This is a genomic window from Rothia sp. HMSC08A08 (assembly GCF_001808385.1).
Taxonomy (GTDB): Bacteria; Actinomycetota; Actinomycetes; order Actinomycetales; family Micrococcaceae; genus Rothia; species Rothia dentocariosa.
The window spans coordinates 1-57,671 of sequence record NZ_KV793063.1 but is presented as its reverse complement, the minus strand read 5'-3'; the positions used below and the strand labels follow the sequence as shown (position 1 = coordinate 57,671).

The following is a 57,671-nucleotide window of genomic DNA, read 5'->3' as shown; positions in this document are numbered from 1 at the left end:
GCAAAGCGTGGTGAATATGCGGTTCGAGGCGGTATTATCGACGTCTTTGCACCTACCGCACAGCATCCGGTTCGCTTGGAATTCTTCGGCGACGAACTTGACGAAATACGTTACTTCTCAACGGCAGACCAGCGCACTCTAGGGCAAGAAGCAGACCACCCAACGCACGTTACTTTACTCCCATGCCGTGAGCTTCTTATTACCCCGGAAGTTATGGGACGTGCTGCCCGACTCAAAACGGACTATCCGGCGGCATCAAGCATGCTTGAGAAGATTGCGGGAGGTATCTATGTCGAAGGCATGGAATCTCTAACCCCGCTTCTTGTCGATAAAATGCAGACTCTCGTGTCTCTGCTCCCCGAAGAATCACTCATTATTTCTCTGGAACCTGAGCGGGTGCGTGCCCGTGCCGAAGACCTTGTGGCAACCAATGAGGAGTTTTTAGCGGCCGCTTGGGATGCTTCCGCTGATGCGGGCTCGCGTGCGCCTATAGACTTGGGACAGCTTCGGGTCAGCGACAGCGGGTTCCACACGATTGCCGCGACCCAGCAGGAATCTTTGGACCGTAACCTATCCTGGTGGGAAATCACCGAGCTTGTCGATAGTGTAGATCTTCTCAACAATGCTCCCGACGACGACATCCCAACTATGACGGTCGCGGCACAGGCTCCAGCATCCTTCACCGGCTCGGTAGAACAAATGCTTCACGAGGTTGGTTCGCTGGTTCGTGACGGCTGGACGGTACTGGCGCTTACCAATGGGCGAGGATCCACCGACCGCCTCATCGAACTTTTCCGCGAGAGTATCTCAGGAGAAGACCCAATTCCGGCCATACGTCGGGAAACCCTCGACGGGGGAACGGAAGGCGCTCTACAGCCCGGAGTCGTCGAAGTTTGTGAGACCCCAGCCTCTGCCGGATTTTTAATTCCTGAGGCACGCTTTGCTGTTTTGACTGAAGGTGAAATTTTGGGCAGGCGCGGCACCTACGCGCCACGTGGCGCGAGCGGCAAAAAACTCAAACCCCGTAAACGACGTAACGCCGTCGATCCCCTGGCGTTAACCCCTGGCGATTATGTGGTGCACGAACGCCACGGTATCGGTAAATTCATTGAAATGGCTTCGCGCCCAGTCGCTGGAGTGTCTTCAAAACATGGGGAAACCCCTTTGAAAGAATACCTGGTGATCGAGTATGCGCCTTCAAAACGCGGGGGAGCCCCTGATCGCCTCTTTGTACCCTCCGACCAGCTGGATCTCATTTCGCACTATGTGGGAAGCGAAACCCCGACCCTCTCTAAAATGGGCGGGAGCGACTGGGCTAAGACAAAGAGCCGCGCACGTAAAGCAGTCAAAGAGATAGCTGCTGACTTGGTTAAACTCTACTCGGCGCGGCAAGCTTCGCGCGGTCATGCATTCTCAGAAGATACTCCCTGGCAACGGGAACTTGAGGAATCTTTTCCTTATAATGAGACTCCCGACCAGCTCACCGCTATTCACGAGGTTAAGGCGGATATGGAGAAGGAAATCCCCATGGATCGCCTGATCTCCGGGGATGTTGGCTTCGGTAAAACGGAGGTCGCTATTCGGGCTGCCTTCAAAGCCGTGCAGGATGGTAAACAGGTTGCCATACTTGTACCCACAACCCTGCTGGCGCAGCAGCATTTTGAGACTTTTACCGAGCGTTTCTCGGGGTTCCCCATCAAAATTAAGGTGCTATCGCGCTTCCAAAAAGCTAAAGAAACCCGCGCTATCGTGGAGGATATTGCCTCCGGGAGTATAGATGTGGTGATTGGTACCCACCGCATCCTCTCGGAAAACGTGAAGTTCAAGGATCTTGGACTCGTCGTTATTGATGAGGAACAGCGCTTTGGTGTGGAGCATAAGGAAAAGCTCAAGCAGATGCGCACTAATGTGGATGTGCTTGCCATGAGCGCCACCCCGATTCCGCGCACGCTCGAAATGTCGCTCACCGGTATTCGGGAAACCTCAACGTTGGCGACCGCACCGGAAGAGCGGCATCCCGTGCTCACTTTTGTGGGGCCGCGTACTGATGCCCAGATTACTGCCGCTATTCGACGCGAACTTATGCGGGAAGGGCAGGTATTCTTCGTCCATAACAGGGTGGCGAATATTGATACTGTTGCCGCCGAAATCGGTAAGCTCGTGCCGGAGGCACGCATCGCCACGGCACACGGGCGCATGAGTGAATCTCGGCTTGAGCAGATTATCGTGGACTTCTGGGAGCGACGCTTCGATGTTCTGGTGTGTACAACCATCGTGGAAACTGGATTGGATATTTCAAATGCCAATACCCTGATTGTTGATAACGCCCAGAATTATGGACTGAGTCAGCTGCACCAGCTGCGCGGGCGTGTGGGTCGCGGGCGTGAACGGGCTTATGCCTACTTCCTGTACCCGACGGATAAGAGCCTGGGTGAAGTTGCGCATGAACGCCTCAAAGCAGTAGCAACCCATAACGAGCTGGGTGCCGGACTGCAGCTGGCGATGAAAGACCTTGAAATTCGCGGCGCCGGTAACCTGCTCGGCGGCGAACAGTCCGGGCATATCGCAGGTGTCGGCTTTGATCTGTATCTGCGTCTCGTGGGAGAAGCCGTGGCAAATTTCCGCGGCGAACAGGAGAATACCGAAGTCGAGGTTAAGGTTGATCTTCCCGTTAATGCCCATATTCCGCATGATTATATTGATGCGGAACGTCTACGCCTGCAGGCATACCGCCAGATAGCCTCCGCAGACACCGATCAGAAGATCGCGGAGGCACGCGAAGAGCTTCATGACCGTTACGGTGCCTTGCCCGAACCCGTAGAGAATCTGCTTCAGGTGGCGGTGCTGCGCCGCGAAGCACGGGAAGCAGGCATCCATGAGATTACTGCGCTGGGGCCGAAACTGCGCGTGGTCAGCGGTGAGCCGCTGCCGGAATCACGGCAGATGCGCCTCAAACGTGTGTATCCTGGCTCAACCCACACCCAGCCGAAGGGTCTGAGCACGTGGCTGACGCTGGTTCCGCGTCCTAAGACTCTGCCGGTCGGTGGCGTGGACCTTATTGACGGTCCTATGTTGGAATGGTGCTCGAAGTTCATTAACTCTATCTACTCGGCAGACCCGAAAGCATTGGAGGAGTCATGATGCCATCGGCACCTACCCCGCGCACCCCGAAAGGCTGGGTGCGACTTCTGCTGAGTATCGTGGGATGGGCGGCGCTAGGCATTGTCACCTTAGGCACGATTGCTTGGGTCTTTTTCGGCACATACGGGTTAACGGTGTACTTCGTTGTAGTGGCGTACCTGCTGATCGCGGTTGCTTGCGGTACACCTGCCCTCTTGTTTTATACAGCCCATCGAGCTAAGGTTCGCAGCGGAGAATTTGGCACGAGCGGACCGGTAAGGTTTGGCAGCAAGGAATAGCGTGGGAGCAACAGATTGCCGGACGGTGTCACATTTCTTATAGACTGTGATACCGTCCGGCAGATAAGAAAAACTATAAAATGGGGTACTTCAGTTACTTTTGTACCTTATTCTGATCCGTAATCTTACGGGTTGTCTTCGAGGGCAGCAGATGGAACACAACACCAAAGAAAATTCCAAACGCAACGAGGGAACCGGCATACAGAACCGGACCGCCTTCGGGGTAGGTGCCCAGCAAGTAGAGGGATAGAAGCAAAAATACGAAGCAGCCGATGAACAACACTGCGTTCTCAAGATGCCTGCCCTGCCCGGAGTAGGCGGGAGGTTTCGTCGTTTTAGCCATAATTTTCCTTCATCTGTAGCGACCTGCATTGGGTCGATGATGTGTGTGCTTCACCCCGGTTTCAGTGCCCTATAAACATTTGTAAACCGAGAAATCCTTTCTCAAGTATAGTGTTTTTACCCGCACGAATGCACACTTATGACGCAGCGCAACTTCAAAATATGGTTCATGACGTTACCCGGCAAATATAAGACTCTCGTAGGCATCAAGATGTATCCGTAGCGTTCTCGACGACTCTGTCGCTCCTGCAGGCATCACGGTACCTACTCGGCACCAAAAATCGGCATTTAATATCCTAGAGACGACGGCGGTTTCGGTTGAGTATTTCAGTGTGATAGCACACAATGAAAGTGTGACTTCAACAGTGAACTATGCATCCCAACGAATCGTGATACTAGGCGCTGGGCCCGGCGGCTATGAGGCCGCGCTTGTGGCAGCATCATCGAATGCTGATGTAACAATCATCGAACGTAATGCTCTAGGCGGCTCCGCAGTCCTAACCGATGTGGTACCTTCGAAAACGCTTATCGCTACCGCAGATATGATGACTCGTTTCTCTGACGCCGGGCGATTGGGGATCGAAAATACCAAGGGCGACGCGCCGCAGTTGCAAGTAGATATGAACCGGGTGAATAGCCGTGTTTTGGATCTAGCGCATCAACAATCTGCCGATATCAAACGGGCCCTTGCCTCTGCCGGGGTCAAAATTATCAGCGGCACCGGTAAGCTTACCGGTCCACACACCGTCGCGGTTACCGATAATACCGGGCTGGAATATGACCTGCATGCAGACTTTATTCTGCTGTCGGTCGGGACGCACCCACGTGAGATGGCGACCGGGCAGCCTGATGGGGAACGGATTCTCACCTGGACGCAGCTCTATAATCTGCGTGAGGTACCTCGCGAACTCATCGTAATCGGTTCGGGTGTTACCGGTGCCGAATTCGCCTCTGCCTATAACGGGCTTGGCTCCCAGGTGACCCTAATTTCTTCGCGAGATCGTGTGCTTCCGGGCGAAGATGAAGACGCCGCGCGTGTGCTGGAAGACGTCTTTGAGCGCCGTGGTGTTCGGGTAATGCCGCGGTCGCGTGCGAGCGCCGTGGAACGCACCGACGACGGTGTGGTGGTGACTCTCTCCGATGGACGCAAGGTTTCCGGCACGCATTGCTTGGTCGCAATTGGTTCTATTCCCAACACTGAAGGACTGGGTCTTGAGGTCGCTGGTGTAGAGACCAACGAGTCGGGATATGTGGTTGTTGATGCTGTTTCACGTACGTCAGTACCGCATATTTACGCTGCTGGAGACTGCACGGGTGTGTACCCGTTGGCTTCCGTAGCCGCTATGCAGGGGCGCATAGCGATGGCGCATCTTTTGGGTGATACGGTGCATCCGCTTCGCACCGATCGAGTGGCAGCGAATATTTTCACCACCCCGGAGATTGCGACCGTGGGTATTAGTGAGAAAGACCTTGCCGCCGGGGTTTACCGAGGCGAGGCTGTCATGCTTCCGTTGACTACGAATCCGCGCGCCAAAATGATGGCGTTCCAAGACGGCTTTGTGAAGATTTTTGCCCGTAAGCACTCCGGTACTGTGATTGGCGGGGTTGTGGTCGGTCCGCGTGCATCCGAACTTATCTATCCTATTGCGCTGGCTATCGAGAAGAAGCTGACGGTGGATGATTTGGCCGCTACCTTTGCTGTATACCCGTCTCTGTCCGAGGCGATTTCTACGGCATCGCGGCAGCTTCACACCCGTGTTTAGATTTTTGCATAGCTCTTGATATAGGTTTGAGGGGCGTGACTCTATATGAGTCACGCCCCTCAAATGCATACAGGATTCAGGTTATTTAGTGCTGACCGCGTTCATATCGACGTCGCGGGTTTCATGCGTGAGCAAGATGAAGAGAACACTCAGCAAGGATGCACCTGCTAGGTAGTATCCGACGGCCCCAACACCAAACTTCGTATTCAGCCATACCGCCACGAACGGGGTCAAAGCGGCCCCCAAAATAGATGCCATATTGTAGGCGATACCGCTGGCGGTGTACCGCACATTGGTGGGGTACAGCTCGGGCAGGTAGGCGCTCATGGAGCCGAAAGAAAGCCCCATCAGGCACATTCCGATGAACATGAAGATGGTAACTGCGGTGGTATTGGCCTGTGCTCCGGTACCCACGACGGAGGGTGCAATAAATAGGGTGAAACTACCGCCGAAGACAGCCATAGCGATAGTGGTCCACAGCTGTTGTTTGCGGCGACCGTATTTGTCGGCTAACCATCCCGAGACGGGAATAAAGAGCGCAAAACCAATGATAGAGATGAGCTGAATCTCCAAGAACTTGTGGTAGGGGATGCCCAAACCACCCGCATTAACCTTTCCAATACCGTAGGAAAGAATCCATGCAGTCATCAGGTAGAACAGCACGTAGCATGCCACCATGATAAAGGTACCCTGAATCATGGGCCACCAGGCAACTTTGAACGCCTCAACCAACGGGGTCTTGACCTTCTCATCGTTCTTGACAGCTTTGGCAAAGACAGGGGTTTCTTCGAGCTTGAAACGCACATACAGACCCACGGCAACCATGAGGATGGAGAGCAAGAACGGAACACGCCAGCCCCAAATCAGGAAGGGGTGATCGAGGTTCTTACCGTCTGTGGCGGAGTTGAAGGTAATCCAGCTGGTTAGGAGCAGCATGAATCCGTTAGCAAAAACGAAGCCAATGGGCGCGCCCAGCTGGGGCCACATAGCGGAACGTGCGCGCTTGCCTTCTTCGGCATATTCGCTGGCGAGCAGAGCCGCACCCGACCATTCGCCACCCAGGCCTAGACCCTGGCAGAAACGCATAATGGTTAGCATTGCCGGTGCCCACAGACCAATCTGATGGTAGGTGGGCAATAAACCGATGAGGAAGGTTGCTAACCCCATAGTGAGCAGAGCGCCTACGAGTGTAGCCTTACGACCGATCTTATCGCCGAAGTGACCGAAAACGATAGAACCCAGCGGGCGGGCGATAAAAGCAACGCCGAAGGATGCGAAGGAAGCTAACAGCTCAGTGGTAGGGTCTTTGGACGCGAAGAACAGAACCGGGAAAACCGCCACAGCTGCGGTGGCGTAAATATAGAAATCGTAGAATTCGATGGTGGTGCCCACCAGAGAGGCGATAATAACTCTGCTCTTGGGGGTTGTATTCTTAACCTGCGTGCTGTGCCCGGCGGAAACGTCGGGCGCGTGTGTGCTCATCGTGAACAGCTCCTGAAAAGGGATAGTAGCGACTACGCTCGATGCGGTGAGTGTAGATTCTCAACTTTTATATTCTACGCCTCGCGATGCGGTGCCAACATCCTGTATTCATCATCTGGACCATTCAGCTGTATTTCAGTGTTCGAGGATGAAAAATCAGGAACACACGAAACAAACCGCCGGATGCGTATGAGAGAACGCATCCGGCGGTTATAGGGTATAGAGTCCCGTCAGAAGGCTATTTGATGGTGGCTAGAACGGCACCTGCGGTGACAGTATCGCCCGCCTTCAAGGACAGCCCGGAAATCTTACCGGCCTTATGCGCGTTGATAGGCTGTTCCATCTTCATAGCCTCTAACACCAGGATCAGATCGCCTTCGGCGACTGTGTCTCCATCGGCAACGGAGACCTTCACGATCGTACCCTGCATGGGGCTTGTCAGATCGTCGCCGCTGACCGCATTTGAACCACCGCGAGCACGGGACTTACGGGTTTTCGATGCGGGCTTTGAACTGCTCTTGGCAGGAGTACCGCCCAGTTCAGGCAGAACAACCTCAAGACGCTTACCATTAACCTCAACGACCACGGTTTGACGTTCGGCATCGTCATCATCCACGCTGCCAGGAGCGCCGGAGTAGGGCGAAATGGTGTTCTTGTAATCGGTTTCGATCCACCGGGTGTGAACCTTGAAGTCTGATCCTGTTGCAGGGGCGAAATCGGGTTCGTCCAGAACTGCGCGATGGAAGGGAACCACCGTCGGAAGGCCGTCGAGTGTGAGCTCGTCTAGGGCTCGGCGAGCGCGTTCGATCGCCTGCTCGCGGGTAGCACCAGTCACGATGAGCTTGGCCAGCATTGAGTCGAAGTTGCCGCTGATAGTATCGCCTTCTACGAAGCCGGAATCCCAGCGCACACCGGGGCCGGAAGGAACACGAAGTTTTTCGATGGTACCCGGTGCTGGCATGAAGGAACGCCCTGCATCTTCGCCGTTGATGCGGAACTCGAAGGAATGACCCCGCAGCTGGGGACTCTGCGGATCGATTTTCTCGCCGCGGGCAATGCGGAATTGTTCACGCACCAGGTCAATACCCGATACTTCCTCAGAAACCGGGTGCTCAACCTGTAAGCGGGTGTTCACCTCTAGGAAGGAAATCGCTCCGTCCGGGGCAAGCAGGAACTCGCAGGTACCCGCACCCTGGTATCCGGCTTCCTGCAGAATCTTACGGGATGCTTCATAGAGCCGGTCGCTTTGTTCTTCCGTAAGGTATGGGGCGGGGGCTTCCTCTACGAGCTTTTGGTTACGGCGTTGAAGAGAACAATCACGGGTCGAAACGACTTGCACATTGCCGTGAGCATCGGCCAGGCACTGGGTTTCGATATGGCGCGGGGAATCTAGGAAGCGCTCAATAAAACATTCTCCGCGGCCGTAGGCTGCGACCGCTTCCCGTACGGCGGATTCGTAGAGCTCGATAATATCGCTGCGGTTGCGCACAACCTTGATGCCGCGACCGCCGCCACCGAACGCTGCCTTGATCGCGATGGGCAAACCATGCTCGTCGGCAAAGGCGAGCACTTCATCGGCAGACTCTACGGGGTCCTTGGTCCCAGGTACCAAGGGGGCACCCACTTTCTGGGCGATATGGCGCGCGGCAACTTTATCGCCCAACTGGGTAATAGATTCGGGGGAGGGACCAATCCAGGTTAACCCGGCATCAATGACTTTTTGGGCGAATTCGGCGTTTTCTGAAAGGAAACCGTAGCCGGGATGCACCGCATCCGCGCCGGAACGAATAGCTACCTCAATGAGCTTGTCCATCACCAGATATGACTGGGGCGCGGTCGCCCCTCCTAGAGCGTAAGCCTCGTCTGCGAGTTTAACGTGCTGGGCATCGCGATCCGGTTCTGCATAAACGGCGACGGTCTCTAAACCTTCGTCACGGGCCGCGCGAATAATACGTACCGCGATCTCGCCGCGGTTAGCAATAAGAATTTTACTGACCGGACCGGTATGGTGTCCGGGAACAGCTGTAAAGTTTTTGATGGCTTTTGCCGGGTTGTGAGTCACTGAGGCTCTCCTTTTTATCCTGCCGAAAGCATAGCGAGAAAAGCTGAGAATGGCGAATATATAGCGCCGAATGACGCGAAAAATATAAGAAAAGTGAGGAGGCTTATACCGGGTTTGGCTTAGCGCTCGTTAGTCTGATGAGGACTTCCAGAAAAAGCTTATCGATATCCCATATCGTGAGAGCATTTCCTTGAGTGCATTCACCGACAGCCCAATCACCGTATGTGATTCCCCGCAGATGCCCTGAATAAAGGCAGCACCATATCCGTCGAGGGTAAAGGAACCCGCTACATGAAGTGGCTCACCCGTGGCAACATAAGCATCAACCTCTGCGGCGCTCATCGGCGCAAAGTTTACGGTAGCGCTGCGTACCTGCTGAACGGCGGGAAGCTGTTTATCTTTGGTCTCACCGATCCCATCCCGTAAATCTATGAGGCAATGTCCGGTGTGGAGCACCCCGCTTCGACCACTCATCGCAGTGATGCGCTCGCGTGCTTTCTCAGGGGTATGCGGTTTGCCGTAGGCGACCGATTCAAACTCAAAGACCGAATCGCATCCGAGTACAAAGGCGTTTACTATACCCTGGGCGGCGAGAGAATCAGCAACCGCGCGTGCCTTTGCCTCCGCAAGAATACCGGAGACCTCCGCCGGGGTTAGGTCAGTGCGGCCTTCTTCGCGGGCGCGCTGGGCAGCACTGGCTAGTGCCGCATCCTCATCGACATCAGAGACATGAATATCAAACATAATGCCGGAGTCTTCAAGGAGCTTTTTACGCGCGGGTGATGCGGAAGCCAGAATCAGGCGCGGTGCGGGGCCTGATGCCGAATGCGACGCACCGGATGGAACAGAAGATTGGGAAGTCATATCTTTATTTTAGAACGAGTATCAAGATTGGTCTTCATACGAGAGAATAGTCTCCGTACCATACCGATGCGCTGCATACCCTATGCCGTAGCCAAGAACCGCCTAGGACGCAGCGGTAACCTTGGCAGAACTAGGCGAGGTATCCTCGCCACGAATCAGCTCGGACTGGGCGGCTTCCACAAGATCCTGCGGCACAAACCCGTTAGCGCTGCGCGGTGCATTGTAGATCTCGGCGCTGAGGATACCCTCGCGCTTAGAGACAATCGTGGGAACCAAAGCTTGCCCGGCAACGTTCAAAGCGGTACGTCCCATATCAATAATCGGGTCAATCGCCAATAGAAGACCCACTCCATCAAGAGGAAGGCCCACAGTCGAAAGGGTCAGAGTGAGCATCACGATAGCGCCCGTTGTACCTGCCGTAGCGGCAGAACCCAACACCGACACCAGAATAATCAGCAGATACTGCGAAATATCCAGGTGCACTCCGTAGAATTGCGCCACAAAAATAGCTGCCAGCGCGGGGTAGACGGAGGCGCATCCATCCATTTTGGTCGTAGAACCCAGCGGCACTGCAAAGGATGCGTATGCACGCGGCACGCCGAGATTACGTTCGGTAACGGCCTCAGTCATGGGCATAGTGCCCATCGAAGACCGCGATACGAAACCAAGCTGCACTGCGGGCCATACGCCCGAGAAGTACTGTTTCACAGAGAGCCCGTTGAGCTTCACGATCAGGGGATACACCACCAGGAACACGAGGAGCAGACCCGCATACAGTGCCGCAATGAACTTCACCAGCGAGCCCATGGATGTCCAGCCGTAGGCATAGACGGCATGCCCGATCAGCCCGATCGTGCCCAGCGGAGCGAGGCGAATAATCCACCACAGCACCTTCTGAATAATGGCGAGCGCGCTCTTGACGATATCGATAAAGGGCTTAGCCGCATCGCCCACCTTCAGAGCCGCAATACCGATAGCCCCCGAAATCACGAGCATTTGGAGCACGTTAAAGGAAACCGAAGAAGTTATACCGGAGTCGGTGGTTTTCGTGATGACCTCAAGCCCTAAGAAATTGGAGGGGATAATCCCGGTCAGAAATGCTGTCCATGATCCCCGGGTGCTGGTGCTGCCCGAGGCGCTTACCTCGGCACCCACACCAGGCTGAACGAGCAGCCCCAGTACGATACCGATGGAGACCGCAAAAAATGCTGTAATAGCAAACCAGATAAGAGTCTTAACCGCTAAACGCGCCGCATTCGTCACCTGCGAGAGATTCGAGATTGAGGCAACGACGGCGGTAAACACCAGCGGGATTACCGCGGCCTTAAGGAGAGTCACATAGGACGTGCCGACAGCGTCTAGCGTGGCCATGAGCCAGTTGGGGTTATTTTTTGCATCGCCGCCGAGGGCGAGTGCAACGTACCCGAGCGCGATGCCCAGAATAAGGGAAGCTATAATTTGATGTCCGAAAGAAGTAGCCCAGCTGGGAAATCTAGATTTTTGCGGTGTTTCATGTGTAGTAGGCATGGCGTTACTGTAGACCCGTAAGAGAGAACAGCGGTAATTAGTGTGACGAACTATGACTGTATGACATAGCGTGACCGTGCAAGCGCCACCGAAAAAGACCCGAGGCACGTATTATTGCTAATTTTTATCGGCTCAGAAAAGCCTTTGTGCGAGGCGTGCTTGGTATCCTGAAAAGAGCCTGTTATCACCGAGACAGGATAGTGTGAAGGAGAAATGACCCGTGAGCGGGGCCGAACATCAAACCGCAGATGCCGCAGACGTAGAGCATCCGGAGAACGTACAGGACAGTCAAGACCTCAAGTCTCCTCCTGCACGCGGTACCGGTAAGAAAGCGCTCGCAGTGTTCGGCGCCGGTGCCCTTTTGGCAGGCGGCGGCATATTCGCCTATAACTCTTTGCACCAGAGCGAGGAAGCCTTTAGCGCGGACGGTGAAGAATACGCTCAGGTTTGTCAAGACTCCAACACCGGGCTGCGCGTTGAGGATGAGCAATGTGAGAGGGCAGAGAAAGAGGCCGGGAATACTTCTTCGGATTCCAGCTCTGGCTCTTCGGGCGATTCTCATTCCGGAACTCAGAATTCCGGTAATTCGGGCACGACACACCATTCCGGTACAACCAATGCGTTCCTGTGGTACTACCTAGGGCGCCGCAGCGCCGGTACTACCTCCATTCCCGCCGTAGGTTCATCCCTGAGCGGCGGCAGCACCACACGCCCCAATTCGGGAACGGTATACAGCGGTCTTTCCCGCAGCGGCGGCGGATTTGAATCCTCCTATAAGAGTGCTAAAAAGACTTCCACCTATTCCTCGGGCAAGGTGACGGAATCGCGCAGCGGCGGCAAGACCACGACCTCTAAGGGAACGGGACTGACGGGGAATAACTCGGGCGGTAAGGGTGGAAGCAGCTCGAATAATAAAGGTGGCGGCTCCGGGAGTAAAGGCGGCTTCGGTGGAGGCTCGAAGTCCGGAGGCGGTACCTCCGGCGGATAGCCCGCTCCGCGTATTTTCTCAAGGGATACAAACACCCGGCTGACGTACCTATATCTGCGCCGGTTGCTCTATACGCCTCGCAGATGAGAATTCTCTACAAGTTCCTATACTGCACATCGTACTCAGCGGCGGTGTCTTATCACGAAAGATAATATGAAACGCGAAGAATTTCCGGTGGGACGCCCCGGCTGGGAACAAACCATTATTGATGAAGGCCTGACCTATAGCGTTGATGGTCCACACGATCTGCAGCATTACTGGAATGAGTATGCGGCCTATGTTTTTACACCCGTAGAAATGACTAATCTGCGGGATCAGGCGCGTGAGGTTCATCAAATGTGCCTGCACGCCATTGAGCGTATGGCATCTGGTGCCTACGGAACGCTCGGTCTTCCCGAAGCCGCCTTTAACATGGCTAAAGAATCGTGGAACCGCCACGAACCGGATTTCTACGGTCGCTTCGATTTCATCTACTCCGGGGTGCCCGGCGATCGTCTCAAACTCCTGGAATACAACGCCGATACCCCAACCGGCATCGTTGAGGCCACTATCAGCCAAAAGACATGGGCGAGCGATCAACGCCTCGACACCCGCGGTTACGTACACTGGGGTGAAATTGGTGAGGCTTTTACCGAACGCTGGCGGCAAATGTTTGCGCATGATCTCTCTCACGGCCGTTCACCACGACTGCACTTAGCGAGTGTAACCGAAGAAATCGATGTTAACGATGAAGACTATAACAACCTCTGGCTTATAGCCCATGCCGCCAATCGTGCGGGACTGACCACGAAGCTTATCCGTATCGACGAGGTTATTTTCGATGAGACCCTAAAAATCTGGAAAGACCCTGAGGGAGAACGCATCGAGAACCTTTTCAAGCTTTATCCCTGGGAAGATATGGTGACCGATAGCGAAAGCGGTTACGATAAGCTGCTCTTCGCCTACCACGATATGATGAACCGTTGGATTGAACCCGCATGGAAGATGTTCCTGTCGAATAAGATTTTGCTCGCCGCTCTATGGGATTTATACCCCAACCATCCCAACCTCTTAGAAACACATGTAGGAATGCGAGGCGGTCTGAAGAACTGGGTACGTAAACCGATATTTGGTCGCGAAGGCGATGGCATTGAGATCAATGCTCCCGATTACGATGTCTTTGTGCGTGATGAGGACGATGACCACTTTATCAACGTACCTGAAAGCGAATTTGTGTATCAGGATTTTGTTGCCCCGCCGGTGTACTCGGGGATTATTAACCGCACTAACCTGCCGATGCTGGGCATCTGGATGGTCAATGGCGAGGCGGTCGGTATGGGCATTCGCGAATCGGACAGGCCTATCACCGACTACGAATGTCGTTTCGCCCCGCATCTCGTACAGGTCAAACCGAACCTTATTCCGTAGCCGGTGTACCGCGTTTAACCACACTAAAACCCGTACACTTTGCTGTATATTCATAGGTTTATGTACGATACGCAGCAAAATATACGGGTTTTAGCGCCAGCTCTCTAGGGTTTAGCCTTATTCCCCAGTAAAGCGCAGGGGTTTAATCATCGTCGTCGTCATCCTCATCATCGCTATGGGGCATGACCTCATCGGTGAGGGCGCGGCGTAACGTATCGAGCCCTACCGAACCGAGCATAAGAGCCTTCGTGTGGAACTCACGTAAAGACAACCCATCACGAAGCGCATCGTCTCGAAGTTGAAGCCACAAACGTTCACCCACCTTATAGCTGGGCGCCTGCCCGGGCCACCCTAGATACCGCAAGAACTCAAAACGGATAACGCTCTCGGTACCCTCTAGATTGAGTTTCAAGAACTCGTACCCCAGCTCAGGAGTCCACAAGGTACCTGGTTCAACCCCCAGCGGTTCAGCCCAAGCATCGGGGATCGGAAGCTCACAGTGCACGCCAATGTCGAAAACCACGCGGGCGGCGCGCATCCGCTGACCATCCAACATGCCCATACGGTCTCCAGGATCGGTCAAGAACCCGAATTCTTCCATCAGACGCTCAGCGTAGAGCGCCCAGCCTTCACCATGCCCGGAAACCCAGATCAGCTGCGAACGCCATTTATTCATGCTCTCACTCATGACCAGCGCAATAGCCGTTTGCAGATGATGCCCCGGAACGCCTTCGTGGTACACCGTCGAAGTCTCGCGCCATGTGCCAAATGTATCGTCGCCCTTTGGAACAGACCACCACATGCGCCCGGGGCGCGAAAAATCGGGGGAGGGGCCGGTGTAATAAATGCCGCCCTCATGGGTAGGGGCGATGCGGCATTCCAGACGCAGCATTGGGCCGTCAAGATCAAACTGGGTACCTGCGAGCTCGTGCACCGCGCGGTCCGAGAGCGACTGCATCCACTCGCGGAGCGCATCGGTTCCGTGCAGAGTGCGTGACGGGTCGGCATCCAGGATCTCTTTTGCGCGTTCAATCGATGCTCCGGGCTCGATCTCCTCTGCAACCTGCCGCTGCTGAGCGATAATACGGTCAAGCTCCTGCACACCCCAGGCATAGGTTTCATCAAGATCGACAGAAGCCCCCAAGGATGCCCGAGAGTGCAGGGCATAGAGTTTGCGGCCGACCGCATCCTGCTGGGGAGCTGCCGGGAGCAGCACCTCGTGCAAGTACGTCTTGAGCGTGGCGTACCCATCTTTTGCCGCTTTAGCACCCCGCCGCGCCTGCTCGGCAAGATCCGGTACCGCCTGAGTAATCTCGGCGGCAAGCTCATCGAAGAAACCGCCCTCGGCGATATACGCGGCGATCTGCTCGATAACAATCTCTATCTGTCGACGCGGCGAGACATAGCCTGCAACCCGGGCCGTATGCAGAGTCTGAACAAACCCGGTGATCGCCTGCGGAACGTTGAACAGACGCCCGGCAATATTAGCCCAATCCTGCTCGGTATTTCGCGCCATCAGATCGAACCCGCCGCGAATCTCTTGAGGAACCGAAACAATGTTGTTTAACTGCCAGCCGCCTAGCCCGGCACGGTGGCTCTCAAGACTAAGCCCCAGACGCTCCTGCATGGCATCAAGAGTCACAAGATCAACATCGTCTATGGGAATGACCTGATCAAGTTTCTTGAGGGTCGCGCGCACTAACTGGATATAGGCTTCCTCCCCGGCGGGGGAATAGTCGCGAAACTGAGTCGCGACACCCGTGCGCCCCTGCTCCGTTGCAATGACGGGATCTAAATCTAGAACCGCTTCGTAGAATTCGTTGGCGATGTGATCGACGTCGGTCAGCGCTCGCTTTACGCGGTAAATCTCCGGAATTTCGTGGTGAATGCTCATACTTTTCATACTAACGTAGCGTGGCATACAGCACGGCATTATTGCTCTGTATGTCCAGTACGTGAAGCGCCGAAACTTGCGTGCGCCGCATACGCCGCGACGGCGGCTGAGTAATCCTGAGATTATCAGCCACCGTCGCGTGAGGGGTACTTAAGATAATTACGATGCAGCGGAGTCAGAACCGCTGAAATACGCGTCATCGAGCTCTATCGTCCCGGGCACCCGACCGTCACGAATACCCAAACGATGGGCAATTAGACGGTTCATGAGCTCGTCGCCCGCGATAAGATCCACCAGAATATGCGGGTACTTGGTGGAGCATCGAATGTACTCATCGTATGCATCATCACCGAAAGTTCCATCCGTGATAAACGCACCCAGTTGACCACCCAATTGCTCTAGAGAGAGGTACAGGTTGGTAATATCCTGTACGCTGACCGCACCGTCGGCTGAACGCTGAGCCCGCACATAGAATGCGCGGTCGCGTTGCCCACCAGAGGGGTAAGCAATAACCTGAACACCCTGTGAAGCATCCGCACGTTCAGCCGTATATCCGCGTACTGAGAACAAGTCTGCCGCAATATCGGTGAAACGGTCCTTCGTCACAGCCTGCAGCTGGGGCTGAAGAAGAGCACGTTTGAAGATATCGCGGTAGCGCCTCTGCGCATCCTGCACGGCATTCCTTGCGGCTTCGACGGCGCTGAGAGCGTCCGAAGGTGCATCCGACGATTGCTCTACACCGGGTGTCTGAGACGGTACCGGCGCAGGTGCCTGGTAGGCGGGGGCAGGCTGGGTGAAAGACTGTGCAGAAGCGTAAGCTGCCGAAGAAATACCCGAACCACCCTGCGCCTGGGCAATGTTCTGCGGGGTCGCCTGAACGGGGGCACCATAGCCCGAGCGAGGACCCGACCCGTAATGCCCGCGCGAATTCTGGTAGGAATAGGAATCCTGAGAATGCTCTCGCTTCTCATACGGTTTACGGCCAGTATTGAGCGCAGCCGCAATATCCTCGGGAAGTTTGTGCCGAAGTGCCTGCTTCTGAAGCGGTACGATACGCGCGGCAACAGTCTCCGGAATACCGTTGGGGAAGCGATCCAAAAGCTCTATGGCGCTCTGCGTGAGTGTGTACCGTTCGGGATCCTTGCGAGAAAGCCTACCGCTCTGTCCACCGTGAACCTGCAGATAGCCTTCCTGCTTCAAAACCTGAACCGCAACCGCGTACCGGTTGCGCACGCGAGGAGTCGTATTGGAGCGATGCGGCGCTAAACGAGCCTGCAGATACGGCAAATCCAGCGTGTCCTCAACCTTCGCGAACAGGTCGTAGAAATTGATATCCGGGTTGTCACGCACCAAGGTCAGAATGTCGAAAAGCATATGATGCGGATGCGGAATCTGCTCCGCCGCCGCGGGATCGAGGAACGCGCGGCGCATCAACTCGTCAATCGAGCCGTCCTCTATGCTACTAAGAGCATCGACGTAGGCAGATCCCACCATGAAGACCTCTTGCTCGTCTTCATCTCCCTCTTCGAGGTAACGGTGCGCCAACAGTACATCATAAACATGTTCGCGTCCTTGAAAATACTCAGGAGAGTCTTCGTCTGCAAGCTGCTGAATCTCAGCATCCTGGGCAATAGCACGATCCACATCGGCCAGGGGCAGCTTCGCGTTCTCGCCTTTGGCGAGTACCGCATCCATGATGACGTGCCCCATACGAATGAGAAGTTTCTCATGGTGTTTAAGCTGATCCACCGTGAGCAAGGATACGGGAGCATCATCGAAAATATCGCTGAGTGCCTGGGCGGGCACCCCGTGCGGGAAACTGTACCGCAGATTCTTACCCTCGGTCGTGAGCGCATATGCGATCTTATCGTGGTGTTCCTTGGGGCGCAGGTAGCCTGCATCAAGAAGTCCACGCACAGATTCGGCGCATGATGTCTCAAAAAGCTGCTGTTCCAGTTGGGTGAGACCGTACCATCCCTGCACAAAGCCACATTCGCGCATCACAAGCTCACGAAGTTTACTCTCTGTAACGCTCAGATGCAGCGGAATAACCGATAGGGCAATAGGAGCAATATTGCGCACATTAATTTGAGCCAGCAGTCGCGGATAGTAATCCTGCATATAGAACAAATGCGTGCCAATAATGGGATAGAAAAGATCCTCTAGAATTTCACGCTGTTCGTCCTCAGAGCGCTGAAGAAAATCAAGCCCACGTTCGCTCAAAGAATAGAGCAAATTTCCCGGATGCAGATTACTGAGCGATACATCAAGATAATCATGATTTACGAATGCGACAATAATTTTGTCAATCGCATCACGAAATAACACGGATTTACCCACCGCAATATAGCGCTGGGTCATGGTGAAACCTATTTCAACCCCAACTGGAGTGTAAAGTTCGGGAAAAAGCAGTTTCTGTCCGTGCTCATGTGCTCGTTCAAATTGGCGTAAAAGCGCTAATGCCGCTCGAACCGCAATATCACGGCAATCATCGCGGTACTCCTCTGGAATATCATCCCAGGAAAGCGCTTTAAGAATGTTATCTACCGGTGTTTTCTCATGCCGAAGCATGTTCGTATTTACGATGGTCACAAGTACCCCTGTTGATATCTATATTTACTGTTCTACTAGTATAAACGGGAAAAAGGAATAAGTGTATTCATCCAAAAGGATGAATTATGGCAGGAAGGCGCGCAGAACTGCTGATCCAGCTTTGCGGTCTATTTATACAGGATTCTGCTGTCCTTCGAAGGTATCACCCATGAGAATCCTGCGGAATCCCGCGGGAGAAGTACTCTTCATCAATTCTGTAGGTGCATTCTCCCGGAGCATGAATAACCCCCACACGGTGCCGAATCATCAGTGAAACTAAACGGTCACGGTCAACCAGAGCAATGCGGTTGCCTCCGGGAAGGGCTTCCATTTGTTGCGGAACCTGCGCAGCAAATTCTCCACAGGTAACAAAAACGCCCTGTAACCCATTGTGTAAAAGAACTGCTCCAGCAAATTTTTGAATATCGCTGAGGGTTACTTTTGATGATCCACAATAATGTTTTGCTTGAACATAGATAGGCGGAAAACAAAGTTCTTTAGGATAATGTACAAGAACATCAATCCCGTGATCGTTAGGACCGCCTATAACTGCTGCATGAAAAGTCCCTAAAGAATTAAAGACATCTGCCACAATATATTCAAAATATGTTGGTGAAACAGCATAAATACGTTCGATAAGATCACCGGCAAAATCTGCCGCATATGCCGCCTGAGCCAAAATAAGATCGGGATGCGCATCCCGCAAAGACGCGCCGGAGCTCAACGGCGTGGTCATCGGGGTATATGAACTATGCTCGTGTTTATCTTCTGAAGCTGGGGTATCGGGAAAATCCGACGTGTCAGAACCCTTAGGAGCGCTTGCATAAAGCGGAGTAAAAAGTTTTTGGAGCTCATATCGAGCGCTTTGGGGAATGACGCTGCCGCGGCGCCGAATCTGCGCCGTTAGAATGTCGGCACCGGAATCGCTGAGCAGATAGCGAGTTTTTGAGGTTGTGGTTTTGGGAACGACCAGCACATAGCCCAAGCGAGCCATCGCCTGGAGCGTAGCCTTGACCTGGTGCATAAAAGCATCGGATTTGAGATCCTGAAGTTCTTCTTTGGTGCCTAAAGCGTGTGTTTGTTCAGAGAGGGACTGCGATATATCCGCCACGGTGCGGGGGACTGCACGGCTAAGCCGCCGCAGAGCCGGCAGAAAAAGAATCTCAACGGCCTCAAGCGGCACAGCATAATTTTTGTATTCTTTAGACATACCTGAACCACCTTTCGGGCATTTTAGTGTGGTTCGCTATATATACCTAGTATATAGGGCATCTAAATATCTTCCAGAGAAGCCATACGTATTTCTCTTCATATACGTCGAGCCTCGTACGTTATAGCGCACGAGACTCGATATTTTGCCGCAGCGAAGGCAAGGTTACATCGGGCGAGCCCTACGCCACGATCCCGGACCGGGACGCAGCGAAGCCCCCAGCCGCTGACGCCGGTTAAGCAAACGAGAAGCCGCCGTCAGAATCGAATTGTGCTCCTGCTGAGCCTGCGAACTCTGATATGAAGCTACCAATACGGTGAGTGCGGCAATCTCCTCAACCGTCGGATTACCCTTGATAACACGCAGCAGAGGCTGCTTGGAAGATTGTGAATCATCCTGAATATCCGCAGGATCCACGGTATCAGCATGCGGGGCAGCCTCCGAAGCGCCGTCCTGCGGTAAAACCTGATCAGCGGACTCTTTGGGAGTCGTAGGAGCATCCTTCTTCTTCCCGAAGGAGAAATAATTCAGCGGATTGTAGCCTGCCACAGGCGCCTCCTGACAATAAATAACCGATAATGCAGTATCTTGGTTCGAACTCCGGTCAGTACTGCATCACAACGTGAACTAAGGGCGGTCAAGAACTACAGTGGAATATTCCCATGCTTCTTCGCAGGCATAGCGGCACGTTTATCATGCAGCGCGCGAAGAGAAGAGATAATACGCACACGGGTCTCATGCGGGGCGATAACCTCATCCACATACCCCAACTCGGCGGCCTGGTACGGGTTCAGAATCTCTTCCTCATACTGCTCAATCAGCTCAGAACGGCGTTCCTCAATATCTTCGCCAGCCTCCGCAGCTGCGGCAAGATCACGACGATAAAGAATATTGACCGCACCCTGACCATTAAGCACACCCACCTGGGCGGTAGGCCACGCCATATTAATATCGGCTCCCAGGGTTTTTGACCCCATCGCAATATATGCGCCACCAAAAGCCTTGCGGGTAATGATCGTAATGAGCGGTACAGTCGCCTCCGCATAGGCGTAGAGCAGTTTAGCACCGCGGCGAATAATACCGTTGAACTCCTGATCCGTACCCGGCAAGAATCCGGGAACGTCCACAAACGTCAAAATCGGAATATTGAAAGCATCGCAATTACGCACAAAACGCGCAGCCTTCTCAGCGGCGGCAATATCGAGACATCCCGCAAACTGTGTAGGTTGATTTGCCACAATACCCACTGTGCGACCCTCCACACGGGCATAACCAATCATGACATTCGGGGCGAATAACGCCTGAAGCTCGAAGAAATGCCCATCATCAACCACGGACTCGATCACATCGCGCATATCATAAGGCTGATTCGCAGAATCGGGGATGAGAGTATCAAGATCCAGATCATCCACCACGACCTCAAACTCCTGATCATGATCCAACGGCAGCGACTCTGACAGGTTATTGGAGGGCAAGAATTCCAAAAGCTCCCGCACGAAATCGAAAGCGTCTTCTTCATCTTCGGCAAGGTAGGCACTCGTGCCGGTCATTGCATTATGCTGACGGGCGCCGCCCAAGGTTTCCATGTCAACCTGCTCACCGGTGACCGCCTTAATAACGTCCGGACCCGTGATAAACATATGTGAGGTTTTATCGACCATCACAATAAAATCAGTGAGCGCGGGGGAGTATGCAGCACCACCTGCGCAGGGACCCATAATAATTGAAATCTGTGGAATAACGCCCGAAGAACGCACATTCATCCGGAAAATATCGGCAAACAGCGCCAGAGAGGCCACCCCCTCCTGGATGCGAGCCCCGCCGCCATCGTTAATGCCGATCACTGGGCAGCCATTCTTGAGGGCAAACTTCTGCACCTTCACGATCTTCTCGCCGTTCACCTGCGAGAGCGAACCCCCGTACACCGTAAAATCTTGAGAATAGATAGCGACAAGACGCCCATCAATGGTGCCGTAGCCTGAGACTAAGCCGTCACCGAGTGGTTTTTTCTTATCCATACCGAAAGCCGTGGTACGGTGGCGAGCTAAGGCATCAAACTCTACAAAAGAACCCTCATCGAGAATCATATCGATGCGCTCGCGTGCCGTATTCTTACCGCGTGCATGCTGTTTATCTACAGCGGCCTGCCCGCCGGGGGCAAGGGTCTGCTCGCGACGAGCATAAAAATCGGCGAGTTTACCGGCGGTTGTACTCAAGTCGTATTCCTGAGTGTTCTCAGACATGTATTCCTCGATTCGTGCGGCACGCATCATGGGTAGAGGGTGTTTATGACGTGCGGTGTCGATACGGATAGTAGGTTTTCTCAGGCTAGAAAAGCTACCCTATCAACTATAGTGTGCGGGGCGGTCATGGTGCCAGGTACCCGCGTATTTTCGTCATATGTGTTGCCTCAGATTCCTATGCTCCATCGGGATAAACCCGCCGGTTCGTTGCCTGGTGAGGGCACAAAGCGGCGGGTCGAAAACGGTGCTGAGGGGTAAAACTAGCGGATGCTGCCCAGAGCCGGGTTCCATTCGCCGATAGTGTAGGACTCGACGGCACCGCCAATTTTCATGGGGTCGTTCTTGACGATGGTCTCGGCGGCATCAAAAGAGTCAACTTGAGCGATCAGGAGAGCACCTACGGACACCGAGTCTTTCAGAAGCGGACCGGAAACTACGATCGTACCTTCCTGAACGCGTGTAGAGAGGTATTCACGGTGCGCCGGACGATGTGCATCCTGAAGGGCTGGGTCTCCATAGACGTAAGAAATGACATAGTATGCCATGGCTGGTTCCTTTCCTGTGGTATTTACCGGTGGTTATCTGTCTCCGAGGGTACGCGCAGGGCGTAGACCCCAGTTACTCTACTATCTCACACCCGTACGAGAGCTCAGCATCACGAAGCACAGACTGTACAAGGCTCCGAGCCACTATGATGGTACATATGTTGCTACCAGACCAGAGGCCTGCAATCCTTGATCCGTCCCGTATTCTCCCCGAAGCACGTGAGGCGGGGTACAGCTTCGTGCGGGTCTACGATGTTGTCGATACGACGAACACCGAAATTGTTCAGCGCCTTACACGCGGGAAACCGTGCGATCGTACCGAATTGGGGGAATTATCGGTTTTTACCACCCTTTATATGACCGCCGGAAAAGGACGTATGGACCGCTCGTGGACAGCTCCTGCAGGTACTTGCTTAGCCACCAGCATTGTGGTGCGCCCTCATGCCGGTATTGGGCAACAACTGCCACCCACAAGCTACCATTGGCTGACTATGCTTGCCGGGCTGAGCGTGCTTGATGTCTGGCGTGAGCTGGGGCTTGATGCCGCCTTGAAATGGCCCAATGATCTGGTCATTCAAGGTCGTAAGGCATGCGGTATTCTCGCCCTGCTTCTGAGCGAACCGGCTCAAGCGCCGGGGAGGAAAGAGCGCCTGAGCATTGTCGTGGGGATTGGGCAGAACCTGAATATGCGTGAAGACCAGGTGCCTGTACCGACCGCCACGAGCGCTCTTATCCAACGCGGTGAACCCGTTGATAACCATGTGGTTTTGAACCGTATGCTGACCATTTTTGCCCGTCGCTATCGTGAGTTTGTAAGTGTTGGGGGAGACCCCCAAAAAACTTTGTTGTGCGGACAGTCTCTGCTTGATCAGGCACGTGCCGCCACGGTGACACTGGGAGCCGAGGTATCGGTGCACCTTCCTGATGGACGCATCGTCACCGGGGCCGCAACCGATCTTGATGCTCAAGGGCGCATCCTAATCCGTGATACAACCGGTGCCGTGCAGGCCTATTCCGTAGGAGACATTGAACATTTGCGTCCGGCGGATGGAAGCTACGGTAATTTTTACCCTGCCCTCAGACAGGAAGATTCTCCAACGCCAACACCGTCTGAGATAACCCCTAATACTTCTGCAAAGGCATAAGCATGAAACTGCGTGGCAAACTCTACCCCGGCGAACAGACCATTGTCCTAACGAGGGCTCATCCCGGCGCTCTTGTGGGAGCCTTTGTCTACCTGCTGGTGGCCTTTACCTCAGCAAGTTTTGCCTCGACCGCACGATCATCGGGGCTGCTCTTCTGGGCGGGCAGTGTGGTAGCTGTGGTTACCGCTCTGGTGGCTCTTCGTAAGATATGGCGCTGGTCTGTCACACGGTACGCTATCACCACGCATCGCATCATGATTATTAAGGGCCTGATGCGCCGTAAGGCTGACATATCCTTGCTGCTTGACGGCATGGGAAATCGTTGGGTTTCGCAGAGTAGCCTGGGCGCTTGGATGGGGTACGGATCTTTCCATGTTGATTATGCAGGAGGATTTCGGCACCAGCTTATGCACCTTCCAAACCCCGAACGGTTCCGGAATATTGTCGAGCATGCCTGGCAGGACTACTATCCGTTACGTGTTAGTTATGTTTAGGGTCTAGCGGGCGAGATTTTTGCCTGGTAAGGGTAGAATAATGTGGGCAAGCATACTTTTTATGTCTGCCCGGAAGAGCACACAGGTATTCTTAATGTGAAATACTGCACCCGAATACAGTGTGCTGCATATATCCAGGGGACAAGGAAGGAGAACTCAACGCCTATGACTCATGAGAGCCTATCTGGCGATAGCGTTGAGGCTACCCCGTATAAGAATCCCCGAACGTTGGGCCCCGAAACCCAGATGTTGAATCTGCGTATTCTGCAGAACCTAGCGCAAAACAATATTTACCGTGACGAAACCTCAAAAGAAGGCGTGCGCGTGCTTGAACGCGCCCTGCTGGGAGAGGGTCGCCGGTATAAACCTCGAGAAGCCGCTGCTGCCGCGCAGATGAGCCTTGAAGATGCTCGTCGGATCTGGCGCAATATGGGTTTTCCTGATATTCACGCTGCCGATCCCCATTTCACGGAACTCGACGTCAATATGCTCGAAGACCTGGAGAATCTCAACCGAACGAATCTTGTTGCGGAAGAGAGCATTGTCTCTTTGACACGGTCCGTAGGGCAGCTGACCGATCGCATTGTGGCGTGGCAGATTGAAACGCTGGTGCACGACATTATGGATCGTGATGGTGTAGACGATGCGCAGGCACGCCGTCAGCTTCTTTTCCGTCTTGCAGATCTCATGCCGGTTCTCGAAGAACTCGCGCTCTACGCTTATCGTCGTCAAATGTATACGGGTGTTCTTCGTCTCGCTCTGCGCGAGAATAAAAAGCTGGGGTCGGAGCCAGCTCAGCTTCCCCTCGTGCGGGGTGTAGGTTTCGTTGATTTGGTGTCGTATACCTCCCTGGTTCGTAACCTGAGTGCCCCCGAATTAGCGCGTCTTATCAACCGTTTTGAGCAAAGCTGTCTCGATATTATTGCTCCGAGTGGCGGGCGCATCATTAAGACTCTAGGCGATGAAGTTTTCTTCCTCACGGAGGCTCCCGAGGCTATCGCCGAGATCAGTCTGAAACTGGCGGAGCAAATCGGAAAAGACCCTGAACTGCCAGAAGTGCGTGTAGCATTTATTTGGGGCGAGGTCCTGGCGAATCGTGGAGATGTTTATGGTTCGAGCGTAAACCTTGCTTCACGGCTGGTATCTCTCGCGGAACCCGGTTCTGTGCTGACCGACAGCGAGACCGCCGAAACGCTCAAAGAGTATGGCGACCGCTTTACTCTGACGTACCAAGGCACACGCAACGTGCGTAGCTTTGGTAATGTAGACCCTGTGGCGGTTACGCCCGGCGCTAGTTACATAACGGAGAACGATACATCATGGCAACTCCCTTGAACCTGACCCTGCGCACCGGTGGTGCGACTCATCGTGGGGCTCATCGTGACAACAACGAGGACTCGATGGCTGTAGCGGGGTCTCTATGCGTGGTGGCCGACGGTATGGGTGGTCACGAAGCGGGAGAGGTCGCATCGCGGTTGTGTGTACGTCAGCTGGCGTATTCGCATTTTTTTACTCGACCCGGCGGTATGAGCGAAGAAGAACAAGAAAACTACCGTCAGCGTGTCGAAAAGATTAAACAGGACTACCAAGATAAAAATTCAAAGCAGCGCCATCGTCGTTTAACAAATGAACTGAACCATGAAATTGTGTGTGCCCTTGATCGCACACGTGAGATTTTGGGTGAAACGAACGACAGTATTAAAGATGCGCTTTCGCGTTCAGGCGGTACCACCGTAACCGGCGCGTGGCTTACCAATATAGGTCAGCAGTACCTGTGGGTTGTCTTTAATATTGGCGATTCTCGTACATACCGGTTGATGCGTGAAGACGATGGTATTCACCACGCTGAAATGGAACGCCTGCCGGGCAACGAGGGCAATGTATCTCTTGAGCAGGTCACTACTGATCACTCTGAGGTTCAATATCTGGTGGATGAAGGGCAGATTACTCAGCTTGAAGCCCTAACGCACCCGCGCAGAAATGTGATTACCCGTGCACTAGGTACAGGTAATTTTTGGGAACCCGATTTTTGGGTGCTTCCCGCACGAGCGGGTGACCGTCTGATGCTCTGCTCGGACGGTCTTTCTGGCGAGCTTTCCCATGAATATATGGCGCGTGTTCTTACTTCTATACGTCACCCGCAAGATGCCGCCGATGTGCTACAGCATGAGGCGCTGCGCTCGGGCGGTCGCGATAATATTACCGTGATTGTTGCTGACGCCATAGAAGCGCAAGACTAGTCTTTCCCTGTGACATTAACCGGCGCATCGGGGAAAGTGAACGGTTAGACTAGTGGGGTGACTGAAAATCTTGCTGAAACTCCCGCATCCCTTGACCGTGCCCTCAAGGCGCTAGATTCGAGCGCTGAGCTGACCGATACTATTCGCGCCGAATATGCTGAGCTGACCGATACTATTCGCGCCGCCCGGCATGACTACTATCAGGAAGATGCCCCGACTCTCTCGGATGCCGAATACGATAGGCTCTACCGCAGGCTTGAGCAGATTGAGGCACAATATCCCGCGTTGATTGCTAACGATTCGCCTACCCAAGAGGTAGGTGGAGAAGTCAGCGAGGCTTTTTCGCCGGTAACCCATCTGGTACGCATGTACTCCCTTGAGGATGTTTTTTCTCTTGAGGAGCTTCGGACATGGCTAACAAAGGCCGAGGAAAATACCCGTCTTCTCACCGGCACCGCACCGCAGTGGCTTACGGAGCTGAAGATTGATGGTCTTGCGGTCAATCTGCTGTATCGTAACGGTGTGTTGGTGCGTGCGGCTACTCGTGGTGATGGCACTACGGGTGAGGATGTAACCCATAATGTGCGCACTATAGCCTCGATCCCGCAGAAATTAGCGGGGGAGAACCATCCGGCGGAGCTTGAAGTACGCGGCGAGGTTTTCATTTCATCGGCAGATTTCAAGAAACTTAACGAAAAAATGGTGTCTGAGGGGAAGAACCCGTTTGCTAACCCCCGAAACGCTGCGGCTGGATCCCTGCGTCAGAAAGACCCTGCCGTGACCGCTGAACGCCCTCTGAGCATGTATGTTCACGGCGTGGGCTCGCGGACCGGGCTAGACGTAAACTCCCAGTACCAAACCTACGAGCAATTGGCCGCTTGGGGGCTTCCCACCAGTCCATACAGCAAACTTTTTACTTCAGTCGATGATATTCTTCGGTATATTGCCGAGTACGGTGAAAAGCGCCATTCTTTGGTGCACGAGATCGACGGCATTGTCATCAAGGTCAATGACTTTGTAGCGCAGACTCAACTGGGGTATACATCGCGAGTGCCGCGCTGGGCTGTAGCGTATAAATACCCGCCCGAAGAGGTTAATACCAAGCTTCTTGATATTCGCGTGGATGTTGGGCGTACCGGCCGCGTGACTCCCTATGGTGTGATGGAACCCGTGCTTGTCTCGGGCTCTACCGTTGAACGCGCAACCTTACATAATCAGGATGTGGTGAAGGCTAAGGGTGTGCTTATCGGAGACACAGTGGTTCTTCGTAAGGCTGGCGACGTGATTCCCGAGATCGTGGGGCCTGTGGTTGCTCTTCGTAACGGTCATGAACGCGAGTTCGTTATGCCCACCGAGTGCCCTTCCTGCGGTACGACGTTGGCTCCCGGTAAAGAGGGCGACGTCGATATGCGCTGCCCCAATTACCGTTCCTGCCCGGCGCAGCTGACCGAGCGCATCTACTACGCCGCGTCGCGGGGTGCTTTCGATATTGAAGCACTCGGCTTTGAGGCGGCTAAGGCGTTGACAGCTCCCGCCGAGCCTGAGCAGCCTCCGCTCACGAGTGAGGCGTTCCTCTTCGATCTCACCGCCGAAGATCTACGCGATGTGAAAATTCGCCGCGAGAAGAAGGTCAAGGGGGTGGGTACCGGCAAGTTTGAGCTTGTTCCGTACTTCTATACGAAGCCCACGAAAGCAAAGCCAGACCCTGTTCCTACGAAGAACACACAAAATCTCTTCGTAGAGCTTGAGAAAGCAAAATCGCAGCCTCTCTGGCGCGTGCTTGTGGCCTTATCGATTCGCCATGTGGGGCCAACTGCGGCGCGAGCCCTTGCCACCGAATTTGGTTCTATGGATGCGATCGCCCAGGCTGACCGGGATAGGTTAGCGGCTGTTGATGGTGTGGGCGGCGTTATCGCCGATTCGATTATCGAATGGTTTGCAACGGATTGGCATCGCGAAGTTCTTGCCCGTTGGGCGGCCGCCGGTGTGCGTATGGAAGATGAGCGTGACGAGTCAATAGAACGCACGCTCGAAGGCGTGACCGTGGTTGTGACCGGAACCCTTGTGAACTATAGCCGTGACAGCGCGAAGGAAGCGATTATCGTGCGGGGCGGGCGCGCCTCCGGGTCTGTGTCTAAGAAGACCCATTTTGTGGTTGCCGGAGCCTCTGCGGGGTCAAAACTCGATAAGGCCGAGGCCCTGGGAATTCCGGTTCTTGATGAAGACGGGTTTACGGAACTTTTGGCCCACGGGCCCGATGCGCTAGCACCGGGGGAGTAGGACTCTTACTCCGAGTTATCTACCAAATAACGGCGAAAGGTTACGCTGTAGCTGGTATTTGGTGTGGGGTAGCGCAGCTGCATGATGTACTGCGATGAAGGGCCTGAAACCCGGTAATAGAGTTGTTAACGCCCAAAAATAGCTCTATATGGGGTGACATAAGCACATAATCTCCCAAAGACCGTGCATATATGCTAAGGCGCGCCATCGCGCCGCAGAGCTGTTAAGTGGTTTGGACTCATGTCGTCATGAACCCTTAAAACACGCCGCAAGCGAAAAATTTTTTAAAAAATTTTTAAATGGGTGGAGGGTCACTATTACGAAATGATAAAGCCCACCCCCAGAAACAGAATATAGAAGATTCGTTCTTGTATGCTTCCTTGGTATGGCAATGGATGAGTAGGAATCGAGGTTTTAAAAGTTTGAACTTAGCCTACCCTGAGTTAATTTACCTGGGAGTTCCCTGTGAGAACTCAGAACGCTTGCTGAGAGCATAGAAGAGGTTGGAATCTTGAGTTTTCTCAGCTATCTTTATCTGCAGAACGATTCCTTTATTTGGAATCAATCAGAAATTTAGTTTTGGGACCGGAAACCCCAAAACGATGCCCGGTTCTACCGCACGTCCCCACGTGAGGATGCGCCTCTGCCGTCTACCCCGCAATACGCGACTATGGCGGAAGTGCGAATCACGTGGATAGCCGCTCACATGGTAGAGCCTCGACAAGTAATCAATTTGTTAAAACGGGTGAGCGGTAACGCTATGAAGCTCCGGGGACGGAGTGAGCGTGGATGGCCTTATTTGGAGCATTATGAAGAACACTTCCGCAATCCGCCGTACTGTTGCTGCTCTCGCTATTGGTGGTGCAGCTGCAGCCGCTGCCGCGCCTGCTGCAAACGCAGCACCGGCATCCACCTGGGATGCTCTGGCACAGTGTGAGTCCGGTGGTAACTGGGCAACCAACACTGGCAACGGTTTCTACGGTGGTCTGCAGTTCACCCAGCAGTCCTGGAACGGTGTCGGCATGTCCGGTTCCCCCATGAATGCTTCCCGTGAACAGCAGATTGAGGCAGCAGAGCGTCTGCTTGCACAGCAGGGCTGGGGCGCATGGCCCGCATGCTCCTCGAAGCTCGGTCTGTCCGGTAACGCAACCCCCTCCTACACCGATCCCGGTGCAGCTCAGCAGGAGGTAGCACCTCAGGCACAGGCTCAGCAGTCCTACTCCGAGCCCGTTCAGGAAGCAGCACCTGCTGCTCCCGCACCTACGACTCAGGCTCCTGCTCAGGAAGCTCCCGCAGCACCTGCTCAGGAAGCAGCACCTGCAGCTCAGGCACCTGCAGCAACCGCTGCTGGCACCTACACCGTGCAGTCCGGTGATACCCTCTCCGGTATCGCTGCTCAGCTCGGCGTTGCTGGTGGTTACCAGGCAATCGCAGCTGCTAACACCGACGTTGTCTACAACGTTGACCTGATCTTCCCCGGTCAGGTTCTGAACATCCCCGCATAATTTAGGGAGTTCACCTTAACGTAGACATATGAGCCCCACCTTCCTTTGGGAAGGTGGGGCTCATATGCGTCTAGGCACGATACTGCCCTTTTACACTCCAGACTTTTATGAATGCCAGAGCGAAAATCTATTCTGTGCAGGCTTATAGGTTTGGAGTCCCTGTAAATCTAAAAACTCTCTCGCTAGATCACCAATACGTCAGCATACCTGTGAGCCGGCGGGTACACTAGATAGAGAATTGAAAGTATACCTAACGGAGAATCATGTCTGCCATCACCACCGAGCAGGTTAAGCACCTTGCCGAACTGGCACGCATCGAGATGACCGAGGACGAGCTCAATGCTATGGCGGCAGAGCTCGATATTATTGTCAGCTCGATGGAGCATCTGTCTGAAACCGTCACCCCAGACATACCCCCGACCAGCCATCCGATTTCGCTTCAGAACGTCTTGCGTGAAGATGTTGTGGGGCAGACCCTCACCCAGGAAGAGGCACTTTCAGGTGCCCCCGATGCGCAGGATGGCAAATTCCGCGTGCCCGCAATTCTCGACGAAGACTAAGGGGAAGACGTGAACGAACTTATTGTGCTCACTGCGGCTGAAGCCGCTCAAAAACTTGCAGCCGGTGAGATTTCTGCCGTTGAGCTTACCCGGGCGCATATAGATCGCATTGAAGCAACCGACGGCACCCCACTCAGCGAGAACCGCGCTGACGGTAAAAGTGGTCTGAACGCTTTCCTGCACATCAACCGTGAGGAAGCCCTGGAGACCGCGCAGGCTGTTGATGCTGACCGTGCGGCAGGTCAAGAGCTGCCCGCGCTCGCTGGTGTACCCATCGCTGTTAAAGACTTGATCGTCACAAAGGGACAACCCACCACCGCCGGATCGCGCATGCTTGAAGGATGGATGAGCCCCTATGACGGTACCGTAACTCGCAAGGTGCGTGCAGCACGCATGCCAATCTTGGGGAAGACTAACCTCGACGAGTTTGCGATGGGTTCCTCGAACGAGCACTCGGCATTCGGCGTAGTTCGTAACCCCTGGGCGCTTGATCGTGCCCCCGGCGGCTCTGGCGGCGGATCTGCCAGCGCTGTTGCGGCTTTCCAGGCTCCCTTAGCCCTTGGTACCGATACAGGTGGATCTATTCGCCAGCCTGCCTCCCTCACCGGTTCTGTAGGCGTAAAACCGACCTACGGTTCGGTATCCCGCTACGGCGTAATTGCTATGGCATCTTCGCTTGACCAAGTAGGTCCCTGCGCTCGTACCGTGCTTGATACCGCGATGCTTCACGAAGCTATCGCCGGTCACGACCCCATGGATTCTACCTCTTTGAATGAACCAGTCGGTCCTTTTGCGGCTCAGGCTCTTGAAGGTGCCAACCCTGAATCCCTCAAAGGGATGCGCATCGGCGTTATTAAAGAACTCGGTGGCGGTTCCGGCAGTGGCTTCCAACAGGGCGTTCTTGACCGTTTCCACGACGCCCTAAAGCTGCTGGAGAAGGCCGGGGCTGAGGTTGTAGAAGTTTCCCTTCCTTCAGTGAAGGAAGCGATTAGCGCCTACTACATGATTATGTCCTCCGAGGTATCTTCAAACCTGGCAAAATACGACGGCGTGCGGTACGGTTTGCGCGTTATACCCGAAGACGGCCCCGTGACCATCGAGCGCGTTATGGCAGCTACCCGCGAAGCTGGTTTTGGCGACGAGACTAAGCGCCGCATCATTTTGGGTACCTATGCACTTTCAGCGGGTAACTACGATGCCCACTACGGTGCGGCATTGCGCGTGCGCACCCTCATTCAACGCGATTACACCGCGGCTTTCGAGAAATGCGATGTGCTGGTTTCTCCAACTTCGCCAACGACCGCCTTCAAACTGGGTGAGAAAACTAAAGGTGACCCCATGGCGATGTACTTGGGCGATGTGGCAACTGTGCCGGTAAACCTTGCAGGGGTTCCCGCGATTTCGCTCCCGGCAGGCGTTGCTGACGAAGACGGATTGCCAGTGGGCATACAGTTCACCGCCCCCGCACGCGAGGACGCACGCCTGTACCGAGTGGGTGCCGGTTTGGAAACGCTTCTGAACGATACCTGGGGTGCGCCGTTCTACACCCGCATTCCCAACACCGAAAATCTGATTAGCGACTTTGACTTTGGGGGTACCAAGTAATGAGTGAAGAAGTCCTCAGCTTCGAAGAAGCCATCGAGAAATATGATCCGGTGCTTGGTTTTGAGGTGCATGTAGAGCTCAATACAAACACCAAAATGTTCGATGCCGCTCCGAACGTTTTCGGGGATGAACCGAACACCAATATCACCCCGGTCTCGCTTGGGCTGCCCGGTGTGCTTCCCGTGGTGAACAAGGTGGCAGTTGAATCAGCTATTAAGTTGGGTCTTGCCCTGGGATGCGATATCGCACCTATCTCGTATTTTGCGCGTAAAAACTACTTCTACCCGGACTCCCCGAAGAACTTCCAGACCTCGCAGCATCACGGTCCTATCGCTGAGAATGGCAAGCTGGATGTGGAACTCGAAGACGGAACCGTCTTTACCGTCGAGATTGAGCGCGCACATATGGAGGAAGACGCCGGTAAGCTCACCCATGTGGGCGGTGCCGACGGGCGCATCCAGGGCGCTGCATTCTCGCTGGTGGACTATAACCGCGCCGGTGTTCCGCTAATCGAGATTGTGACCCGCCCGATTGTGGGCGCTGGCGAGCGTGCGCCCGAACTGGCACGCGCCTATGTTGCGGCGATTCGTGAGATTGTCAAAGGCTTGGGTATCTCGGATGCTCGCATGGAGCGCGGTAACGTGCGATGTGACGCAAACGTGTCGCTCATGCCCAAGGGGAGCGAGAAATTCGGTACTCGTTCGGAGACGAAAAACGTTAACTCCCTGCGCTCGGTGGAACGTGCGGTACGCTATGAGATTCGCCGTCACGCTGCTATTTTGGAGCGTGGCGAGAAAATTCAGCAGGAAACCCGCCACTGGCATGAGGATACCCGTGAGACTTCATCAGGGCGTCCCAAGTCTGATGCCGACGATTATCGCTACTTCCCGGAACCCGACCTGGTGCCCGTGGTACCCGAGACGGCGTGGGTTGAAGAGCTGCGTGCAAGCCTGCCCGAGCCTCCTGCGGAACGTCGCCGCCGGTTGAAGGCGGAGTGGGGATACTCAGATGAAGAGTTCCGTGACGTGGTCAACGCTGGCGCTCTTGACGTTATTGAGCAGACTATTGCCGCTGGGGCTAGCTCATCCGCTGCCCGCAAGTGGTGGATGGGCGAGATCGCCCGCAAAGCTAAGCAGGCGGAAGTTGAACTAACCGATTTGGGAGTTGAACCCGCAACGGTGGTGGAGCTTGAAACGCTGATCGGCGAGGGTAAGATCAACGATAAGATCGCCCGTAAGGTTCTGGAGTATGTGCTTGCTGGCGAAGGTAAGCCTGCCGAGATCGTTGAGGCTCGCGGTCTTGCTGTGGTCTCTGACGATGGTGCGCTCACCGCCGCCGTTGAGGAGGCTCTGGCGGCCATGCCGGATGTTGCCGATAAGATTCGTGCCGGTAAGGTTCAGGCAGCGGGCGCAATCGTTGGCCAAGTCATGAAGGCTACCCGAGGTCAGGCGGATGCGGCTCGCGTGCGTGAGCTTATTCTGCAGGCCTGCGGTGTGGAAGGCTAATTACCTAAGCACCCTGATAAATGCTATAACTGGGTGCTAAAAAGGCTCTTTATCCGAATAAAGCGTATTTTTTATCGCTTTATTCGGATAAAGAGCCTTTTTATGCTGAATAGAGTGCAGCAGCGCGATGAGTAAGGGATAAGCCCGCAGCAGACACGCGGCATATTCACCCTCATACGGTAAAGTAGTGATATGCAGCATAGTAGACTGGATAGGAAAGCATGAAGATTATACGAAGTCTCAGCTCGGGGACCCTCCTAATGCTTATCGTGCTTACTTTTGTGCTTGCTGTAAGTTCGGTGCTTGAAAGTGTGCTCATTAAGTACCTTTCCGATGCCGTTATCACGGACGATCGTAAGCTTTTTCTCCTGATGTTTCTTGCCGTGCCCGTATACCTTATCGTCGATACATTTTTTCGTTACGCACGCCAGTATCGTGCCGCTCTCGCTGGGGTGCAGATTCAGAATAATCTGCGTGCAGAACTGTTCCGCCGCATCGGGCTTTCTCCCGTAGCGCGGTTGACGGGCAGGAGCTCCGAATATTATTTTTCGCAGTTCACGAGTCAGCTTGAAAACATTAAAACCAACTATGTTGACGTTATTTTCTGGGGCGGGTACCTTGCCACGCAGCTTATTCTCGCCATTGTCGCTGCTTTTATTCTGAACCCGTTCATGGCGTGCGCTGTTCTTGCGCTGAGCCTGCCGGTGGGGTTGATGCCGGTGCTGACTCGAAAACGTATTGGCGCCGTGACAAAAACTTATGCCTCTCAGACCGACGCGTTGAACGAGGTCAGCGGTGATGCGCTCCGCAGCGCTTTGGGGTGGAAGATCCTGGGCGCATACTCATTCGTGGCTAAACGCTTTTCTGAAGAATTGAGTGAATGGTACGTGGCGGCGCGGAGCTATCAGCGCACGCAGGAGCGTGTAGACGCCGTCAATAGTATGTTCACGAAACTTCTGTATTTGGGAACGTGGCTTGCTGGTGGGGCGTTGGTGCTCTCAGGGCTATCGAGCGTGGGCGAGGTGGTCGCTTTTGCCCAGTTGACCGGTATGATCTGTATGCCGCTGTTTATGTCTACAGGTTTGCTGACCCAGTATTATGCAGGTCGTGAGATTATTCACAAGATCGACGCGGAAGTACCCGCTGCGGAAGATGACCGACCGGGCGAGCCTCTCACACTGGACGCATTTACCTATCGTGACGTCAAGCCGTTGGGCGAAAAGTCGGCGGGGTATGGTGTGAGTTTCATGTTTGAGACGGGTAAAAAGTATCTGGTGATTGGCGCATCCGGCTCGGGCAAATCTACGCTTTTCAAACCTCTTTTTGGAAATCACCCCGAATACAGCGGAACTATTGAGGTGCACGAATCGGCGCAAGTGCGCGATCTGCGTGAGATTGCCGAACAGGATATGCACGCTTCCTTGGGTCTGCTTGCGCAGGACAGCCATCTGCTGCACGATAGCCTGCGCGAAAATATTCGCCTGTACGATCCGTCGGTGTCGGATGTGCAGATTCTCAGGGCTTGTGAGCGCGCAGGTCTGGGCGAGTGGGTTTCCGCGAAGGGTCTTGATTATATGCTGAGCGACGATTTGAGGTCGCTTTCCGGCGGGGAGAAACAGCGTATCTTACTCGCACGTATGCTCCTGCACGAACGCTCTTTCTACATTGTGGATGAGCTTACTACTGGGTTGGACCACGCTACGGCGGGACGGGTTGAGCGTGCTCTTTTCGAGAGCATGAAAGGGTTCGTTTACATTACGCACCGTACGGTTCCCGAGATTTTGGCGGCGGTCGATGAGGTGCTTGTCATGGAAGATGGCGAGCTTGTAGCCTCCGGAACCTGGGATGATGTGCACGCGGCCGCCCTAGAACGCGGGCTTGTGGGGCATCCCTGACAACCTGCTAAAAAGGCTCTTTATTCGAATAAAGCGTATTATTCGCCGCTTTATTGGAATAAAGAGCCTTTTGTGTCCTCAGGAAGAGGACACATTGGAAGGGTATACCCGCTTATTTGGTAATCCCTAGGTGTGTGAGGATGAAGGCGTAGTCCCAAGCAATTTCACGCCAGCGGGCTGGAGCATGCAGATTCCGAGCGCGCGAGGTACCAAATCTGCGTGTGGAAGGGTATACCCGCTTATTTGGTAATCCCTAGGTGTGTGAGGATGAAGGCGTAATCCCAAGCAATCTCACGCCAGCGGGTATACCGCCCGGAACCGCCTCCATGTCCGCCAGTCATATCGATCTTCAACAGTGGGGTGGGGGATGACGGGTCGATGGTTTCGCGCAGTTTCGCAATCCATTTGGCGGGCTCCACATAGAACACGCGCGTATCGTGCAGGCTGGTCACCGCCGCGATGGCGGGGTAGCACACGGGGCGGATGTTCTCGTAGGGGGTGTAGGACTTCATGTACTCGTACACTTCCTTATCTTCAATGGGGTTGCCCCATTCTTCCCATTCCAAAGCAGAAAGCGGCAGGTCAGGGTCAAGGATGGTGGTGAGCGCATCCACGAAGGGAACCTGGGCGATTGAGACCGCATATTTCTCAGGAGCCAGGTTCAGCACGGCACCCATGAGCAGTCCGCCCGCAGAGCCACCGTAGCAGGCGATACGCGCAGGATCCGCCCACGGCTTGGTCGCCAGGTAATCGGTGACATCCACAAAATCAGTGAATGAGTTCTTCTTGTGCAGCTTCTTGCCGTTGAGGTACCAGGTGCGCCCCATCTCGCCGCCACCGCGAATATGCGCAATCACGTACACCACCCCGCGGTCCAGAATCGACAGTGTGGGGATAGAGAACATGGGGTCCATCGAAATTTCGTAGGAGCCGTAAGCATACTGAAGCACCGGATGCGGCTGTGTCAGGTCAAGATCGGCGCGGTGAATCACCGAGATGGGGATGAGGGTTCCATCGGCGGCGGGTGCCCAGTCACGGTAGGCACGATAATCCTCACGCTGATAACCGCCAAGCACCGGGGTCTCGCGGCGCAGAAGCAGGGTCTGCGACATGGGGAAGTAATCGTATACGCGGCGCGGAGTTAGGAATGAGGTGTAGGCGATGCGGATAACCGGGGAATAGTTCTCGGCACGCAGCACGCCAGCGGTGTACAGCTCTTCATCGAACCCGGCAGGCTCCATGAACGTGATGCCTGCGGGCTTCTTGCGGCGCCACTGCACGGGCAGCTGCTCCCGCGGGGCAAGGAACAGGCGTGTGGTTGTATCCGCGCGGGCGGTCACCACCAGGTGGGTCGCAGAGAGCGTGAACCCTTCGAGGCGAACATTTTCGCTGTGGCGAATCACCGGAACCCAACGCTTCGAATATTCCTCTAAAGATTCGCTTTCCTGTGGCATATCGGCGAGCACCAGCTCCGAGTTCAGCGCCTTATAGTCGTGCTGAATCAGCAGATGGGTTTCACCGGCAATCGTGATCGGCTCCGCCTGGTACTCAATGCGCGCATCCCTCGGAATGATCACGCGTGGCGTGCTCTTCGGCTCGGCAATAGGCACCAGGCTGACCTCGGTGAACTCGGAGTTGCCGCTTGAGAGTACGATGGACGAACGGTCGGCGCTCATTGCCGCTCCCAGCCACATGGTGGGATCTGTCTCCTCGTAGATCAGATAATCTTCGGTGCCCGCCCCAATATCATGCACATACACGCGGTAAGGCCGCCACGAATCGTCCGGTACAGTGTACACGAGCTGCTGCGCGTGGTTAATGAAGAACGACCCGCCGCTAATATTCGGGATGGTATCGGGCAGGAACTCGCCCGTTTCCAGGTTAAGGAAGCGCTGCTCGTAACGTTCGTCGCCCTTCTCATCAACCGAAATGCTCAGAAGCTTACCGTTACGCGAAGGCTGGAACACGCCGAGTGCGAAGAACTCCATGTCTTTGGCATACTCATTGCAGTCAAGCACCACCGATTCGCCTTCCAGCGGCTCGCCGGGCTTAATAACCGGGGGAGTGTAGCGCACCACCTCGTCGCCCTCATGCAGGGCAGGGTAACGGTAGAAAATCGGGTACTGACCGCCGGGAACCATGCGGCTGTAATACCACCAATCGCCGATGCGATTCGGAACCGTCAAATCTGTGAGCAGGGTGCGGGACTTGATCTCCTCAAAGATGCGCTCGCGTAGAGGCTGCTGGTCCGCTGTGACGGCGGCGGTGTAGTCTGCCTCCGCGTTCAGGTAGTCGAGGACTTCCTGATTTTCTTTGTCGCGCATCCACTCGTAATGGTCAATAAAAGTGTCGCCGTGATACTCACGAATATGCTCAACCTTTTTAGGGACGGGAACGAGGGGAACTTCTTCTGTCTGCGTGGTGTTCGATGCGTCGCTCATGGGGCTCCTTGACTCGGGCTCGACTAGTTGGCGAATGCTTTGTTAGCTTGTTCTCTAGTGTAGCGACTTGAGAGGTAAATTACTGCCCTAGCACGGTTTTTGGGGTGATATTGGGATCAAGAACGTGTAGAATGGAGGCAATCGTTCAGCCCGCCTCGATTTACATTGAGAGTGGGCTGGATCTCTTTTTATATATCAAAGGCGGATACATTGGGAACAATACCTCTAAAGCCACCAATAACGCTTGAGCAGCAGATTGAGCGGTTACGTAAGCGGGGGATGAGCATCGAAGATGATATAGCTCAGCAGTGGCTAAGTAATATCTCTTATTACCGTTTGTCAGCGTATTGGTATCCGAATCGAATTATAACTAAAAATTCTGATGGACAAATATGTAGAGGTGATCTGTTTATGCCCAGAACCTCGTTTGAAGATGTTATAGCTCTTTATGAGGCTGATCGTAAGCTTCGTACGCTTATTCATGATGGTATCGAACGTATTGAAGTAGCTTTACGAGCTCGTATTGGTGAGTTGTTAGTTTCTGAAGGATCACTAAGTTATCGTAATAAGATTATATTTCGGCCTAATTTTAAACATGAAGAATGGCTAGAAACTGCTGATAAACGCGTTTCTCGTGCTATGCGACGTAATGAATCTATTAAGCATTATGCAGATCAATATGGTGGTCAATACCCTTTTTGGGTTCTTGCTGATGTCCTTGATTTTTCTGATATTTCAAAGCTTTATGAAGGGTTGAAAACAACTGATCAATATAAATTGGCGGAAGATTTAGGCGTGAATATTGACCTAAATCTGCTGCCCGCAAATCTGCGGAGGAAAACACTTCGCAGTCATCCACTTGTACGCTGGTTTGAGCAACTATCCATTGTGAGGAATACATGTGCTCATCATGGAAGACTCTGGAATAAGTCTTTTACCCCTGCCTCTACCAATGCTTTGCGTACGGTACATGGGCTTTCTACTTTACCTGACGGGCAAAGTGGACGGATCTATGGCACTCTTGTCCTTATGGCATTTTTGTTGCGAACTATATCCCCTAATTCATCGTGGCAAGGAAAAATTGTTAATCTTCTTGAGGATAAATTTATACCGAATCCAATAGTATCCATGAAAAGCATGGGTTTGCCGAATAGTTGGTCCGGCTCCCTTTTATAGGCCTAATAAGAATTGTTATTCTTTTTAATAACTTGCCCTTTGGAGTTATTTGCAGTGCTAAAACTGTGCTATCAACTAGTTTGAGACAGATATATCCCGCAATAACGATGGTAAACCAGAAGGTTTTTACCGGGGAGCCAATGCCTGTGCTGGACCTAGAAATCTGCAGCGGTGTATCTGTCGACGCCATATCTAGGGATGTGCGCAGTGCCCCTTGATAGACAGCTCAACTTCCATTTCACTATGCTGAAAGGTGATGCTGAACTTTCAGCGTCTTTCACAGCTCATACAAGGAGGAAATATGGCACAGATCGCTCTCGTCACCGGCGCCAGCCGCGGTATTGGTAAGGCGACTGCGGTTCGGCTGGCGCAGCTGGGGTATCACGTGATTGCGCAGCACCGTGCGGAGAACCCGGACTTCAGTGAGGTAGAGGCTGTCGCATCCGAGCGCGGGGTAAAAGTAACACCTGTACAGGCTGATTTCTCAGACCCGCAGTCCGTTTCTGTCTTTCTGGCTCACGTGAAGGATGCGCTGGGTGGGGATACCCTCGACGTTGCTGTGCTCAACGCAGGTGTTGGTACGCAGGGAACCTTCCAGGAGCTCAATGGAGAGGCTCTGCGCAGTCTGCTGCAGATCAATACGGTTGCCCCCTACGAACTTGCTGCCGGGCTGGTGCCGCTTATGAGTGCACCGGGTGGGCGTTATGTTTTCACCGGGTCGGTTTTGACTCGCTACGCGTTCCCCGCGATGACGGGCTATGGTATGAGTAAGATTGCACTGGAATACCTGGTGCGGAATATGGCTGTTGAGCTTGGACCTCAGGGTATTACAGTGAACCTTGTGGCGCCCGGCGTGGTCGATACTGACATTAATGCCGCCTGGCTGCGCGATAATGCGGAGGCAGCCGAATTCGTGAAATCCGGCAATGCGATGAAGAAGGTTACCCAGCCTGAGGATGTAGCAGAAGTAATTGGTCTGCTGACTCAGAATGCATCGCAAACAATTACCGGGCAGATTATTGACGTCTCGATGGGCGATAAGCTCTAAATCCTGACGTCCGCGAGCAGGTAGGATTTGGCCGACCAGGCCGAAAAATCCTACCTGCTCGGGACAAAAGACACCTGCTTGTGGATAGAGAGTAGGAAGAATCGTCTACCTGCTGCGTCCTTTGACACGCATGAGGGTGCGGCGGCCGCTCTTGTTCGCTTTGGTAAATCGACGGTTTTGCTCGCGGTACGCACGCTCATCTGCACGCAGGCGCTGATTTTCAGATTCGCGGCGCATCCGCTGGTAACGGTCGAAGCGCTCGGCATCCAAAAGCCCGGAACCGAGAGCCTCACGCACCGCGCATCCAGGTTCGCTGCGATGCGCACAATCCGTATAGCGGCATTTAGCGGCAAGAACCGAAATATCCGTAAAAGTCTCGTCGATGGCGTGAGGATCAGTTGTCGCTGCCAGTGCACGAACACCTGGCGTATCAATGACCACAGCATGTTTACCCACGAGCATGTGGCGAGAAGTTGTGGTGTGCCTGCCCTTGCCGTCGGAGGCACGAACACCTGAGACAACCTGCGGGATCGTCCCAGGCGCACCGCTAAAATACGTGTCTCCGAGCATCGTATTCACAAGTGTAGATTTTCCTGCACCGCTACGCCCCAGTAAAACTGCCGTTTTGCCGGTTAGGGATGCGTAGAAATCCGCAATACTCGCCGGCGAATCCACACTGACCGCGTGAACTGCATCTACATCGCGGCCTAAGGAGCTGCGGTAGTCCTCAAATGCATCTGCGGAACATAAATCGGTTTTTGTTAGCACTAGAACCGCTTCACACATGCTGGAGCGTGCCAGTGCCACGTACCGTTCGATGCGTCCCACCGAAGGCTCGGGGAATACTGGCTCCACAATGCATAGCGCATCAACATTCGCTGCTACCGGCTGCGCAGTTGAGATGCGCGTAGCACTCGGGCGGTCCAGGTAAGTGCGGCGCGGCAGAATAGCGAGCAGGACGGTGTGGTCTGGGTGCGCGTCAAGCAAAACCCAGTCACCAACGACTGGAAGACTCTCGGTCTCGTCATCATGCGGGGCAGTGGAGAGTGTCACCGAAAACGTACGCAAAGGTACGGCAGAGTCCGGGGCATCCGGGAAAGGAGCACCTATGGCCTCGAACCGGGTGCGGTGGATCGTGCTGACTCGGGCGATCGCGAGTTCGTGAAGATCGAGATTATCAGCGTAGGCGGCGGCTACAGCTTGCCCGTGCCAGAGGGCATCGTAGCCCAAAGACATAAGAGTAAAAGTAGACATTAAAATCCTCAAAATCTTGAGTAGTTACTGCCTCGCGAACAGATAGGATCTGACTGAGCAGGTAGAAAAACCCTACCTGCTCGGGACAAAAACCACCTGCTCGCGAGAAGGGAAAGGTTATAGCAGATTCGTGCGTGCACCCGAGCGGATGCGTCGCGCAGCGGCATGTACTAGGACAAGCCCCGCAAGTGCCCAAAGTACGCAGACTAGCACCTCAGTCACAACTGTTGAATCCACCATTTCAGAAGAGCCGCTCACCAAAGCAATCGTTCGTCCGCCGGGAACCAATGTACACAATGCCGCCAGCCACGCCGGGTATGCATCTACCGGCACGATCACGCCCGCACTGATAGGCAGAAGCGCTCCTAAGATAGTTCCTCCCAGGTATGGGTCGGAAAGATACAACCCCAGCCCAGCGGCGAAAACACCCAGACATACACCTGCCATGAGAGCCAGGGGTAAGAGTGTCACAGAACGCACAAGCATGGACAGGCTGCCTTCAAGGGAACCACCGAAACCGGTATAGGCAGCTGCAACACCCAGGTTCGTGATGCCAGTGATCAGAGCTAAAAGCACGGGCATTGCAGAGACTCCCAGCCAATAAGCCGCATCAAACCGTCGGGCGGTGCACACCTGCTCGAACACTCCCAGCCAGCGGTCGGTCGCCGCGCGCGCCACAACACCGACTGCCACGCTGAGTACCACGCTTGCCAGGGCAGAGGCGCATGCGATCCGCACAGGATCAGGTGCGGAAAGATCGCGTCCTAGTAGAACGCTGAACAGCACGCTCATCCCCGGTACGATCACGAGGGTGCTGAGTGCCGTACCAACTGTGGCGAAGGTGATGGATGAAGACCACCCAACCTTGGCGGTACTGTTCAGACGATAGAGAAAGTTCGTTCGTTTAAACATCGCAGCCTCCTAGATTGCACCCAGAGTGCCATGTACCGTTGCCGCGCGTAGTGCTCGCCTACCCAATAGATATGCCGCGAGCATCCAGAGGGCTGTGACCGCACAGGTTTGCACTACCACGCCCAGAAAGTCACCGAATGAGTTCATAGGCATCTGCCCAAGCAGAACCTTCACGGGTGCCTGAATCGGAATCAGCGTGCCGAGCCCATCAAGCCATGCAGGCGCGGAACTCTCGGTAAAAAGCACCCCGGAAGCCACGAAAACCGGCACAAGCAGCAGCTCCTCATAGGCGATAGCGTTCGGGGTCGCCACAAAGAACCCTGCAATCACGAAGGTCACCGCCAGACACGAGATCCACAGCAGCGAAAGACCCACCAGATAGCGTGCACCCACCTGAGCAAAGTCCGTGAAATCTACCGAGAAGGTGCACAGCGCCCAGAAAACCCAGGCCAATGGCAGGGCGGCAAGCCCAAAAATGGAGGCAGTTGAGACCACCGCTGCGAGCGCCCGCAGCGGGTTCACGGCACCATTGAGCAGATACACGAACGTTCCCCGGTAGCGCTCAAAGTTGAGGATCCCGGCGGCAACGATGCACATATTCCAGGTGCCGATAATGCCTGCGCGAGTCCAGGCGAGGGTCGCATCAACTGGCCAGGCACCAGCGGCGAGCGCCTGCAGGGCCGTCGCCCCAAAGGTGCTCAGCAGCAGTAACTGCAGGAAGTAGGGAACTGTGAGAAATTGGCGCAGGGAAAAGGACATTAGGCGAAGTTGCCGGTTCATCGTTTCAGTCCTTCCGCCATGGCCAGATATGCCTCTTCGAGGGTGGCTGGGCGAGTATACAGCGGTGTGAGCATCTGAACCTCACGCTCAGTGAGAATACGGGTCAGCAGAGCCTCTGCATGTTCGGTCCTGAAGGGGTGCGACCCTTCCGAAACAGAACGTTCATTCCAGTACACGGTGATCTCCCACTCGCTACCGCGCGGGGTCAGCAACACTGTTCCCGCATCGCTCAAAGACCGGGCAAGTTCTTGAAGCACCGTCCCGGCATTCGCACACACACGCCCCACGGTGGTAGCGGAAATCCCGGCATGCGCGGTAATATCCGCTATCGTGCCCGAAACCGCCATGCGACCGGCACCGATGACCGTGACCCGATGCGCTAACTCCTCAATCTCGCCCAGCAGATGGCTCGTGAGTAAAATGGCGGTGCCGTCATCAGCGAGGGCGCGAATTAGCTGGCGAATTGTCAGCGAAATATCTGGGTCAAGCCCATTCGTCGGCTCATCCAAAAGCAGCAGTTTCGGCTCGCCCAGCAGTGCCCGTGCGATGTGCAGACGTTGTTTCATACCGCGGGAAAACTCTTGTACCTTCTTCGCGGCGACATCGGCAAGATCAACCCGTTCCAAAGCGTTTGCCACCTGGGTACGGCGTTTGCGCGCGCTAACCCCGGCAAGGTCGGCAAAGAAGAGAAGATTATCGCGGGCGGATGCTCGCGGATAGAACCCGGTATCCCCGCCGAGCGCAAGCCCTAGGGACGCGCGCGCACGCTGGGGGTGCGCAAGCGCATCCACCCCGTCGATGCGCACAGTTCCGCTCGTGGGAGTCAGCAGTGTTGCGCACATCTGCACAACCGTTGTTTTCCCCGCTCCATTGGGACCGAGCAGAGCATTAATTTCGCCGGAACTTATGCTGAGTGAAACATTATCGACAGCGGTGAAAGCGTGTTCACCCTTGCCAAAGGTGCGGCATAGCTGTGCCGCGTCAAGAATTGTAGACATTGTGATAAAACCTTGCGGTGCTTAGTCACCCGAAGCCTCTTGAGCATGGTGTTCGCACGCCTGCAATACGTGGGGCGGGTGAGATGAATAGTCGTGAGAGAGGCACTTCTTAGTGCCTGAATAATCCCAAGTCACCGACTGCAGATGCGGAAGGTATAACAATAAAACCCTCAGAACTTTGGTGTCCCAAGCGCTCACTATGCGCTCATGAAATGTATCGAACCAAAGCAGGGTTATTTCTGAAATTTTTAGAGCCCACCATCTGGGCGGGCATTCCGCGAGCCGGTGCGACTTTAGCGGGAGGTCATACCTCATCACTCCTAGATTCAAGGTTTCAATCAGTGTAGCATGGCTCACGATTGCCTACACTGATGGTAATTTAGCGACGGCTAACGGCAGATCACATGGCTTTAGCGGTTCGGGTACAACATAGGCACGGTCACAAGCGCATAAGTATTGGTGTTTCTCCCAAACAATAGGCTGTCGTGAAAACAGTTCATAAAACGTCATCTTTGCAACAATGCGCCGAAAACACGCATCCCGCTTGACCATGTGCGCTTCCTATGAAACTCTAGATGCAGGTCATGAGAGCCAGTGATAAGCCCCAGCTAGCTGGCCGGCAACCCTCCTCCGCGGTGGGGTGCCCTGGGTGAGGACCAGGCGTTGAACACAAAGTACAACGCAAGCGCGGGACCGATGTGCCCGATTCTGGTACATCGTTTTTTCGTTTGCAGAGAAGAAAGCCTAAGAGCTCTGTACCGAAATCGGCATGCGGCCCCCTGAACTATTACAAGGAGCTTCGCATGAGCAACACTACAGTCCCGACTCCCGCCAACCCCGCCGGTTGGAAATTTGAAACCCGCCAGATTCACGCGGGGCAGGCACCGGATGCTGCAACGGGAGCTCGGGCGTTACCTATCTACCAGACCACCTCGTTCGTTTTCGAGAACGCAGAACAGGCCGCTAACCGTTTTGCTCTCACAGAGCTTGGGCCTATCTATACCCGTCTGAACAACCCCACCCAAGAGGTTATCGAAAACCGCATCGCATCCCTTGAAGGGGGAGTGGGCGCGCTTTTGCTGGCCTCAGGCCAAGCGGCTATTACCTATGCGATTCTCAACATTGCGGGTGCGGGCGACCATATCGTGGCTTCCCCCTCGATCTACGGAGGAACCTACAATCTACTGAAATATACGCTTGCCGACCTCGGCGTTGAAACTACGTTTGTTGAGAACCCGGACGACCTGCAGCAATGGCGCGATGCGGTTCGCCCCAACACGAAACTCTTCTACGGAGAAACCGTACCTAACCCCCGGAACGATGTGCTCGACATCGAGCCTATCGCCCAGATCGCCCACGACAATGGCGTTCCCCTAATCGTCGATAACACTGTTCCCACTCCTTACCTTGTGCGCCCCATCGAATTTGGTGCGGATGTGGTAATCCATTCCGCCACGAAATATCTGGGTGGGCACGGCACCTCAATTGGCGGTGTTATCGTGGACTCCGGGAATTTCGACTATGGTGCCAATCCCGAAAAGTTCCCCAAGTTCAACGAGCCGGCACCTGGCTACCATGGTCTAGTTTATGCCCGTGACTTAGGCAAAGACTCCGCCTTCGGTGCTAACCTTTCCTATATTCTCAAGGCGCGAGTATCGCTTCTGCGCGACACCGGGGCGGCGATCTCTCCAACCAACGCCTTCAACATTGGTATCGGTCTGGAGACTCTTTCCCTGCGCATCGAACGCCATATCGAGAACGCGACCAAGGTTGCAAACTGGTTGGAGGAGCATCCGCTGGTCGATCAGGTGATCTGGGCCGGTCTGCCTTCATCGCCCTGGTACGAGCGAGCCCAGAAGTACCTGCCGAAGGGGCCGGGCGCCGTCATAGGATTTACCCTTAAAGACGCCGACCTGGAACAGACCCGTACCTTTGTGGACGCCCTGCAGCTGCACTCCAATGTGGCGAATATCGGCGATGTGCGTTCGCTTGTTATTCACCCTGCATCCACCACCCACTCGCAGCTTTCTGAAGAAGAGCTAGAGGCAATCGGTGTGAGCAAAAACTTTGTGCGCCTCTCTGTAGGTATCGAAAATATTGACGATATTATTGCAGATCTTGAACTGGGCTTTGCGACTCTGAACGCCTAACCTGCACCGCCGCGACCGGGCTGCACAGTAAGTGCCCGGTCGCGGTATCGGCCATTACCAACTACCGGTTACCCAGGAGAAAACATGACGGAAAATACCGTACACGCCACCTATCTGTCGCAGCTGCAGTATCCCAGCGCTCAGGGGTACCTGCGGCAGATGGCGATTGGTGATTTCACCCTCGAAAACGGTACCGTGCTTCCACAGGTGAACATTGGCTACGAGACGTGGGGGACTCTTAACGAAGCTGGGGACAACGCGATTCTTATTCTGCATGCCCTTACCGGCGACACCCATGTCTCGCGAGGGATTCCCACATCGGATATGCCTGCACCCAGTATCCGTGCGGTCGAAAGTGATGGTTGGTGGGAAGGTATTGTGGGGCCGGGCGCGGTGGTCGATACCACCAAATATTTTGTGATAGCCCCCAATATCCTGGGCGGATGCTACGGCTCAACCGGCCCGGCAAGCATCGTACCCGAGGGATACCCGGGCGCCGGAAAACCCTGGGGGTCACGCTTCCCTCACGTCACTATTCGCGACTCGGTACGAGCCGAAGCCGAACTTATCGCCCGGTTGGGGATTAAGAGTTTTCACCACGTCATCGGCGGATCGCTCGGCGGAGCACGCGCTATCGAATGGGCGGCAACCTTCCCCGAGCTGGTACGCGGATGCGCGGTCATCGCCGCCGGCCCCGCCGCCACTGCCGAACAGATTTCCTGGGCGCACACCCAGAACCTCGCCATCCGTGCTGATGCCAATTTTGCTTCCGGCGACTATTACGGGGGAGCGGCACCCACAGCCGGGCTCGCGCTGGCGAGGCGCATAGCCCATACCACCTACCGCAGCCCAGCAGAGTTGGAGCACCGCTTTGGGCGGCAGGCAAACCGCGGAGAATCCACCGACGGCGGGTCCATCGGTGAGAACCGCGGACGATATGCGGTCGAAAGCTACCTGGACCACCATGGCGATAAGCTCGTTGAGCGTTTCGATGCCAATAGTTACCTTGCCGTGAACGAGGCGCTGATTTCACACGATGTTGCACGCGGGCGCGGCAGCCTCTCGCATGCGCTTGCGCTCAGCGATTGTAAGTGGACTATCGCCGCCGTAAGCACCGATCGCCTGTTTTTCCCGCACGAATCGTACCGTCTGGCGGAGGCGCTGCCGGTTCCCGTAAAGGTCGATATTATCGAATCCGACCACGGACATGACGGTTTCTTAGTCGAATCCCGCCAGTTGGAGGCGATTCTCGCTAAGGCTCTCGGAGTCCCGGTTCCCGAGCGAGAGCGTGCTGTCGATGAAGAAAAATCCTTTCAAGATATAGCTGCTCTTTTCGGTTCGCCTCTTGAAACACAAAAACAGAACTAGCTTTCGTTTTTTTATATATCTGAACATAGAAACCGTACATAAAAGCCTTGTGAGGACTATATTTCGGCGTGAAATAAGTCCCCACAAGGCTTTGTGTACGGTACCGATATTTGTGAATGGACGAGGTTAGCACCAGGTCACATTCTCGGGGTCAAGGCCGTGGGCGCGGGCATTCTCGTAGATGATGTCCCGCAGCCAGACAGCCAGTCCCGCAGCGAGCTTCTCGTAGTGCTCGTTGAAACGGGCGTCCTCAACATAACCGCGTGCCAGAATTGCGTGCTTGGCGGGGGTTACCTCGAAGAAGAAAAGTGAGGCGCGGTGCCGCTCGGCAAGCGCATTCGCTTCCTCACTGCCCGGCTGCACGCCACGAGTGAAAGCCTCGACGAGGGCTTGCTCAACTGCGTCAAGCTCCTGCTTGCCCTTCACCCAGTCGGTGCGGCTCATGGCCGCAGTACGGCGTTGGTATTCAGCCCAATCGTCGGTGTGCCCGTAACGTTCCTGCGCTTCTTGCTCACGTGCGGGGCTGAACCCGTCTCCCATAATTTCTGCTTTTTCTGCAGCGGTGAGCTGTTCGTTCTTAGGTGCCATTGCATCCTCCAAAAGTTGATCTAGTGTTGTTAGCATGCGCTCATAGGCGGCCATTTTGCGCTGGAGCATATCTCGCTGGGCGAGTAGATGCTCGGTGCTGTTCGCTTCGTCCTGCAGTACGCTGCGAATGGTTTCAAGGCTCATGCCAATGGCGCGATACCCCATAATGACGGTGATGCGCTCAAGATCGGCATCGCTGTAGTAGCGGTATCCGTTGAGCTCATCGTGCGCGGGGCTGATCAGACCCCGCTGTTCCCAGTGGTGAAGCGTGCGCACGGTCAGCCCGTGCAGGGATGCAGCCTCTCCTACGGTGTACTCGTGCTGCCCGCCATCTGGTGTAGTGTTCGCGTCCATGTTTTTACTGTAGATCCTGACGTTGGGTGAGGGTCAAGCCTTGAGCGGAAATCTATTTCGGTTGTTTATGGCAGGCTCCTCGGTAAGATGAAGATATGAGTGAAAATACGTACATTGTCGAATATTCCCGACCCGAGGAGGAACGCGCCGGAACCCACTTGGTGCTTCTGCTGCACGGGTACGGTTCGCATGAGAAGGACCTGCTGTCACTGGCTGAACATCTGCCGCAGGAGGGTATCACCTATGCTGGGATGCGCGCCCCGCAGCCGGTAGGAACTCAGTTTTCGGCGGACACAACCGGTGCCCACATTCCCGCCGAGGCCACAGGTTACCAGTGGTACCCACTGGATCAACAGCTCAATGCGGATGTGCGGACCATAGAACAGGCCAGCGACTACGTGCTGGAGTGGGTCGAGCAGCAAGAACCACACTACGCTTCAGTCTCGCTGGTGGGGTTCTCGCAAGGCATGGCGGTGGCAACTTCTATGGTGCGGCATCGCCCAGGAAAATTTGCTGCACTGGTGGGGCTCTCCGGATACGCGGTCGAATCGGACTCTCCTTATTTCAAGGATGACGAGCTCAAAGCCACCGAGCTACCCGTTTTCTACGGCAGGGACCAGGAAGACCCTATTATTCCGCAGCCCTTCGTGGATTACACCTACGAGTGGATTCGTGCGTACACCGACGGCATCAAAGTTCTGTATGCGGGCGCCGGGCACGGGGTAAGTGCCCTGGAAATACGGCACGTAGGCGAGTTCATCGACGTGAAGGTACTGGGAAACGCGCCCCGAATCCGTGCCGAAAAAGTTGCGGATGCAGCGGGTAATGCTGGGGCATCAGAGCAAGGGTCAGCTGACTAAAAGGACCTGAATAACGCATCTTGGGTTGTGTAACGCACCTTCCGGCGGTGCGTTACACAACCCAAGATACGTTATTGGGGGGAGGAGGAAGGATAGAAAACCTAGTCCTGAGCCACCTGCGCACTTACCCCATTGAAGCTCACCGTATCGCCCGGATGCAGCTGCTTGCCCCGCGCCTCCTCAATATGCCCATTGACCTTCACCAGCCCATGCTGGATCACCTCGCGCGCCTGTGCACCGTCTTCGACCAGATTAGCCAGCTTCAAAAACTGTCCCAGACGAATCATTTCGTCACGAATATAGATTTTCTCCATGTCACCAGTGTATCGGCGGGAGGGCGCCATGTGCGGCAGTCATACTAACCCGCCACGTGTTCCTCATATACACGCTCTAACTTAAACACTGTCTACCGTTGCCCAGAAACTACAGGTAACGCAGGCATGCAATGATACTCTAGTATCTTGTACTTGTGACCGTATATCCCGGCGCTTACCGCGCGCGGAAGAACACTGAACTCACGCACGCCACAGCCGGTGGCGGGGCATAAAGGAGTAAACATGGCAGAAAAGTCCACTCTCGACAACGTTATTGCGCTCGCTAAGCGCCGCGGCTTCGTCTTCCAGGCGGGTGAAATCTACGGCGGTTCCCGCTCCGCATGGGATTACGGTCCCCTCGGCGTGGAACTGAAAGAAAATATCCGTCAGCAGTGGTGGCAGCGTTTCGTGCGTTCACGCGCAGACATGGTCGGGCTGGACTCTTCGGTAATCCTGCCGCGCCCGGTGTGGGAAGCATCCGGGCACGTGGCAACCTTTATGGATCCGCTGGTGGAATGCCTCTCGTGCCACAGGCGCCAGCGCCAAGACCACCTGATCGAAGCCTTTGAGGCTAAAAAGGGGCGTGCGCCCGAAAATATGGGCGAGGTTGTCTGCCCGAACTGCGGCACACGCGGCGAATGGACCGAGCCGCAGAACTTCTCAGGGCTGCTGAAAACCTACCTGGGACCTGTCGATAACGAGGAAGGGCTGCATTTTCTGCGCCCCGAAACCGCGCAGGGCATCTTCGTAAACTTCAACAATGTGGTGACCGCAGCCCGCAAACGTCCGCCCTTCGGTATCGGGCAGATCGGTAAGGCATTCCGCAACGAGATTACCCCCGGCAACTTCATCTTCCGCACCCGCGAATTTGAGCAGATGGAGATCGAATACTTCGTTCATCCCGACGAAGCAGATAAACACTTTGATGCATGGGTTGAAGACTGCTGGAACTGGTTTGTTGACTTGGGCATTAACCCCGACAACATGCGCCGGTTCGATGTTCCTGAGGACGACCGTGCGCACTACTCGGCGGGCACCATCGATATCGAGTACCGTTTTGGTTTCCAAGGCGGCGAATGGGGCGAACTCATGGGTGTGGCAAACCGCACCGACTACGACCTGGGCGTGCACAATGAACACTCGAACGCGAAGCTCGAATACTTTGATCAGGCCAGCGGCGAACGCTACGTACCCTACGTCATTGAGCCTTCATTCGGCCTGACACGCTCCATGATGGCGTTCCTTGTCGATGCTTACGTTGAGGATGAAGCCCCGAACACTAAGGGCGGCGTCGATAAGCGCGTGGTGCTCAAACTCGATCCGCGTCTGGCACCGGTGAAGGCTGCCGTTCTGCCCCTGTCGAAGAAACCCGAACTCTCCGAGCCCGCCCACAAGTTGGCAGCCGATCTGTGCGGTGCCTGGAATATCGACTACGACGAGGCGGGGGCTATCGGTCGCCGCTACCGCCGCCAAGACGAAATCGGCACCCCGTTCTGCATTACCGTAGACTTCGATACTTTAGAAGATCAGGCGGTCACCATCCGTGAGCGTGACACCATGAGCCAGGAGCGCGTGGCACTCGATCAGGTGAAGGCATACCTGGCGGCGCGTCTGGCCATATAGATTCTTTTCAATATGTACATGGGCGGGGGTCTCTGCAACAGAGAGCCCCGCCGGTATTTTCACTCAGTCACTTGGATCTGGTGCAGAACCTAGCCGATACGTACAATGGTGAGAACCCTATCCTCGCGGTGAAACCCGCGCATCCTGTGGAAGAAAGGCATCCCATGAACACCTACGAATTTCGTCCCTGGCGCGAAGGCGACGATTTGGAACTTCTGCAGGTGTGGGGAGATCCGCGAAGCGAACAGGAGGCGCAGCAGCGCGCATCGTTCGGAGAGGCCTCGGACGCACCTTTTAGCCGAACCCTTGTGGTCACCGACTCGGGTGTGCCTATCGCCGCTGGTGTGGTGACTGCGTCGCTTCTGCACCCACAACGCCTGTGGACCTATCTTGAGGTTGCCGAAGGGCACCGCCGCGCCGGGTTAGGTACCGAGCTTTTAGACCGGCTGCGTGAGATCGCCGCCGAAAACGGGCAGGTTCCGAACCTCCGCGTGAAGCTGGCACCATTTAGCACCGGCGAGGAATTTGCCCAGGCAAAGGACATGAAAATGATTCAACGCTCGCGCCTGATCCATATTGATGCGGGCGCGATTCCGCCGGTGCCCCTGCGCGAGGATGAGAACGGCAAACCCACCCAGGCAATTGAGGATTTGGCGACCGGCTCGGTTGAGCTGACCTCGAAACTCTGGGAGTTCTACCGCGATTCACATGATTGGGATGTTCCCGCCGAGGTCGGGTTAGGGACCGTAAACCGGTATTTCCTCTCGGACGAGGCACGCGCCTTCGGGGCGTTGGTACTGCGCGATAACATTCAGCAGGCTGAGAAAGAGGGGAAGAAAGGCGAAATCATTGCCTTTGCGGTGAGTTATCACCCCTTTGAGACTGACCCTGCTGCCGCGCTGGTCGATGAGAATACCTCAACTGAGGTTTTGCTCGGATATGACATGCAGAACGAAGGCGCGGTCGAGGCTATTATGCAGCTTCTTTCGCTGTTGACGGCGCAGTACCCGGTGTTGGTTGAGGTAGACGACTCGATGACTGCTCTCGTAGAGGTAACCGATGCTCTTCTGCGTGCCGGAACCGCGAGCGTGGAAGGCGACCCAACCTATATTTACGCAAGCGATTATCCGGGTGCCGCTTCCTAAAGAACAAAGTGCCCAGAAGAGGCCCTAGAAAACTCGCAGCGTGAAGGCTTGACAACCTTGCCGAACGCTGACCGGTGCGCCTGTCGTGAACCGGGGTAGGTGCATCCGTGCCGATTTGCGTGTGTATGCCACAATATAGAGGTGAATTCTGAAGCCTCCCACCTGAAATTACCGCCGCTGAACCTCGGTAAACTGACCGTTGAAACGCCTGTAGTGCTCGCCCCGATGGCGGGCGTGACGAATAAGGCGTTCCGTCGTCTGTGCCGCGAGTACGGTGGTGGATTATATGTGACCGAGATGGTGACGGCGCGCGCCCTCGTGGAACGCAAACCCGAGTCGATGCGTATTATCGAACACGACGCAGATGAGCAGATTCGTTCCATCCAGATTTACGGGGTAGACGCGGTTAACGTGGGTAAGGCTATTCGGCTGGTCGTAGAAGAAGACCGTGCGGATCATATCGACTTGAACTTTGGGTGCCCGGCGCCGAAAGTCACAAAACGCGGCGGCGGCGCGGCGCTTCCGTGGAAAACCGATCTCTTCACCGCGATTGTGCACACAGCGGTCAAAGAAGCATCGCGCAACGATATTCCCCTGACCATCAAGATGCGTAAAGGTATTGATGATGACCACATCACGTTCCTTGAATCCGCTAAGATAGCCCGGGATGCGGGTGTCGCTGCCATAGCCCTGCACGGGCGCACCGCTGCCCAACACTATTCGGGAACAGCGGACTGGGACTCCATCGCGCAGCTTCGCGAGGCGATTCCAGACGTCCCCATCTTAGGCAACGGCGATATTTTTGCTGCCGAAGATGCCGTGCGCATGGTCGAACAGACCGGTGTGGACGGCGTGGTGATTGGGCGTGGTTGCCAAGGGCGCCCGTGGCTTTTTGGCGATCTGCAGAACGCTTTTGAGGGTAGTACCGAGCGTATCCGACCTACTCTGAGTGAGGTTGCCGCAATGATTTACCGACATGCCGAGCTGCTTGTTGAGACTTTTGCGGATGAGTACAAGGGACTGCGTGAGATCCGTAAACATGTTGCCTGGTATTTCAAGGGTTACCCGGTGGGCGGTGAGTTGCGTGCCAAGATGGCGACCGTACCTGATTTAGCGACTTTCCGTGAACTGCTGGGGCAGCTTGATCACAGTATCGGGTATCCGGGGGCTGCGGTTGAAGGTTCGCGCGGCCGGGCCGGGAGCCCGAAGAAACCGCATCTGCCGGATGGGTGGCTTAATTCTCGTATTTTGGGGGATGCTGAAAGGCTGGGACTCGTGGAGGCGGAACTCGATATCTCGGGCGGATAATCGGTCGGAGTTTGTCGTAGTCTGATAAAAACATTGCGTCTGGGTGAAATAGTGCTTATATAGGTAGTAAACAATGTGCCAGACGCACCGGGAGCAGGAACGGAGGAGCGATGACTCGCATTGCCGAAGAAGGGCAGGAACGTTGGGAATGGAACCTGCCCGCAGGGTACACCCCCGACGATTCGGAACGCTGGGTGCCCGAAATACATCCGTTCCGGGATCGCACCCCCTTTGAACGCGATCGTGCACGTGTGCTTCACTCCTCTGCGCTGCGGCGTCTAGGCGCTAAAACCCAGGTCATGAACCCGGATACAGACGATTTCGTGCGTACCCGTCTCACTCATTCCCTTGAAGTCGCCCAGGTCGGGCGCGAAGTGGGCCGGATGCTCGGATGCGATCCAGACGTAGTTGATACTGCTTGCCTCTCTCATGACCTGGGGCATCCGCCCTTTGGACATAACGGTGAACGTGCCCTGAACAAGCTCGCCGCTCATATGGGCGGGTTCGAGGGCAACGCCCAAACCCTTAGGCTGCTCAGCCGCCTTGAGCCGAAAGTGATCGCCGAACATGACGTATCTGCGGGGCTGAACCTGACACGAGCATCCCTGGACGCCACCTGCAAATATCCGTGGACGCGCACAGATGCACCACGTCGCGCAAATGGCACCCAAACCCACAAATTCGGTGTTTACGAGGATGACCTGCCGGTCTTTGAATGGTTCCGCGAGGGCGCGCGTGACGCCGGGGTAGAGTCCCAGCGCAAATGCCTGGAAGCGCAGGTTATGGACCTTGCCGACGATATTTCATACTCGGTGCACGACGTTGAAGATGCAGTCTTCGGCGGGCATGTGCAGTTAGAACAGCTGCGTGAGGCGAAGCATCGGCAGGCCGTCTTCGACATGACTCGCCAATGGTATCTGCCCGCCGCTACTGACGAACAACTGGATGCGGCACTCAGCCGTTTAGAGACCCTGAACCGGTGGGTTCCGTGCATGACCGGTTCGCGCGCTTCCCTAGCCCAGTTCAAGGGACTCACCAGTAAACTCATCGGTCGTTTCGCCTGGAGCGCCGTGGAAGCAACCCGCGAACGTTATGGGCGAAACACCCCGCTAACCCGCTACAGCGCCGAACTGATCGTACCGGAAGATACCCGAGATGAAATCGCCGTCATGAAGGGGATCGCAACCGCATTCGTTATGACGGTGCGCGACGCCCAACCCCACTACGAACACCAGCACGAAATACTGGGTATCCTAGTCGAAGCACTATACGAAGATTCCCAGCGTGCATACCCTCAGTACATCGACAGCATCTTCAGAACGGACTACGCGCAGCTGGGGACTCATGACGACGACGCACGCCTGCGCCTCGTTATTGATCAAGTGGCATCCCTAACCGACAGGTCGGCGGTTGCGCTTTACACCCGCATCAACGGAACCCCCTGGATGCTGGGAGAGAAGCCCTTGTGGTAGCCGCAGCCTTCCATGCGGCAAAGACAAGACAGAGACCCCGTGCATAGACGGGCATGAAATACCTTCTAAAACTGCTATTACAGCACGGTGCAGCAGAAATGAGACGATGGCTGGACTAATCCGCAAAGAAGACATTGATGAAGTACGCGCCCGTACCGATATCCGCGAAATCGTTGAGGGATACGTAACCCTCAAAGGTGCAGGTATCGGCGCGTACAAAGGGCTGTGCCCGTTCCACGACGAACGCACGCCCTCCTTCAATGTGCGCCCGCAAATGGGCACCTACCACTGCTTCGGATGCGGAGAATCCGGTGACGTCTACTCCTTCGTCATGGCGATGGAACACACCGGGTTTACCGAAACCGTTGAACGCTTAGCGGCGCGTATCGGATACACCCTGCACTATGAAGGTGGAAACCCGCGAGACAGGTACGAAGCAAGCTTGCGCCGTCGACTTCTCGACGCACACAAAATCGCCGCAGAGTTCTTTGAACGCAGCCTCTACTCAGCGAACGCAGGGGAAGCACAACGCTTTCTCGGAGCTCGCGGGTTCGACCCAGCCGCCACCAAAACCTTCGGGGTCGGATACGCCCCCCGTGGCTGGGACAATCTGCTCAAACATCTGCGTTCCCAAGGATTTACCGATGAGGAACTGCGCGCTACCGGTATGTTTTCTGAGGGAAACCGCGGCCTCTACGACCGTTTTCGTGGGCGCATCATCTGGCCCATCCGCACCGTAGCGGGCGAAACCATCGGATTCGGGGCACGCCGTCTCTTCGACGACGACCAAGGCCCCAAATACCTCAACACCCCCGAAACGCCGCTATACAAAAAATCGCAAGTGCTTTACGGCATCGACCTCGCCAAACGTGAGATGACCAAAACCAAACAGGTCGTCATCGTCGAAGGCTATACCGATGTTATGGCGGCACATCTGGCAGGCATCAAAACCGCCGTAGCAACCTGCGGCACCGCCTTCGGTGCAGGGCACATTAAAGTGGTACGCCGCATGATCACCGATGACGGCTCCGGCGGAGAAATTATCTTTACTTTCGATGGCGATGCCGCGGGACAGAAAGCCGCGCTCGCAGCGTTTGAAGAGGATCAGCGTTTCGTGGCACAAACATACGTGGCGGTCGCCCAAGAAGGTATGGATCCGTGCGATCTTCGCCTGCACAGGGGCGATGCGGCGGTACGATCCCTTATCGCCTCTCGCCGTCCGCTCTTCGAATTCGTCATCGACACAACCCTCAAACGCTTCGACCTGACCACCCTAGAGGGGCGTGTGCTGGCGATGCGCGCCATCGCGCCCATTATCGCCGGGATCAGGGACCGCGACCTGCGCCCGGCCTATATGCGTAAAGTCTCTGGACAGCTCGGTATGGAACTTGAGGAAATACAGCGTGCGGTCGCCTACGCCCAGCGCCATCCGCAGCAGAAAAAGCGGTACGAACCGGTGGCTCAGCAGCCCCAAACGCCCCGGTATGAGCAGGTATCTGGATACGGTCAGCAGGCTCCGCAGAACTACTCAGCTCAACCGTGGAACGCATCTGCTGGAAACCCTGCGTATCAGCCAGAAGGATCCGCGAACCCCGGAAATACTATGCCAGACACTCACAGCGATACTAGCGTGGCAAATACCGCCGGGGGAGAGCCAATACTCGCCCCCGACCCTGCCGACCCCGTGGCTCGTCTCGAAAAGGCCGCACTCGAAATCGCCCTGCAGCATCCTCACTTGATGAGCGTATCCCAGTGGCAGGAATTCGCCCGCGTAGAATTCCGCTACCGTATGCACCGCGAAATTTCTCGCGGCATCATACACGCGGCCTCCACGGTAGCGCCCGCTGCCGGGGTTGAATGGCTCAACGTAGTGCGTTCCGGTACTATCGCCGAGGTACACCCCGCAATCGCCGAACTGAGTGTAGCGGCATTGCCCATAGCCCACGAAGAGCACCTCCCCAGGTTTATTGAGGGTACCCTCAACAGTCTCTTTATCCACCAGATCACCCGACAGAAATCCGACCTCATGATGCGCCTGGAGCAGCTCAGTTCGGCCTCTGACGGTGAAGAGTATGCGCACGTGCAGCGAGAGCTTTTAGAGCTTGAAATGCGCCGCAGAACACTCACAAAAAACTAGTAAGGTACATCACTATACCCTAAGTTGCGGAGGCAACAAACAGCCGGTATAGTTATTACTCGTTGCGGATAAACGCCGTAACGGGATAATCCCCCGTAGCTCAATTGGCAGAGCATTCGACTGTTAATCGAAGGGTTACTGGTTCGAGTCCAGTCGGGGGAGCTTATTAAAGGGCC

43 protein-coding genes, 1 tRNA gene and 1 riboswitch (1 of these 45 running past the window's edge) are annotated in these 57,671 nt (G+C 55.0%); of the genes, 26 read left to right on the top strand and 18 right to left on the bottom strand.

What is annotated here, in order from left to right:
- Together mfd and HMPREF3164_RS04510 are read left to right on the top strand one after the other, a co-directional pair.
- Window positions 1–3,141, top strand: the 3' portion of a protein-coding gene (gene mfd / locus HMPREF3164_RS04515; RefSeq protein WP_083297339.1) for a transcription-repair coupling factor. It extends 549 nt beyond the left edge of the window; only the last 3,141 of its 3,690 coding nucleotides appear in the window; the start codon falls outside the window, past its left edge; its stop codon occupies window positions 3,139–3,141.
- Complete coding sequence (locus HMPREF3164_RS04510; RefSeq protein WP_070449192.1) at window positions 3,138–3,419, top strand: amino acid transporter; 282 nt, start codon at window positions 3,138–3,140, stop codon at window positions 3,417–3,419. The genes mfd and HMPREF3164_RS04510 overlap by 4 nt, the downstream gene beginning before the upstream one ends.
- 94 nt (window positions 3,420–3,513) lie before the next feature.
- On the opposite strand, the gene HMPREF3164_RS04505 is transcribed toward HMPREF3164_RS04510, so the two are convergent.
- A complete protein-coding gene (locus HMPREF3164_RS04505; RefSeq protein ID WP_013398676.1) occupies window positions 3,514–3,762 on the bottom strand; it encodes a hypothetical protein in 249 nt (82 codons plus the stop codon).
- A gap of 352 nt (window positions 3,763–4,114) precedes the next feature.
- Here HMPREF3164_RS04505 and HMPREF3164_RS04500 point away from each other — a divergent pair, with 352 nt between their 5' ends.
- On the top strand, window positions 4,115–5,524 hold the full coding sequence (locus HMPREF3164_RS04500; protein WP_070449190.1) for an NAD(P)H-quinone dehydrogenase: 1,410 nt from the start codon (window positions 4,115–4,117) through the stop codon (window positions 5,522–5,524).
- An 81-nt stretch (window positions 5,525–5,605) separates the two neighbouring features.
- Here the strand turns inward: HMPREF3164_RS04500 and HMPREF3164_RS04495 are convergent, their stop codons facing one another.
- The 4 genes from HMPREF3164_RS04495 to HMPREF3164_RS04480 form a co-directional block, all read right to left on the bottom strand.
- On the bottom strand, window positions 5,606–7,006 hold the full coding sequence (locus tag HMPREF3164_RS04495; RefSeq protein ID WP_070449188.1) for an MFS transporter: 1,401 nt from the start codon (window positions 7,004–7,006) through the stop codon (window positions 5,606–5,608).
- 238 nt (window positions 7,007–7,244) lie between these two features.
- Window positions 7,245–9,068 (bottom strand): acetyl/propionyl/methylcrotonyl-CoA carboxylase subunit alpha, encoded by a 1,824-nt coding sequence (locus HMPREF3164_RS04490; protein ID WP_070449187.1) that lies wholly within the window; start codon window positions 9,066–9,068, stop codon window positions 7,245–7,247.
- Between the two features lie 129 nt (window positions 9,069–9,197).
- The gene (locus HMPREF3164_RS04485; protein ID WP_070449185.1) at window positions 9,198–9,932 is read right to left on the bottom strand and encodes a Maf family protein; all 735 of its coding nucleotides are present in this window, start codon (window positions 9,930–9,932) and stop codon (window positions 9,198–9,200) included.
- 102 nt (window positions 9,933–10,034) lie between these two features.
- Window positions 10,035–11,459, bottom strand: coding sequence for a dicarboxylate/amino acid:cation symporter (locus tag HMPREF3164_RS04480; protein ID WP_070449183.1), 1,425 nt, complete (start codon window positions 11,457–11,459; stop codon window positions 10,035–10,037).
- A 220-nt stretch (window positions 11,460–11,679) separates the two neighbouring features.
- Between HMPREF3164_RS04480 and HMPREF3164_RS04475 the strand changes: the two genes are divergently transcribed.
- Together HMPREF3164_RS04475 and HMPREF3164_RS04470 are read left to right on the top strand one after the other, a co-directional pair.
- Window positions 11,680–12,447: a hypothetical protein gene (locus HMPREF3164_RS04475; protein WP_048755134.1), complete on the top strand. Its 768-nt coding sequence runs from the start codon at window positions 11,680–11,682 to the stop codon at window positions 12,445–12,447.
- 153 nt (window positions 12,448–12,600) lie between these two features.
- Window positions 12,601–13,854, top strand: coding sequence for a glutathionylspermidine synthase family protein (locus tag HMPREF3164_RS04470; protein WP_070449181.1), 1,254 nt, complete (start codon window positions 12,601–12,603; stop codon window positions 13,852–13,854).
- Between the two features lie 142 nt (window positions 13,855–13,996).
- Here the strand turns inward: HMPREF3164_RS04470 and HMPREF3164_RS04465 are convergent, their stop codons facing one another.
- The 6 genes from HMPREF3164_RS04465 to HMPREF3164_RS04440 form a co-directional block, all read right to left on the bottom strand.
- Window positions 13,997–15,748 carry a DUF885 domain-containing protein gene (locus HMPREF3164_RS04465; RefSeq protein ID WP_070449179.1) on the bottom strand — a complete coding sequence of 584 codons (1,752 nt, stop codon included), beginning with the start codon at window positions 15,746–15,748 and terminating at the stop codon, window positions 13,997–13,999.
- A 159-nt stretch (window positions 15,749–15,907) separates the two neighbouring features.
- Window positions 15,908–18,340 (bottom strand): restriction endonuclease, encoded by a 2,433-nt coding sequence (locus HMPREF3164_RS04460; RefSeq protein WP_246822607.1) that lies wholly within the window; start codon window positions 18,338–18,340, stop codon window positions 15,908–15,910.
- A gap of 163 nt (window positions 18,341–18,503) precedes the next feature.
- Window positions 18,504–19,550: a restriction endonuclease gene (locus HMPREF3164_RS04455; protein ID WP_070449177.1), complete on the bottom strand. Its 1,047-nt coding sequence runs from the start codon at window positions 19,548–19,550 to the stop codon at window positions 18,504–18,506.
- A gap of 165 nt (window positions 19,551–19,715) precedes the next feature.
- Window positions 19,716–20,099 carry an acyl-CoA carboxylase subunit epsilon gene (locus HMPREF3164_RS04450; protein ID WP_070449175.1) on the bottom strand — a complete coding sequence of 128 codons (384 nt, stop codon included), beginning with the start codon at window positions 20,097–20,099 and terminating at the stop codon, window positions 19,716–19,718.
- Window positions 20,100–20,194: 95 nt separating this feature from the next.
- Window positions 20,195–21,793: an acyl-CoA carboxylase subunit beta gene (locus tag HMPREF3164_RS04445; protein WP_070449172.1), complete on the bottom strand. Its 1,599-nt coding sequence runs from the start codon at window positions 21,791–21,793 to the stop codon at window positions 20,195–20,197.
- 260 nt (window positions 21,794–22,053) lie between these two features.
- Window positions 22,054–22,338 carry a YciI family protein gene (locus HMPREF3164_RS04440; protein WP_070449170.1) on the bottom strand — a complete coding sequence of 95 codons (285 nt, stop codon included), beginning with the start codon at window positions 22,336–22,338 and terminating at the stop codon, window positions 22,054–22,056.
- A gap of 158 nt (window positions 22,339–22,496) precedes the next feature.
- On the opposite strand from HMPREF3164_RS04440, the gene HMPREF3164_RS04435 reads away from it, so the two are divergent.
- The 10 genes from HMPREF3164_RS04435 to HMPREF3164_RS04390 all read left to right on the top strand — a co-directional run bounded on the left by HMPREF3164_RS04435 (window position 22,497) and on the right by HMPREF3164_RS04390 (window position 35,567).
- The gene (locus HMPREF3164_RS04435) at window positions 22,497–23,483 is read left to right on the top strand and encodes a biotin--[acetyl-CoA-carboxylase] ligase (RefSeq protein ID WP_168160751.1); all 987 of its coding nucleotides are present in this window, start codon (window positions 22,497–22,499) and stop codon (window positions 23,481–23,483) included.
- Window positions 23,484–23,485: 2 nt separating this feature from the next.
- Entirely contained in the window at window positions 23,486–23,977 is a 492-nt protein-coding gene (locus HMPREF3164_RS04430) for a PH domain-containing protein (RefSeq protein ID WP_070449166.1), read from the top strand.
- A 165-nt stretch (window positions 23,978–24,142) separates the two neighbouring features.
- The gene (locus tag HMPREF3164_RS04425) at window positions 24,143–25,312 is read left to right on the top strand and encodes an adenylate/guanylate cyclase domain-containing protein (RefSeq protein WP_048751560.1); all 1,170 of its coding nucleotides are present in this window, start codon (window positions 24,143–24,145) and stop codon (window positions 25,310–25,312) included.
- Window positions 25,297–26,217, top strand: coding sequence for a PP2C family protein-serine/threonine phosphatase (locus HMPREF3164_RS04420; RefSeq protein WP_070449164.1), 921 nt, complete (start codon window positions 25,297–25,299; stop codon window positions 26,215–26,217). The genes HMPREF3164_RS04425 and HMPREF3164_RS04420 overlap by 16 nt, the downstream gene beginning before the upstream one ends.
- Before the next feature lie 129 nt (window positions 26,218–26,346).
- The gene (gene ligA / locus HMPREF3164_RS04415; protein WP_246822608.1) at window positions 26,347–28,497 is read left to right on the top strand and encodes an NAD-dependent DNA ligase LigA; all 2,151 of its coding nucleotides are present in this window, start codon (window positions 26,347–26,349) and stop codon (window positions 28,495–28,497) included.
- Window positions 28,498–29,306: 809 nt separating this feature from the next.
- Window positions 29,307–30,002 (top strand): transglycosylase family protein, encoded by a 696-nt coding sequence (locus HMPREF3164_RS04410; RefSeq protein WP_180950159.1) that lies wholly within the window; start codon window positions 29,307–29,309, stop codon window positions 30,000–30,002.
- A gap of 263 nt (window positions 30,003–30,265) precedes the next feature.
- A complete protein-coding gene (gene gatC, locus HMPREF3164_RS04405; protein ID WP_004006192.1) occupies window positions 30,266–30,562 on the top strand; it encodes an Asp-tRNA(Asn)/Glu-tRNA(Gln) amidotransferase subunit GatC in 297 nt (98 codons plus the stop codon).
- A gap of 9 nt (window positions 30,563–30,571) precedes the next feature.
- Window positions 30,572–32,167 carry an Asp-tRNA(Asn)/Glu-tRNA(Gln) amidotransferase subunit GatA gene (gene gatA / locus HMPREF3164_RS04400; RefSeq protein WP_070449158.1) on the top strand — a complete coding sequence of 532 codons (1,596 nt, stop codon included), beginning with the start codon at window positions 30,572–30,574 and terminating at the stop codon, window positions 32,165–32,167.
- Window positions 32,167–33,672, top strand: coding sequence for an Asp-tRNA(Asn)/Glu-tRNA(Gln) amidotransferase subunit GatB (gatB, locus tag HMPREF3164_RS04395; protein ID WP_070449156.1), 1,506 nt, complete (start codon window positions 32,167–32,169; stop codon window positions 33,670–33,672). The genes gatA and gatB overlap by 1 nt, the downstream gene beginning before the upstream one ends.
- 221 nt (window positions 33,673–33,893) lie before the next feature.
- Window positions 33,894–35,567 carry an ATP-binding cassette domain-containing protein gene (locus tag HMPREF3164_RS04390; protein ID WP_048751179.1) on the top strand — a complete coding sequence of 558 codons (1,674 nt, stop codon included), beginning with the start codon at window positions 33,894–33,896 and terminating at the stop codon, window positions 35,565–35,567.
- Window positions 35,568–35,806: 239 nt separating this feature from the next.
- Here HMPREF3164_RS04390 and HMPREF3164_RS04385 read toward each other — a convergent pair whose 3' ends face one another.
- A complete protein-coding gene (locus tag HMPREF3164_RS04385) occupies window positions 35,807–38,008 on the bottom strand; it encodes a S9 family peptidase (protein WP_070449154.1) in 2,202 nt (733 codons plus the stop codon).
- A gap of 171 nt (window positions 38,009–38,179) precedes the next feature.
- On the opposite strand from HMPREF3164_RS04385, the gene HMPREF3164_RS04380 reads away from it, so the two are divergent.
- On the top strand, window positions 38,180–39,184 hold the full coding sequence (locus tag HMPREF3164_RS04380) for an Abi family protein (protein ID WP_065423715.1): 1,005 nt from the start codon (window positions 38,180–38,182) through the stop codon (window positions 39,182–39,184).
- A 301-nt stretch (window positions 39,185–39,485) separates the two neighbouring features.
- Window positions 39,486–40,232 carry an SDR family NAD(P)-dependent oxidoreductase gene (locus tag HMPREF3164_RS04375; RefSeq protein ID WP_070449152.1) on the top strand — a complete coding sequence of 249 codons (747 nt, stop codon included), beginning with the start codon at window positions 39,486–39,488 and terminating at the stop codon, window positions 40,230–40,232.
- A gap of 105 nt (window positions 40,233–40,337) precedes the next feature.
- Here the strand turns inward: HMPREF3164_RS04375 and rsgA are convergent, their stop codons facing one another.
- The 4 genes from rsgA to HMPREF3164_RS04355 form a co-directional block, all read right to left on the bottom strand.
- Window positions 40,338–41,486 (bottom strand): ribosome small subunit-dependent GTPase A, encoded by a 1,149-nt coding sequence (rsgA, locus tag HMPREF3164_RS04370; protein WP_231375383.1) that lies wholly within the window; start codon window positions 41,484–41,486, stop codon window positions 40,338–40,340.
- Window positions 41,487–41,603: 117 nt separating this feature from the next.
- Entirely contained in the window at window positions 41,604–42,398 is a 795-nt protein-coding gene (locus HMPREF3164_RS04365) for a hypothetical protein (RefSeq protein ID WP_048753028.1), read from the bottom strand.
- Window positions 42,399–42,407: 9 nt separating this feature from the next.
- On the bottom strand, window positions 42,408–43,178 hold the full coding sequence (locus HMPREF3164_RS04360; protein ID WP_070449149.1) for an ABC transporter permease: 771 nt from the start codon (window positions 43,176–43,178) through the stop codon (window positions 42,408–42,410).
- The gene (locus HMPREF3164_RS04355; RefSeq protein ID WP_070449147.1) at window positions 43,175–44,176 is read right to left on the bottom strand and encodes an ABC transporter ATP-binding protein; all 1,002 of its coding nucleotides are present in this window, start codon (window positions 44,174–44,176) and stop codon (window positions 43,175–43,177) included. The genes HMPREF3164_RS04360 and HMPREF3164_RS04355 overlap by 4 nt, the downstream gene beginning before the upstream one ends.
- Before the next feature lie 580 nt (window positions 44,177–44,756).
- Window positions 44,757–44,870, top strand: a riboswitch (SAM riboswitch).
- Between the two features lie 109 nt (window positions 44,871–44,979).
- Here HMPREF3164_RS04355 and HMPREF3164_RS04350 point away from each other — a divergent pair.
- Both HMPREF3164_RS04350 and HMPREF3164_RS04345 read left to right on the top strand, forming a co-directional pair.
- Window positions 44,980–46,326: a bifunctional o-acetylhomoserine/o-acetylserine sulfhydrylase gene (locus HMPREF3164_RS04350; protein ID WP_070449145.1), complete on the top strand. Its 1,347-nt coding sequence runs from the start codon at window positions 44,980–44,982 to the stop codon at window positions 46,324–46,326.
- Between the two features lie 84 nt (window positions 46,327–46,410).
- Complete coding sequence (locus HMPREF3164_RS04345) at window positions 46,411–47,694, top strand: homoserine O-acetyltransferase MetX (protein WP_070449142.1); 1,284 nt, start codon at window positions 46,411–46,413, stop codon at window positions 47,692–47,694.
- A gap of 126 nt (window positions 47,695–47,820) precedes the next feature.
- On the opposite strand, the gene HMPREF3164_RS04340 is transcribed toward HMPREF3164_RS04345, so the two are convergent.
- Window positions 47,821–48,636 carry a MerR family transcriptional regulator gene (locus tag HMPREF3164_RS04340; protein WP_070449140.1) on the bottom strand — a complete coding sequence of 272 codons (816 nt, stop codon included), beginning with the start codon at window positions 48,634–48,636 and terminating at the stop codon, window positions 47,821–47,823.
- A gap of 95 nt (window positions 48,637–48,731) precedes the next feature.
- On the opposite strand from HMPREF3164_RS04340, the gene HMPREF3164_RS04335 reads away from it, so the two are divergent.
- Complete coding sequence (locus HMPREF3164_RS04335; protein ID WP_070449139.1) at window positions 48,732–49,496, top strand: alpha/beta hydrolase; 765 nt, start codon at window positions 48,732–48,734, stop codon at window positions 49,494–49,496.
- 101 nt (window positions 49,497–49,597) lie between these two features.
- Here the strand turns inward: HMPREF3164_RS04335 and HMPREF3164_RS04330 are convergent, their stop codons facing one another.
- Window positions 49,598–49,810 carry an RNA-binding S4 domain-containing protein gene (locus HMPREF3164_RS04330; RefSeq protein ID WP_070449212.1) on the bottom strand — a complete coding sequence of 71 codons (213 nt, stop codon included), beginning with the start codon at window positions 49,808–49,810 and terminating at the stop codon, window positions 49,598–49,600.
- Window positions 49,811–50,053: 243 nt separating this feature from the next.
- Between HMPREF3164_RS04330 and HMPREF3164_RS04325 the strand changes: the two genes are divergently transcribed.
- The 6 genes from HMPREF3164_RS04325 to HMPREF3164_RS04300 all read left to right on the top strand — a co-directional run bounded on the left by HMPREF3164_RS04325 (window position 50,054) and on the right by HMPREF3164_RS04300 (window position 57,657).
- Entirely contained in the window at window positions 50,054–51,433 is a 1,380-nt protein-coding gene (locus HMPREF3164_RS04325; protein ID WP_070449137.1) for a glycine--tRNA ligase, read from the top strand.
- An 80-nt stretch (window positions 51,434–51,513) separates the two neighbouring features.
- Window positions 51,514–52,578 (top strand): GNAT family N-acetyltransferase, encoded by a 1,065-nt coding sequence (locus tag HMPREF3164_RS04320; protein WP_070449135.1) that lies wholly within the window; start codon window positions 51,514–51,516, stop codon window positions 52,576–52,578.
- A gap of 141 nt (window positions 52,579–52,719) precedes the next feature.
- Window positions 52,720–53,886 (top strand): tRNA dihydrouridine synthase DusB, encoded by a 1,167-nt coding sequence (gene dusB / locus HMPREF3164_RS04315; protein WP_070449133.1) that lies wholly within the window; start codon window positions 52,720–52,722, stop codon window positions 53,884–53,886.
- A gap of 110 nt (window positions 53,887–53,996) precedes the next feature.
- Complete coding sequence (locus HMPREF3164_RS04310; RefSeq protein WP_070449131.1) at window positions 53,997–55,358, top strand: deoxyguanosinetriphosphate triphosphohydrolase; 1,362 nt, start codon at window positions 53,997–53,999, stop codon at window positions 55,356–55,358.
- Window positions 55,359–55,464: 106 nt separating this feature from the next.
- Entirely contained in the window at window positions 55,465–57,495 is a 2,031-nt protein-coding gene (gene dnaG, locus HMPREF3164_RS04305; protein ID WP_070449129.1) for a DNA primase, read from the top strand.
- Between the two features lie 89 nt (window positions 57,496–57,584).
- Window positions 57,585–57,657, top strand: a tRNA-Asn gene (locus HMPREF3164_RS04300).
- The last annotated feature ends 14 nt before the right edge of the window (window positions 57,658–57,671 follow it).

Coding starts and splice junctions, on each gene's coding strand:
- HMPREF3164_RS04465 (WP_070449179.1), bottom strand. CDS start 15,748: ATGAGCATTCACCACGAAATTCCGGAGATTTACCGCGTAAAGCGAGCG.
- HMPREF3164_RS04510 (WP_070449192.1), top strand. CDS start 3,138: ATGATGCCATCGGCACCTACCCCGCGCACCCCGAAAGGCTGGGTGCGA.
- HMPREF3164_RS04430 (WP_070449166.1), top strand. CDS start 23,486: ATGAAACTGCGTGGCAAACTCTACCCCGGCGAACAGACCATTGTCCTA.
- HMPREF3164_RS04385 (WP_070449154.1), bottom strand. CDS start 38,008: ATGAGCGACGCATCGAACACCACGCAGACAGAAGAAGTTCCCCTCGTT.
- HMPREF3164_RS04360 (WP_070449149.1), bottom strand. CDS start 43,178: ATGAACCGGCAACTTCGCCTAATGTCCTTTTCCCTGCGCCAATTTCTC.
- HMPREF3164_RS04350 (WP_070449145.1), top strand. CDS start 44,980: ATGAGCAACACTACAGTCCCGACTCCCGCCAACCCCGCCGGTTGGAAA.
- rsgA (WP_231375383.1), bottom strand. CDS start 41,486: ATGTCTACTTTTACTCTTATGTCTTTGGGCTACGATGCCCTCTGGCAC.
- HMPREF3164_RS04440 (WP_070449170.1), bottom strand. CDS start 22,338: ATGGCATACTATGTCATTTCTTACGTCTATGGAGACCCAGCCCTTCAG.
- HMPREF3164_RS04420 (WP_070449164.1), top strand. CDS start 25,297: ATGGCAACTCCCTTGAACCTGACCCTGCGCACCGGTGGTGCGACTCAT.
- HMPREF3164_RS04425 (WP_048751560.1), top strand. CDS start 24,143: ATGACTCATGAGAGCCTATCTGGCGATAGCGTTGAGGCTACCCCGTAT.
- gatC (WP_004006192.1), top strand. CDS start 30,266: ATGTCTGCCATCACCACCGAGCAGGTTAAGCACCTTGCCGAACTGGCA.
- HMPREF3164_RS04390 (WP_048751179.1), top strand. CDS start 33,894: ATGAAGATTATACGAAGTCTCAGCTCGGGGACCCTCCTAATGCTTATC.
- HMPREF3164_RS04375 (WP_070449152.1), top strand. CDS start 39,486: ATGGCACAGATCGCTCTCGTCACCGGCGCCAGCCGCGGTATTGGTAAG.
- HMPREF3164_RS04335 (WP_070449139.1), top strand. CDS start 48,732: ATGAGTGAAAATACGTACATTGTCGAATATTCCCGACCCGAGGAGGAA.
- HMPREF3164_RS04410 (WP_180950159.1), top strand. CDS start 29,307: ATGAAGAACACTTCCGCAATCCGCCGTACTGTTGCTGCTCTCGCTATT.
- dnaG (WP_070449129.1), top strand. CDS start 55,465: ATGGCTGGACTAATCCGCAAAGAAGACATTGATGAAGTACGCGCCCGT.
- HMPREF3164_RS04470 (WP_070449181.1), top strand. CDS start 12,601: ATGAAACGCGAAGAATTTCCGGTGGGACGCCCCGGCTGGGAACAAACC.
- HMPREF3164_RS04330 (WP_070449212.1), bottom strand. CDS start 49,810: ATGGAGAAAATCTATATTCGTGACGAAATGATTCGTCTGGGACAGTTT.
- gatB (WP_070449156.1), top strand. CDS start 32,167: ATGAGTGAAGAAGTCCTCAGCTTCGAAGAAGCCATCGAGAAATATGAT.
- HMPREF3164_RS04495 (WP_070449188.1), bottom strand. CDS start 7,006: ATGAGCACACACGCGCCCGACGTTTCCGCCGGGCACAGCACGCAGGTT.
- HMPREF3164_RS04455 (WP_070449177.1), bottom strand. CDS start 19,550: ATGTCTAAAGAATACAAAAATTATGCTGTGCCGCTTGAGGCCGTTGAG.
- HMPREF3164_RS04340 (WP_070449140.1), bottom strand. CDS start 48,636: ATGGACGCGAACACTACACCAGATGGCGGGCAGCACGAGTACACCGTA.
- HMPREF3164_RS04310 (WP_070449131.1), top strand. CDS start 53,997: ATGACTCGCATTGCCGAAGAAGGGCAGGAACGTTGGGAATGGAACCTG.
- HMPREF3164_RS04505 (WP_013398676.1), bottom strand. CDS start 3,762: ATGGCTAAAACGACGAAACCTCCCGCCTACTCCGGGCAGGGCAGGCAT.
- HMPREF3164_RS04435 (WP_168160751.1), top strand. CDS start 22,497: ATGTTGCTACCAGACCAGAGGCCTGCAATCCTTGATCCGTCCCGTATT.
- HMPREF3164_RS04480 (WP_070449183.1), bottom strand. CDS start 11,459: ATGCCTACTACACATGAAACACCGCAAAAATCTAGATTTCCCAGCTGG.
- HMPREF3164_RS04485 (WP_070449185.1), bottom strand. CDS start 9,932: ATGACTTCCCAATCTTCTGTTCCATCCGGTGCGTCGCATTCGGCATCA.
- HMPREF3164_RS04445 (WP_070449172.1), bottom strand. CDS start 21,793: ATGTCTGAGAACACTCAGGAATACGACTTGAGTACAACCGCCGGTAAA.
- HMPREF3164_RS04355 (WP_070449147.1), bottom strand. CDS start 44,176: ATGTCTACAATTCTTGACGCGGCACAGCTATGCCGCACCTTTGGCAAG.
- HMPREF3164_RS04325 (WP_070449137.1), top strand. CDS start 50,054: ATGGCAGAAAAGTCCACTCTCGACAACGTTATTGCGCTCGCTAAGCGC.
- HMPREF3164_RS04345 (WP_070449142.1), top strand. CDS start 46,411: ATGACGGAAAATACCGTACACGCCACCTATCTGTCGCAGCTGCAGTAT.
- HMPREF3164_RS04365 (WP_048753028.1), bottom strand. CDS start 42,398: ATGTTTAAACGAACGAACTTTCTCTATCGTCTGAACAGTACCGCCAAG.